The sequence below is a fragment of the Paenibacillus sp. GXUN7292 genome (assembly GCF_050864975.1).
In the GTDB taxonomy this organism is placed as follows: Bacteria; Bacillota; Bacilli; order Paenibacillales; family Paenibacillaceae; genus Pristimantibacillus.
Genome location: NZ_JBOZWO010000006.1, coordinates 115,344 through 171,470, shown reverse-complemented (window position 1 = coordinate 171,470; position 56,127 = coordinate 115,344). Strand labels below are relative to the sequence as shown.

The following is a 56,127-nucleotide window of genomic DNA, read 5'->3' as shown; positions in this document are numbered from 1 at the left end:
CGACACGTTCGATACAAATTCCCTGCGCATTTGTTCAAGCTGTTGCAGATCGTGCATCATCTCCTCAAAGCTTCGAGCTAATGTACCCAATTCTCCCTTTTGCTTAATGTTCAGTTTGACGTTGAAATCGCCACTCGCTATATGCCTAGTCGCTTTTGTCAGCTTTTTGATCGGTCTGACGAGGAACATAGCGGCAACCAGAATCAATAAACTTCCTGTTACCAACGCAAAAATTAAAAAGTTCCATATCCATTTTATAATAAAAGGTGCTGACGGAGGGCCGATCGGTTCTATAAACATTGCTTTCGTGCCCGTTTCAGTTGTAAACGGCAAACCTAATAGAGTAGTAGAGATACCACTCGGATTAACTTGAACAACTTCTCCGGCTAGTACTTTTTTCACTTGTTCCATAGTCACAGTGGCTGGTTTATGATCGCCCAGTGTTCCATAAGACTGGAACTGGCCTGATTCTTCGTAAATTCGAAGATGATAGGATTTGAGCTGATCCATTCCGCTTACGAACACATCCGCTTCATTTAATGGAAGTGTATTGTAAATCCTCGCGATGTCCTGACCAAAGTAAAGTAACGGTATTTGCAAATTTTCGTTCAGTTTATCTTTAAATACCCAAGTTGCCACAAAAAAGGAAAGGACTGTCCCCCCAATTACTGAAACTAAAAATGTCAGAACGACTCGTATATATAAGGATTTGATCATTCGTAAACCTCAAGCCGGTAGCCAAGCCCGCGTACCGTCTCGATACGAAAATCGGGTGTAGCTGTAAACCGTTCGCGCAGTCGTCTAATATGGACATCTATTGTTCGGCTATCTCCAGCGTAATCAATCCCCCAAACCTGATCGATCAACTGCTCGCGTGTATAGACTTGTCCGGGTGTTCCCGCCAGCTTATACAGTAATTCAAACTCCTTGAGCGGCAGCGTGAACGATTCCGTCCCACTCATCACTTTATAGGTTTGCCGATCAAGGGTGATGGTGCCGAACTGGATGATCTGAGTGGAGCCAATCCGGTACCTTTTCAGTAATGCCTTGACACGAGCTGTCAACTCCAATGGATCAAATGGTTTCGTCAAATAATCGTCCGTCCCAAGATCGAAACCCTTCACTTTCTCCCATGTTTCGCCTCTCGCAGTCAGCATGAGTAACGGAAGATCCGGATTAGCTCTTCTGAGCTCCTTGCATAACGTCCAGCCATCCATAATCGGCATCATAATATCAAGCACGACAAGATCGACATGTGTTGAAGCGTAGATGGCCAGTGCTTCCTTGCCGTCCGCGGCTTCAATTGTTGTAAATCCGTCGTTGCGCAGAAATAAACAGACGAGTTCGCGAATGTTCGAATCGTCATCAGCAACCAGTATAGTAGGCATTTTTCCCCTCTTTCCCCTGTTTATTTATCTCATGATGAAGTGTCCATTATACAATAAAGAAACGGAATTTTCCTCGTTTGGGCACTGGTTGCTTGCTCATCGGTCGGGGTTGCATGTTTAATTCCTTGTATCTATGATAGTTGACCTATCGATTTTCACAGGTTCTATCACATCTAATAGAAATGGAGTATCATTTAAATATTCTCTTATGTACGCTTGTGCGTATTGTTGTTCATCGATTAAATCGTGGATTTCTCTTGGATCAGAAGCATGATGACAGTAATTCTCCATCATGAACATGATGAAGAAGCATTCTAAATGCCGAACATAGTCCGATTCCAACTTTCTTATACTTTCATACCCTTTGATAAACATCCATGCTGCTTAGGATATAGCTCTAATAGCGTACCTGCCATGTCGTAGAGAAAATAGCCATAACCAGACCTTCCGAAATCAATCGGATGGGGTTTCTCATCAATGAAAACCATGTTGCCGGTATGTAAATCCGCATGAATAAGTCCATAATTCTGGTTGTTCCTATGCATTACTGCGAGCTCTGATAAAATCTTATCAGCAGCAGCCTGGTAGGTCTTCCATGCCTCGCCTGATAAAAAACGTGTATAATACCGTTCTAGCTTAGCCATTTCGTTTTTAAAACTGTCTGCCCCCAATATCGGTCGAACAAAATCAGGAGGGGGAACGAAACATACAGCTGCTTCGTGAAGTTTTCCCATCATTACGCCCATATTATAGACGCAGCTGTCCGTCAACTCTCCGCTCATATGTTCACCTTCTACCCATTTCATCATCGTAACATAGGGGCGTCGATATCATCCTCTGTATTGATCTCCAATACATAAGAGCCATTCACGCTTGTTACCCCTTTTGGTACATCCAGATCTTCCAACTTGTTAAATGCTTGGACCAAAGCAAGTTCTGAACAGATTTCCTCTTTACTTAATCGATCAGAATGAATACGAAGTAAATAACGTTGCGACCAACTCAGCTCAATTTTAAAAGTTATTGTGTCTGATAGTTGAATAAATTGAATGCATTCCCATTCCAGGTCATACTGTTGTAACGCTAATAAAGCAACTTTCCTCGCTCTAACTAGCAAAGAGCGCCTTTTCTCTTCCGTATCATATTGAAAAAATTCAATCATACTCTCCCCCTTCGCTTCGTTAATGCAATTATTTAAGCAAAAGTATACAGGCGCTCAATATTAAATAATAGGTAAACAATACTTATAACCGTTTTACGCTGCAAATCAAAAGGCCCGCATCGGTTTTAATCCCAACGCGAGCCTATCGTTATTTTTCTTTTTTATACACGATCTTCCTGATGCTATCCTCAGACAGGCAATACGAGTCCGCGAGCTGATCAATGCTACGGCCCATTCGGAATAATTGCTTAATCTCTAAATTTCGCTTCTGCAGATACTCTCTCTGCCCCGAAATCTGCCCCCACTTTTTTCTGCGCCTCTTTTGGAGAAGGAATATAAAGTACACTGCCGTGTACATATTTTTGAATTTCATGGAGTAAATACTCGGGTAAAATCTCACTAGCTGATACATATTTCATTGGCTTCGCCCCTTCATCTATAGAGATGGCCAGGTTGCAAAGCCATATGACAAACCTGCTAAATTCATGGAACTTGTTCGGTTAGATTATACTGCTCCATGCTAATAACCGCTTTCGTTTGTCACGTAGACTTTGCATGGAGCGAATACTAAAACTTTCCATCGACAATATTTCCAAAAGCATTAAGTTTTGAGCTCTTATCATTACGATTTCCTCTCCTTCTATACAATTTTCCTGCTTTAGTTGTTTCTCTATGAAGCAGATAATCCCTTGTTTTTTACAATTTTGTCCTTCTTATGAAGCAGAAATTATTAACGAAACATAGGCAGCAAATATTTTACAATAAAATAGAGAATAGCCAGCGTAATGATGATGTATGCGGCATACTTGATAAACGTCGCACCTACTAAGCTGGGATCATGGTTCTCACGTCGTTCAACACGTTCTTCATGCTGTTCTCGAATACTCATGTTTTTCACCTCGACTAATGGGTTTATATATTATTTGTTTACCCCGGTGTCGAGTTTGGCAAACATTTTTTATTTTCCAAACAATAAACATTGTTAAAAGGACAACTTCTTCGGTGAAACCCCTTAAAAGAGTTATTGGCTGCTGAGCAGCTTGTTCTTCAGCTCCTCGGCAATAGCTTATTTTTAATTTCTTTTCCTGAACATATTGTCCAACCTGTTCAAAAAACACTGCTCTCTTCGAGCTGGCCAATGAGTAAATGGCTGCAAATCACTCAGAAAATACGATTGAACCTTTTGGTAGCAAATTTCATTATTTAGCGGAAGAAGATCACCAAGCACATCATCAAATTAATAAGCTCGTTCTAATAAGGCCACTTAGCTTTTTCTTCTCCGGTTCAGTTGCCTAAGTTCTATCCAGCGCACATTAAATCCTCAAACAGCAGCTGCTAATCTTCTGGCATTTGCCAGCCCGTTTCCTCATCCCAAATAGCATCGGTATCATCTAGATGTACATGCCAGTCACCATTAGAAATACTTCTTCTAATATCTGTTAAACAGTTCAACCAATAAATCAGCGCATGCATTGTATTTTCAAAATCATCTGTAATGGGCAGCTTCGTAGAACCTGCAAAGATCACAGTTGATTCATCCTGATCATAGTCATAAACACAAAATGTTTCTCCAATATCCTTCATTTCAAAACCTGCATTGTATCTGTCAATGATGGCCGTTATCTCTTGATTTTCAAGAATGGTAAGATTAAGGTCTCTCATACAAGTATAATAAACGGAAATTCCCACGCCACATTTCTCCTTTTCTTTAGTGCATTAGAACCAATGTTCCCCTATGCGATGTTTATGTTTACTAGTTTTAATCCCGTACTATTGTACGTACATTTTATGCTAAATATAGAGATGGTATAAAAGAAAATGGTGATGTACTTTTTAAAGAATTAGAACAATATGGACACTAATATTGATCATCCAGCCGCCAGCCTACCGGCGGCTGCGCAACCTTCTCAAGTCGATCCTGACCTCGTATGCCTTTCTGCCAAGCGTTTTGGGGAAGCTCTATATCCTACTCACTATCAATTAACTTATTTTGATCATCATAAACCTCAACTATGAAATTATTCGCCTTATCGTTAATATTCGCGTACCACAAATATGTATTTTCAATATCATTAACATTTGCTAGATGCTCTTTTAGATTAATCAACTCTGCCTCAATGGTTTGATTAATCATAATTTTTTGAACATTTGCATATGATGTAAGCCCGAAATAATGTTTATATGTTTCTTGTAAGGAGCTAATACTTAATTTAGATACCCTCTGCTCTTTATTAATTTCCAAACCTGTTCCAGTACTATATCTAGAAAATTTCCATCCAAAAATACCTTTATTTAAACTTACCCCGACTACTTGATCTGAGTCATTAAGTATAAAGTAAAATGCTTTCTTATTATATTCACTTCCACCAATTATCTGCTTAATGCTAAAAAAATTATTCGATTTATTCTCGCTATATAATACCTCATTTATTGTTCTGTATGATTGGTTGTAATCTGTAATTAAATATATAATTCCGAAAAAAATGACTATTAATATTAAATGTCTTACCTTCATTATTATCTCCTTAATAATCATATGGATTCGATGCAATCCTAACTGCCCGCCTTCAAGTCATGGGTAAAGTAACGCTTCCCGTTAGCTTAATATGTATTGGGTCAATTCTCCTAAATTCTCAATAATTATGTCGGCATCAACACTACAAGAAGATACTGTATTATTTCGTTTCCACGCTGTCTTCATACCAACAGCTCGACTTGCTCTTATATCGTTTTCGGGATGATCCCCTACAAAAAGTGCCTCCGCTGCTTCCACTCCGAGTTTAGATAACGCTCTAATAAAAATTGCTGGGTCAGGCTTACGCAATCCTTCCCATTCGGATATAAGAACTTCATCAAACAAATGACTAATACTCAATGATTTAAAATTGTCGTACTGGAATTGTCCATAACCATTTGAGATAAGTGCTATCTTCATACCGCTGTTCCTTAGCTCTGTAAGCATATTCATCAAATTAGGAAAACCTACACAATGTCTTTTAAATCCATTCAAATAATCAGTTAGAAGTTCTGTCCATTCTACCTCTAAGATAGAGAACTCATCTATAAGCTGCCGATAAACTTTATCTTTCCAAACGTATCCGTGATTATCGAGCTCAATGAAACGTTGCACAAAAATATCTTTATCAACAACTTGAAGGTGCGAATATCGGTCATATTGGTCACGAATGAAAAAGGCAAGTGAGGTATCACGGTCTAATAACGTACCATCCAAATCAAAGAGCACCGCTTTAATACCCAAAAGGCTCTTCAAAAACAACGCCTCCTGTTTCCATTGTTATCCAAACTTTAACACATATTATCCCCTAAGAAAAGTTTACAGAAAAACGTTCTCGCGAGCATAAGAAAAGCACCATAACGAGTAAAAAACCAAATCAAATGATGAAATACCTTGTAGAATTTAAGATGCGTCCGTTCTTACGATAAACGAGTACTCTACTGTTTGATTATCCCAATAACATACTAATGTAAATCCTCGAATGGTTTTACCTGGAGAGTAATTCTGACTATTCAGAACTAAGATAAGAAGCCGCATTCGGTGTTAATAAAAATGTTCCTATTCTATCCTCGAAATGAAAGATCACTTCTTGAGTTGATAAGTGACTATACTTTCTAGTTCCGTTTTCATTCAAAATATCATCAAATAAAGTGTATGACACAGGTGGATCGTGCTGCAATTTCAGTTGGATTTCTTCGCCAAGTTGAATGTAAGGGATTTTACTTTGATTAGTCTTGATTTTCTTGAAATCACCGGACCTACCATGAAGATTGTCGCTAGTATCTACCAGTCTCGAAATATAAGGTATAGAAGTATCATCTGAACGAATTGTGATACTAGGTATTTCTACATAGACCTCTTGATTTATTTGCGGTGATGATACTGTTGAGTTATCACAAGCCAACAGGGTGAATAACAATATTAAATGAATACAAACTGTACAAAATATCTTCAATTTAACACTCCTCCTATTATCTTAGCCCTCTTCTTATTATTCTGTGTAGCTTGCATTTTGTAAACCAATCGGTTTATAATGTACCAAACAGTATAGAGAGTGAGGAGATTTTATTGGGTACACTTATTCCCCCATTTACTCGTGATTCCGCAATTAAAAAAGTCCGGATGGCAGAAGATAGCTGGAACAGTCGCGATCCCCACCGTGTTTCACTTGTGTATACAGAGGATAGCTATTGGAGAAACCGCACCGAATTTCCAATTGGTCGAAAGGAAATTGTCTCGTTACTTACAAGTAAATGGGCTAGAGAATTGGATTATCGGCTCATAAAAGAGCTTTGGTCATTTACCGATGACCGAATTGCAGTACGCTTTGCATATGAGTGGCATGATGACAGTGGAAATTGGTTTCGATCATATGGGAACGAGAATTGGGAGTTTGCCGACAATGGCTTGATGAAGCGCAGGTTTGCGTCGATCAATGATATGCCCATCAGTCAAGACGGACGTAAATTCCATTGGCCGCTCGGTAGGCGTCCCGATGACCATCCCGGTCTAACCGAATTAGGCCTATGACTCGTAGCGTATTTGAAAAGGCTGATGTCATTCCGATGGTTGCTGAGGTTTTTCGTGAGCTCGGTTACGAGGGTGCATCTATGAGCAAAATTACTGCTCGCACACGTCTTTCCAAAGGAAGTCTTTATTATTTTTTTCCTGGGGGGAAAGAAGAAATGGCCGCCGAGATTCTCGCACACATTGATAAATGGTTTATAAGCAACATATTTGAACCGCTCGAACGAGACGAACCCCATGCCGCTATTCAAAACATGTGGCGTGAGATCGATACGTATTTTCGGTCAGGGCAACGAATATGTCTTGTCGGTGCTTTTGCCCTTGACGAGACTCGGGACCGATTCGCTTCAATGATTCGACAGTATTTTAAAAGGTGGATCGATGCTTTAAGTGCTGCAATTGTTCGAGCAGGTGCGACCATGGAAGCCGCTATCAAAATTTCAGAGGAGACGATTGTCAGCATTCAAGGCGGATTGATTCTCAGTAGAGCACTCAATGACGAGACCGTTTTTGAACGTACCTTGGCAGGTCTTACTGAGCGAGTAGCGGGATTTTTAGAGGCGAATCCTCATGGTTTAAACTAGGCTGGGGTTTGACCTTCACCTATCCCAAAAAGCTGACACGGTTCTCCGCACTGTCTGTAAGGGCAAGTTTTAGGGCCAATCTTTTGCGGATGGCCCTTTCTTGAAAATCGCACTTGCAACTATGCTTGTCGCTCTAATGGGACATCACAGCCATTATAATTACTTTATTTTAATGATTACCTTTCCTTTGGCACTTCCGCCTTCAAGGTACTGGAATGCTTGCCCGGCATCTTTTAACGGATATACTTTATCAATAATAGGTTTAATATGACCAGCTTCAATAAATTCCTTTAAAATCTTTAATTGAGCTCCACTAGGTTTCATAAAAAGGAAATGATATCTCGTTTGGTTCTTCTTCTCAAGTGCGTTGATCTTACGGCTTACCATGGACAAAATTGCCGTTTTCATCCACCCCAATTTTGCTTCCTTCCCAAATTTTGCATTTGGCACGCCAGAGATGGATACGATTTGCCCGCTTGGCTTCAGTATACGGAATGATTTTTTCAAGGCTTCTCCACCTAAAGTATCATATACAGCGTCATATCCGGTAAGCTTCTCTTAAAAATTCTCATTTTTATAATTAATAATCAGATCGGCTCCCAATGATTTCACCAAATCATAACCTTTATCGCTTGCTGTTGTGGCAACAAAAGCTCCCATTAATTTGGCCAGTTGAATGGCAAACGTCCCAACGCCTCCTGAACCTGCATGAATCAGAATTTTTTGGCCCTTTTGAAGATGCAAAATATCGGTAAAGGCTTGGTAAGTTGTAAGTCCGACAAGTGGTATGGATGCAGCTTCTTCAAAATTTAGATTCCTCGGTTTTAACGAAATATCTTCTTCGTGTACTGCAATATATTCCGCCAATGTGCCGATACGGCTTTTGCGTGGTCTTCCATAAACTTCATCACCAGGTTTTAATGCGCTCACTCGATCACCTACCTTGACTACAATCCCAGAGAAATCATTCCCCAAAATTAAAGGAAATTTGTACTTTAGAAGGAATTTCATTTTCCCTTCCTTTATTTTGAAATCGATTGGATTTAGACTAGCTGCATAAACTTCTACGAGCACATCGTGTTCCCCGACGTCAGGTGTGGGCAGTTCTGACATAATCAATGGAGAGTTCTTGCCGTACTTCTTAATGATCATAGCCTTCATTATACTTCACCTTCCATATGATTATTGGTTTAAACGAATGAACTAATGGTGCGAAAAAATCTATTTATAACTGCTTCCAAATGTCTATTGTCAGTCGCTAAGAAATCTGTTGCACTCCGCGTCCACGGCGGTAATTAATGATTTAATTTGCTCAAGGGGATGTTGGAGAGTCAGTACATAGTAATTTTCAACGCCTTTTTTTTCAAAATTAACGAAGCCATTTTGTTTTAACACCTTCAAATGATGGGAGATGGCCGGTCTGGACAATTTGATATGTTCTGCTATCATATTGACATTAAGTCCTGACTTGTGCTGTCCCAGCAACATAATAATGGCTTGACGGTTTTCGTCCGTCAGCACTTCCAGTAGAGGGATACACTCTTTAAATTGTTTCTGAATATGTTCAACTTGATTCATACACTTCACTCTTTCCGTTCATTGGTTTAATCACTTAAACAAATATAAACTATTTCATTTATAAGATCAAGTTCCAGGTTTCTTAAAGGTTGTTCAGTTAAGTGTTAGGTGAAGTTGCCACTTCTTCGAATTGCCTCTATCCACAATTTAAGGTAATAAGGCTCATTTGAACTGGCTAGTTGTTTCTCCCACGAAAGATATATTTCAATTAGTTGAAAAAATATAAGCATTTGTAATTTGTATGATGGATTTCTTTTTCTAACTTTATTTTCACTATATTGATGTAGGTGATAAAATGGATTAATCCATACCTTCACATATTCCTTTCCATACATACGTAAATTACTAACGTTTTGTATTTTCACGACTCTCGAAGAAGTCGAGTGTGTCCAGTTGAAACTACTTCCCTTCCAAATCCATCCGTTTCGGACCATGGGAATTGCCTGATCAATGAATATAGTGTATTCGAAGTGATTGACACCTAAGATATGCCTTCAAATATCTTATCAATTATTTCCCTATCATAATCAAGGATCCAATCATTATAGTCTTTATATAAATAAAATATGGCACTTCTCCACCTATCAATAATTTTTCGAACATTTCGCATAACGTTATGTATTCACGACGATGTCCATTCCCCTTAGTTAGCCCTTACCTTAGGGGAATGAATGTGTCGGCAGAGTATACTTCTTAAACTCACTTCTGCGGACCGAGAGCCAGCCGATAATCAATTATTATTTGTTTCTATCTACTCTGATTTCAAAATCAGGTTTTGTTATGTATTCCATATAAGTTATATGGCCTTTAGAGTCTAAATATTTCTGATATCTTGTACGAATTGCAAGCTGAGAGATATAATCTAATACTCGTTCTTTTACTACCCATTCCACTTCTGAAGTTTCTTCAGAAGTGGTCAGTTCTCCTCCAATCGGTTTACAAGTAAAATCCAACATGAGTTTAGTTGGTATGTCAGTTACTCCATCATGCCATTTATATTGAGCTGTATTTGAATAAGCTCCTACAATATTAGATACGGTGACATCTATTCCGCTTTCTTCTTTTATCTCTCTTACCAAGGCATCTATTAAATTTTCACCTACTTCCACTTGTCCACCGGGGAAGACCCAACCCCCATGCTGTGTTTTGACCAGCAAGATTTTCCCTTGTTCGTTTTCAACGAACCCACCAACTGCTAAAATATGTGTCGGCATTGTCATTAATAATACCTCCAAAGATTTTTTTGGTTTGTACTGTGGAATGTCGCCTAACGATCATAAATTCACAACGTCCCACCACCTTAAGCGACCAACGGGAGCGGCCGCGTTGCAGTTAAGTGGTGCGGAAGAGTGTCCGGCTGAATAATCTTCCCTGCTGCTGAAATGCCTCTTCGAATCACTTCGTACTCCGGCTGGACCGAGGAGCGATTGCATCAAAGCGTGAATATAATATTATCCGATGCCTCCGACTTCTTCGGGTTCCTTACTCAATTCGAACTTATCTACACTTTAATCAAGTGAATTAAAACTACAACTTTAAAACAAAATTATTAAATTAAAGTCTTTAGGACAAAGTTTTTATTACTTTTTGCTTTTCTTTGATGCCATCCAAAACACCATTATTACGACTGGTATGAATATAAACCACGGAATATTAATTGTACTCTTGGTGATAAAGGCAATAATTAATAATCCCATGGCTCCAAGAATTAGCCAAAGACATCCCCTTCCAAATGTCTCCATAACTTTTCCCTCCCTAAGCTAGGAATACTTATTAATTTATGTGATTAATGATTTTACATTCCTGAAGATTAAGTAAACTTTTAAGTACTTTACTACGTAGCATCGACGCTCAATACATTCGCTCGGAAGTTTCGGATAACGTTTCCGTGTTCACGACGTCCCACCACCTTAAGGTCACGTAGTGACCTTAAGGTGGTGCGGATGTGTCCCGGCAAATGCTTCTTCGACTTGCCTTCCGGGACCGAGGGGGCTTGTCTCCCGATGCGTGAACACATTGTTATCTGATGTCGAGGACTTCGTTGAATACTCTATTTCAATCATCACTTAATATATAAATCTCAACTGCTTCTATCATATATTCTGAATGTTTGTAAGGGTTTATCCATAATTCAAGTCTTTTTGATTCTCTAATATTCTCTGCAGGAACTACTTTCCTTATATTATTATGATATTCATAAATCATTGTTCTCTTAGTAATTTCAACATGTTTGTACTTATCGTTATCCTCTGAGAATTGACTATTGTATTTATTAAATATCTCCTCGATTGGATTGAAGTTCTCCATCTGCAATGTATATTCTACTTTCATTTCCTTATTTATAGGTTCTTTTCTTTGATCAACGAGACTAATGAAGTCACCGGTGTACCAGTATGAAATTTCATTTTCTTGATTAGATGCTTGATTTGCGCATGCAGAACTAAACAAAATTAAAACAAATAGAATCGTTACATGCTTCATATTATTTCCCTCTATTCCCTCGATTACAGATAACGTTTATATATTCACGACGTCCATTCCCCTTAGATAGCTCTTATCTTGGGGAATGGATGTGTCCGCAGCTTATACTTCTAGAATTCACTTCTGCGGACCGAGATCCGAAAGGATCAATGCATGAATATGGTGTTATAGGATGTCACCGCCTTCTTCGAAGTACGAGCAAATATTTCATTTAATCTTTGCATAAATATAAGTATCCCTCAACGTACTTCCATCAACAGATGTATCTTCATTTCTTAATGTTCCTTCAAGCGTAAATCCTAATCTTTCAGGAATAGATCTACTCTTAGCATTCAATGTATCACAACGAATTTCTACTCTTCTTGCCTTTAACTCATTAAATGCAAAATCAGAAATTCCTTTTACAGCCTCAGTCATGTACCCATTTCCACTATGTCGAGTATCAATCCAGTATCCAATCTCAAATTTTGGTATATCCCAATTAGGATTGTGCAAACCAGATGATCCGATAAATTGATTAGTCACTTTGTTAAATATAAGAAATCTAAGATCTTCTCTCTTTAAAAATTTCAAATGTGCTTCTCTAAGATTGGTTTCAATTATTTCTTCTGTTTGCTCTTTCTGAGCAAACGGCAGCCATTCCTTCAATTCATTAATTGAAGCCATTATAGATTCGTAAACAACCTTGCCATCTCCAGGATGAGGACTTCTTATGAGTAATCTATCAGTAAAAAAATTGCTTGGAAAATCAAATAATATTGCATTCAAAAAAACAGCTCCTTAATAATTTGATTTATGATTTTTGGTTTTGCGTTGATTTCCTATAACATCTTATTCACGAACTTCATAAACAAATCCATATGTAGGATATTCGCGAAACTTTTGCGCTATACTGCCAATAGCTTAACGAGGCTGCCGATCATCTGAGGCAGCCTCGTGGTTCAATCTCTGAGTGTTCATCTAATTTAATTTCCCACTATTAGTAGAGAAATTTAATGTTTTGTTTTTATATTCTGTTTATTCTGCCTGTTAGTTTAGCGAATTTCCAACAACTTAAAGCAAGCGATGGATCGATCGGTTCCATCGCTTTGCTCTTATCTCTGTTAGTACATAGTTTGGCCGATCTAAAATCGCCTATTTCTCTTTTCATCTAAATATATATCCAGGGCTGCAATCGCTCTGATCAATAGTTTTATAATTAAATAAAGTGTAGTTAATCCAAGTAAGATGAATAGTCCGTAAACAATGAAAATGATAACGGGCCAAAACACTAAAAAATCAGACATGTTTCACCTCCAACTGGATGACATATTATACATGATTTCCTTCATAAGGATGATTGCTCAATTATATCCATAATAAAGTTGTAACGGAACAAAAACAAGGGATTAATTAAATGTATTTTTTGTACTTAGATTCGAACTAACCTATCCGATACCTATCAGCATAACGAAAGAAGGCATCCATTCAACTTAAATAGATACCTTACTGACGTTATAATTTATAGCTGCATATGTGTGCTTTATGAGTTAAGCTTTAATGTGTGATAATTATTCTTTATATAGTTAACGCCAGAATAGATGGTTAAGATCAATGCAGCATTCATAAGTATTTGGTCGACTGGAAATTCAATTACGAAGCTAATTGGGCCGTTATTTAACAAAACAGCTGTAATCGCAATAACTTGAAATACCATTTTAACCTTTCCATATTGATCTGCTTGTAAAGCAATTTTCTGTGATGACGCCACTATTCTAATTCCAGTTATAATAATTTCTCTTCCAATTATGGCGACTGCCGCTTTACATTTGAACTATTGTGCATATATATACATACAAACCCAAAACAAGCCTCCAAAGAGTAAAGATGTGAAAACAATAAGCGTGGTAGTGTTCTTGCTTTCTCTATTTACTATTGCTCGAAAAGAACTAAGAAATGCCAACATGAAAAAAAATGCTATTAGTGCAAATAGTATATCCATTAAACTCACCCTTTCACATGATCACTGTGTTACTGTACATTAACTAAACGAGGTCACACGGAAATTTTCGTTGTATCCTTATGCCTTTGCATTCAACTCTTTTACCCGTTAGAACCTACCCATTTGCTCAAGTATACTTGGGTAATATTCGTCTATTACTAGCATTGGTTCCTTTATAGACTGTAAGATGATTTCTAAGTCTGCTGACTTATTATCCGTTTGTGCACGAATTGTTTTATAAATTGTAATTACTGCTAACATCTTCTCATTTTCTTCTCTACTTATAGCATAAGAATTATGTTCAAGAAACTTATTAGTCATACCATATATAAAGCTATCAACACGAAATAAGCTGTATTGCAGTAGGCTCCAATCAGATGCTTCGTCTCCTGTATGCAGGGTTGATATAACAGATAAATAGAAAAAAATGCTTTTATTTTCTCCGTTAACAATCCTCCAATTGTCGTACAACTCTCTTTTCACTTCGCTAATTCCTTCTTTTTCAATAGGCAATTGAACGAATTTCTCAAGCCTATTTGCCAAATTATCGCCTATAACAGATATAGACGATAAGTATTGATAATTTCTATCTAGACTCTGACTAATATAATGTCTATACTCTATGTGAATATAAATACTGTAAATAATGAAAACCCCAACAAATAAAATAAGAAATCTGATTATATTCTTTTTCAAATTCGCTTTATTCATATAATTCCCTCAAACAAATATTTTTTTTCGAAAGCTTATGTAATTTTATTTTACCTATGACAGTATATTCACGTTTCATCACTTTAAGAAGGTTCCTGCTTAAAGTCTAATATTGTGTAATCATCTCCGTACATGACACCTTCCTCGATTACTTTTTCATTATGTAAAATAAAGTAAGCGTTTCGTTGTTGCCCCTCTCTAAGCGGGTAAGTTATATATTTATCGCCCCCGCCCATGACTTTGATTGTAGACGGCAAGCCTAATTCGTCCATAATATCGGCGTAAGTCTTGCCGTAAGCAGGACCTCGGACAAACTTTGTTGCAAATAGTCCGGCGAGATTATCATTTGTTTTGGCAGTCGGATTATCAAAATAATAGATGGCTGTATATCCGGAATCATTATCTTTCAGATCAATGGATGGAAATTTACGAGAAAGCACGCTATGCTCCGTATATATCAATACGGTGGAGCCATCAGGCTGCTGCCATATTTCATCTGGTTCACCGTAACGGTCAGAAACATTCTCAAAAGAATAACCCAAAAACATTCTGAAAGGGTATCCGAAAAATAGTTCGGGTAATTGGATGTTTGTCGCCAGAGAATTGTACAAATCCGAAAAACCTGAATCCAAAGGTTTAAAATCTCCAAAACGCAAGGACAAATCATCAATTGTATATGAATCAGTCTTGTAAAGGGTTTGATTAGCATAATGTAAAAAGTTTACTTTTTCTAAGCCTTCTACAGAGGCAAACAAAAGTAAGGCATTGTTTTCCCAAACCGTTTCAGGAAAAGGGTCTGATGCGTTCATGCCGCCGTCAAACTCGTATGCAAAGTTGATTTCTTTCTTCTGACCATCTTCTAAAGAAAATGATTTGTATTCAGCTTCATCCTGCAGCGGTAATGATTTAATAATTTGGTTTATATGTTCATTGTCCTGTGAAAATGTTGTTCTATTATCAATAATATTTGTGAGAAGACTTTTTGTGTATCCTAACTTTGTCAAAAGCTTATTTTCGCTACTATCCTTGTTGCAGGCGATGAATCCCCCTAAAATGCTGACGGCCAGCATAACTTTAAGCAGGGCAATCGCGCTGTTTCTCTTTTTCTTTGCAGAAATGATATTTGCAAATTTGTTTTTCATAGTTTTCCCCCCATATAATTCTGATGCGGCGAATAATTCAGCCTGGGTATAAAACAATTAGACCCACATCTATAGTTGTGGATCTAGTTTATCTGGTTCTTTAGAGTGATGAGGAAATTCATAAACTTACTCGTTTACTGTAATCACATCAAACTTTTCCTTCATTCAGTAATCGCGCGCTGCGTCAAACCAGCGTTGAGCCATCTCTTCCGGTATAGGCTGGCCGATCAGATGATCAGACTGGCCTAGCTGCCATACCGCCTCGCCTAGATCTTCACGTTCAGTAGTCTCGATGCCTTTGATCGTATTGAAGCGCACAGTAAAGGCAGTAATGGCTGCTTCTGCATCGGCAAGGCTGCGAGCCTGTGCCAAGGCTGTCTGTGCAGTATCATAGGCTTCGTTAGCCAGCTTGGCTAGACGTTTGGGCCAGGATGAAAACGGGCGGCCGAACTCATTCGTCCACCACTCAGGCTTGCGCAGTTGGCTCACTGAAGTATAATTGGTCCACGGGCGGGTGTTGGCCCGTGCTTTTATTTGCTGCCGCAAGCGCTTGCCAGTGATTTCCTCCACGTTGAAGGCGATGAATCGGTCAAGCAGCGGCCATGCAGCCAAGGAAGGTAAGTCACCCAGATCAGGCATGAAGCGCAGCTCCAGATTTGTTAGCTGGGTCTGGTTAGCCAACAGGTCCAAGTCACAGAAGTTGCCCCACAAACTCAGTGATGTCAGGTTTGGGAAACGACTTAGGCACTCCAGCGAGATAGGCTGTGCCTGCGGTTCGTTCTGAAGTGTCAAATTTGAAACTTGATGCAGCTCACCTAAGTCAGGCAGCAGAAAGGGAACACCGTTATTGCGTCGGCTGGTGCTTGGGGCAAGTGTGAGAGAATACGGCATATCGCCAGCGGCCGAGAAGCGTGACAGATCACCTGACACACTCAGGCGAGAATAATTAGGGAGCTGCCGCTTCGGAAGCTTTAGGTGGAACCGTTTGTCGGACTGGTCCAGCTTGATATGCAAGTTATACAATTTGGACTGGCTGGCGTCCGCTACGGTATCCTCAGACAGGACCGGAACCCACGTCATTTCTTCAATGGGGCGATTCCGAGCCCAGTCGAGGAAGCTGGTGTCACCGCCTGTGTAGTACAGAAATCGTGGCCAGGGTGAGCCGGCCGGCGTGGCAAAGGCCTCAAATACAGTCCAATCGATATTTATATGAGGTTCAACGTGCAGGTCTGCCTTCTTGCCCAATTGTAACGGTCCAATGGAAAGGCTCCCTACGCCGGGCTTAATGACAAGCGTATGGCTGTGAAGGCCTGTCAGGTCGATGGAATATCGGCCACTTTCACTAATCGAACCAACAGGTGGATGAGATTGGTTACTATTTGGCATTTCTTTCATCCTTTCTTATTAAAACAGGGAGTAAAATGGATACCTATGGCTGTTCTTTTTATATTCATGTACCAATTACCAATTGTTGATACTTGATGTAAAAGAGGATTTCGTCCTATTTTTTACATTTCGCCCGTTAGTTTGCCCCTCTTAAATCAAGATCATCGACAGGATATATGGATGAAATAACTGCTAAAATCAAATTTGAAAAAGTGTAAAATTGAATTCTATTGTTCGGTCAATATAATCGGTCCATCCGCAGTAATAGCGATTGTATGCTCGTACTGTGCGGAAAGCGAGCCATCAGCGGTTCTGGCGGTCCATCCGTCGGCATCAATAGTCATTAACGCTTTTCCAGCATTTAGCATCGGCTCGATCGTAAAAACCATCCCTTCCTTCAAACGGAATCCTTTTCCGGGTTTACCAACATGGGGATAATTAGGTTCCTCGTGCATCTTCCTTCCTACTCCATGACCAAGCAGATCTCGCACTACCGAGAATCCGTTTCGCTCAGCATGGGTTTGGACCGCATGCATCACATCGCCGATCCGGTTTCCAACGACAGCTTTTTCGATACCAAGATACAAGCATTCCTTCGTTACCCGCATCAGATTACGTGCTTCTTCCGATACCTCGCCGACTTCATAACACCATGCTGAATCACCGATCCAGCCATCCGCTTCCGCGACGATGTCGATTTTGACGATGTCGCCTTCCTTGAGCGGCTTTCGGCTTGGGAAACCGTGTGCAATGACGTCGTTGACAGACGCACATGTTGCATATGGATACCCGTTGTAGCCTATCGTATAAGCCTTTGCGCCATTTTCCTTCAGGAACCGCACCGCGAATGTCTCGATATCGAGCGTTGTAACACCCGGTCGGATCATACCAGCGATTGATTGATGAAAAGCAGCGACAATCTGGCCGGCTTTTTTCATTTCTTCAATTTCTGATTTCGTTTTCAGAATGACCATTCTATTTATCTCTCCTTTGATTGTATGCCTGTAAAAATCATATTGACGATCCCTTCCACATCCATTTCAATTCGCATATTGTGGTGAATGTTCAATGCTGTGTAGCCGACAAGCGAGCCAAATATCAAATTTGCTGTTTTCTCTGGCGATTTGGAATCGATTTCTTCACGAATCATTTCCACAAATGGCAAATAGATCCGTTTCTGAAAATCGCCAAACAACTTGTTGAACCGATTTCCCGGGAAGTGAAGAAAATTATCCGCAATCGTTTTAATCAAAATAAATACGGAAGGATCCTGGATGCACTTGGACAGGAGCAGCCTGGAGAACGACTCGGCTTTTAGCAAACTGCCACTGTCCCCTGTCAAAGCGGGCAGTACTGCCGATTCCATTTGATTCAGAGCATCCCAAAGCATATCTTCCAAAAGCATATGCTTATTTTTATAGTAATGATACACGGTTCCGTAGCCGAGCTCTGCCTTAGCCGCAACATCGCGTATTTCCAATTGAATCCCCTTCTCCAAATATACTTCCGCAGCTGCTTGCATAATTTGGTTCATTCGCATTTCTCGGATCGCGTCGTTTTGTTCTTTAGTACGTGGTGACATAGCTCCTCCTTTTTAGACCTGCTGTAATGTCAATCAAAAATAATATATACCATTTGGTAGTATGGATCAAGTGTTTCGATTCAATTGTTCGTTGACAAAATAACAAAGCTAATGGCATCCCAGCCATTAGCCCCTTCCTTTTATTTCCCCAGTTTTTTCAGAATGTCGCGGTTGAATGCCTCACGCCAGTTTTCCGTGTATGTGTTGGCGCTGCGTAAAAGCTCATCGCAGAACGCGGCCACATCCTCGCCAGTAATCTCCAAAACATGCTTGCCGTCCGCCGCGCCAGTCTCAAACAGATCGATCAAGCCGTAGTGGATTTGCATCATGTCATATCCGGATCCCGCCGCGAACTTCCACATATGCCCTTGAATTTTCTTGAATACGTATTGATAGTCTTTCGGCAGGGCTTCCACTCTCGCCATCTGTTGGTTATATTCACGCTTGCTCTCCAGCATTTTTTTGATATTCAAATAATTATCGAAGAACTCAGACATTGGATTCATCCTCTCTTAAATGATTCATTTTCGATGCAACGAATTCCCACTTTTTCCAGAACCGCCGCAATTCTTCGTGCCCCGCGTCGTTAAGCGTGAAAAAGTTTCGTGCTGGCCCCTTATCGGATGGCTTTTTGGCGACATGTACCAGCTTGTTTTTTTCAAGCCTTAGCAGTATGGTATATACCGTTCCTTCTACCACATCGGTAAAGCCGAGGGCGTTCAGCTGCCGCGTAATATCATAGCCGTAGGTTTCTTTGCGGCTTATTATTTCAAGTACGCAACCTTCAAGCACGCCTTTGAGCATTTCTGTCAGGTTTTCCAGAACAATCGCTCCTTATCTATTTTGTATGACTGATATGCAGTATTACTTACTACCACTATATAGTAACACTGAATAGGTGATTTATCAAACACGAATTTTACATTTTCATCTAATCTGCCCGCAAGCGTAAAGTCATCGGTGGTTATGGTTGCCAGACTTCCCAAATGTTACCGTCAGGATCTGCGAAAGTTATGTTAGGTCCGCTTGTCATCCTTTCTCCTAAAATATTCACTCCGTTTTTCTTAAAACGTTCAAATAGCTCCTCGATTCGCGGAGAAATGAAACATGCTATTGCGTGGGGTTTTCCGTTGTCTAATGACCATGAAAATCGCAGGCGACCGCCTTCTTCATCCGATTTGTGAAGGAACAAAGCGGGTACGACTTGCCTTAAACCAGGTGAAGGCAGATTTCCATTCCGATCGGGAAAATTCAAAACAGCCGTCTCCATCCCGTGTTTAACACGGTCGTTGTTTGCAGGTTGATATCCCAAATTTTTTTGATACCACTTAATAGACTTATAAACATCATTTACTGGTACATAAATACAAGTTAATCCCGTAAGGTCTTCTAGTCTTTCTTCTGCTTTGATTTCCTCATTTGCCTGCATATCCTTTTCCTCCCTCACAATAACTTAGTTATTCCTAATTTTACCACAAATACAGACAGATAATTTATCATTTTTATAGTGCTAATGGAACCGCTGAAAGCCGCTCCGTTTAAACTACCATAATAATTATCTGACGCTTGCAAGAAAGGATTGCTGCTACAATTGTCGAATAATAAAGGTAGCAATCGCTCCGATATAACCCCTAACACTAACGTACTGAAGGAGGAGCATATTCCTTGCAAAAACTCTCTGAAATACTTGATGCTGAACGAAACCGCTTATTTATAGGTAGAAAATCGGAGCTTGACCTGGTACAAGATTGGCTGAAGCGTGTGCAGGCCCCCACTGAAGTACTGTTCCTTTCCGGTATAGGGGGAGTGGGGAAATCTGCGTTAATGCTTCAATTTATTAGTCTAGCGCATCAGGAAGCCGTACATACAATTTGGCTCGATGGCCGAACTTGTACGGATTCCCCTGCTGGCTTTATACAAGCTCTGTATCATTCTTATTTATCTCATCCGCAAGACAATCATACATTCGGCAACCCCTTCAAGGAGCTTGTAACTGCTATAGCGGCAAGGAAGACAGTATTGTGCATCGATAATTACGAAGCCATACAGCGAATCGACGGCTGGCTTCGCGAAGTATTCCTGTCTAGCTTTCCTGCAGCGAACCTGCTCGTGGTGGTTGCAGGTAGACAGGACTTATCGGTTGAATGGATAAACGATCTGGCGTGGAGCAGCCGCTGCAGAAGTGTTCGTCTTGAACCCTTTTCTCATATAGAAGCACTGCAATACTTGAGACAAAGAGGCTGGAATAATACGAATGAAATGAATCAGCTGGTTAGCCAGTCTCGTGGACTGCCTTTGGCGATGGTTCTCTTTGTCGAGCGCTTGTGGAGTCCAGAAAGACAAACAGGTTCGTCCGCCTGGCCGGTACCGATGCAGATCAGTGCAGGCATGTTGCGTGAATCCGCTTCAGATGAGTTTAAAGATCTTATCGATATATTGTGCATTGTCCCCCATGCGACACCTGAGTGGCTGGGAAAATTTCTTGGCGCTCCGTTGACTTCGGCGGGGCTTCAGCGGATCTGTCAACTTTCCTTTATCAGGCCAGCAGCGGCTGGTGGAATTGCTCTGCATGATGTTGCGCGAACCTTTCTGGTTCAGGACTTTCGGCTTCGCGAGCCTGATCGTTATAAGGCGTTGTGGCACCGTATTATAAAAAAGCTCGCGATAGAACTAAAGCAAGCAACCAATCATGAGCAGAGACGAATCGCTTCCGTTATGCTATCGACCTGTCAGGATATGTATCATATCCATTCCATTTCGGTATTGATGAGCCATAATCAGAATTCGATGTATATGGAATCTTTTCAGCCCTTTGATCTGCCCCATTTGCATCAAATGATGAAGGAAGAGTCGCAATACTCCTTTTCAGTCGAAATCGATCATGCTATTATGGATCTCTTATCTTCACATTTTCCGAATGGTATTCGCGTGTACCGCAATTCAGAAGGGAAACCGCTGGCTTTTACTGCTGGGCTGCTGTTGTATAAACAGACCGTAGCGTTATTGGAACGACTTTTTCCCGGTTTGCTGGATACTATTTTTCCTAAGGAGATCAAACGGCTGCGACAAATGTCCATTGAGGAAGCTGACACTTATTATCATTTGCGTGCAAGCGCGTCGCCGAGCGACCCCATCCATACCTATCACGAATTGGTCGGTATCGTCACGAAAGAGCTGATTTTTCATAAATCCATTGGAATGCGCTATATCATAGTAACAGCATACGAGGAGACAAACGAGTTTTTGCAGAATGCCGGATTTCGGACTCGGGCGTTGCAGGATCAAATCAGAAACAACCTCTTTCAGGGCGCTAAGGTAGCTATTCATGAACAGGATTGGCGCGGCACAAGCTTTGTTGATCAAATTCTTGATCTGATTCATTTTGCTCCTGACTATGAAAGTAAAATTGAAAATTTCGAGCTGACGGAAAAAGAGGTTAAAACGGCGATTTCTTTAATCAACGATCCTGAGTCGTTGTCTCAGACAGAGTTAGCAGGAAAGCTATCTTGTACAGGGTTAAAATTACAACAAAAATTGCAAAGGATATTTTTACACCCGCTTCCTTTTCCGCTTAATGAGAACAATCTTGCCTTGCTTAAACAATATGCCGAGGCACCGCAGCTTACTGTGGATGCGGCTGCTGCTCAGTTGCATATGAGCCGAGCCACTTACTACCGTATCCGAAAGGAAACGCTGCTTAATTTGAGGGATGTACTTACCAGAAATGCAAATTGACGCTGATAACTTTCACACTTCGACATATAGGTACATAAAAAAGGTGAGGAACATCATCTTCATGTCCTCACCTCTTATTTAAAAAGGTACTTATAATATGCCGGGAATTCTCGTATTATTGAGTAAATATCTCTAAACTCAAAGATTTCCGCATGAGCGGAATAAACCTCTTCAATATCCATTTTTCTAAACGCTAATTTTGTCCTAGATATATGGAAATATTGCGTAATAATCATAACGGAGTCAAATTTTAATTCATCCATAATCTTGCTGGTATTTTGGGCGGTCATATAGGAATTGTACCCATTATTATCCTCTATAATTTTATTTTCAGGTATCCCTTTATCTATTAAATAAGATCTCATAACCTTTGCTTCATCGAAGCCTTCCTTGCCAATACCACCACTTACAATGATAAAAGTATAATAACCCCCATCATAAAGTTCAACGGACTTATCTAATCTTGCTTTTAACCGCTCAGAAGGCTGTCCATTATCTTCTACTTTATTACCTAACACTACAGCTATGTCGACAGGTTTCAATTCATCATTCAACCCATCTATTACAATGAAAGCCGTGTGAATGATAAACCAGATAAACAGACTTGCGACTACTATTAATAATCGTTTAATAAAAATTAAGTTCAATCTCTCACCTGCCTCATTTATGGCTTATTGCGTAAATTTCAATGATAGAATAATGTTAAATTAACCCCATTGTTTTCAATTCTCGATAAACTTCCTCTGTATTACAGTCTTAAACCTTCCGGATCTGGTAATTTTTCTAACACATTCATAATCTTATATACCGCCCTTTTTTCATACACCCTTTTAACTCATCTTATAGCTGGACATCAGTATGTTTAGAAACTTATGAATTACCACTGTTATTTCTCCCAAAGCTCGATCAGTCGGCCTTCTGAATCTTCAATCCATATAAACTTCTATGTACTTGGAAATTTAACATCACCAGTTGATCTGTTGGAAAATAACTGTCATTTTCGGTTTGTATTTAACTCCTGTCTATCATCAAATTCTTTAACCACAGCCGGCTGTCCCCTTAGCTTATGCTCTACGTTGAAAATGTACTAAGTAAAGACGGCCAAACGGAAATATTTTCACTGCAGGATGGACATAATGTATCCCCCGCTAAATAATGCAGTTGTTCAGCCAATGTTCGATCACCGATCGATGCAGCCCGCTCCGCTAATGCTTGTACTTCTTCATCAGCAAATGATGCTGCCGGGTTAATCTTTTGAGGTTCCTGATCCGAATTGAAGACGGGATCGTCTTCGTAGGCTTGAAGAATTCCTTCCTGGTCTTCCTTAGGCCATATGTAAACATCTTCCTCGCAAGCGGGACACACGGCCACATACTCATCGCCATTACTAAACGTCATCAGCATGTTGGCCGGGATATATGAGCCCCGATAAGCAGCATCGGCAATAAGCATATAACGCTTTTCTATCTCGTCAATGGATTGTTGGGCTGCATATGCAAATACTTCTTTTGTAAGCGCCCTGAGCTTACCAATTGCATCCACATATTCACGATACAAATCTGTACAAAGTGCGCTGCCTGCATCATCAGCTAGTGTAGCCCAAGAAGCGGGGAATGGTGCTTCATCCCGCTCATCGCGACTAGCCTCAATGATGCCGCAATTGATATATAGCTCTTTGCGCACTTCCTCATCAGTAGTAGAGCATGCTAACTGCGCCAAAAACGGCATAGCTGCGAAAGTAGCCGTATATATCGTATTTTGATGAAATAAATATTCCTGAAAGAGCTCGTCAAATACCTCCTGACTATATTCCTTCGCTAGTTGCTGCAGTAACACAGGTACATTGTCTGCAGGACCATATGGTCCTGTCAGCTTTCCCCATACGTCGTTATTCCAATTTAGCAAGTTTTCACTCCATTCCTATTGTTAACTTTTTTCAGTATAGCCCTTTTTTCAGTATAGCATGGAAAAGCAAGGCTGTAATATCCTGAATGCAGCAGCCTTTTGTTTCTCATTATGATCAGAATAATAAAAAATGGCCTTGGATGACAAGACCATTTTTTTAATGAGTTACTGTTTGTTTGAAATAACACTATCAAGAAACCTATCAGCGTCACTATTAAATTTCCAGGAAACCCCGAACTTATCAACCAGCATTCCAAAGCACGAAGACCAAGGAGTATTAGATAACGGCATCATAATCTTGCCACCAACAGATAAATGATTAAAGTATTTTTCCAGTGATTGTTTATCATCAATAACTAGACTAATAAGTACGTTATTTCCTTTTACCAGTTCACCTGTAACCACCTTCATGGAAGGTAAAATATCCGACATCATCATTTTCCCGCCTGGAAAATCTATTGAAGACTCCATAATCATATTTAATTCATTTTCTGGCAATGGATAATTTAGATCCTGCGGAAAATCACTGAATTTCACTTTTTTACTTTGTTCGCATTGAGCGCCTCCGAATAAAATTCAATTGCTTGTTCATTAGAACGAGATGAAGCCAGTTATCAGCCGCAGCTAGTCGCTATTAAAGCGCTGATTTCGCCAAGTGTAAAAGATCAAATCATTGAAAGAAATTATAGAGCCTAAATCATATGTTGATGAATTTCGAAATTATTTACTTAAAATGGTGGGGAAATACTATTAGAAGGCTGTTCTAAAAGACAAAACAACCCAATTTGTGTTTAGGTTGTTTTGTTTTCGTTATATTGTAGAAAGAACATTCTTTAACTCATTACGAGCTACCTCATCTAGACTTTGTAGCGGTAATGGAAGATTCGGTTTATCGGTTAAACCTTGCATTTCTGCTATTGTAGCAACTACACGAAGACTGCCATACTTTTGAAACATTTTCCAAAGGGGTTCAAGGCGTGCGGATTGACTAACGGCAGATTCGGATAACCCATTAAGAGCAGCGCGTGCAATTCCTATACATATGTCAGGAAACAAACCACCAAGTACGGAGTACCATGCATCGCATCCAGCATTTAAGCCTGCTGCAGCATATGGATCTCCGCTAACCCCTATAGTTACATCATTGGGAATATGCTCACGCAACTGTTTCACTCTCTCTTTGGCCATTTCTAATTCCTTGGGTACTCCGGGAATCTTAATTGAACGGACTTGTTGTAACTGTGCGATTTTCCCATGCAATTCATCACTGAATCGAAAGTGAGTTGTACTTGGATTATCATAAACGCACAGCGGTACAGAAAGTGATTGCGTCACCGTTTCATATAGCGTATAGACCTCGACATCTGTTAATTGCTGATAGGAAACCGGCGCAAGAAGAACACCGCTCGCCCCTGCTCTTTGAGCATCTTCTGCCAATCGGAGTACATCACGAGTTCGCAAAGCACTAATTCCAATCATGACAGGGATTCCCTTTGCATGTTCAACTGCAAGTTGAGTAACACGTAAACGTTCTTCTTGACTGAGATAAACATAACAACCGGTCGAGCCTAATACTCCGATCGAATCTACTTTTGCTGAGGTCAAACGTTTTAACAACCTTATAAAAGCTGCTGTATCTACTCCGGTCTCGTTCATAGGCGTTAAAGGAAATGCAGATAGCCCTTTAAACATTAGAACCACACCTCCTTCCAGTTACTTAATGCTTATTATAGTAGATCCCCACTCCAAAAGTTATATAATTGTTTTGATCATTATTAAATCTATTTGTTTTTTCCCCCATACAAAAAGTATGGGCATCGGTTTGAACAAACCCTAACTTTTTATAAAAGGCAATAACGCAGTTTGCATAGCTTTATTAAATAGAAATTTACCAAGCCCATGTTTTTGAAATTTGTTCTTTATATAAATTCTCTCGATTTCAAGGTATTTACAACCCCTTGCTTCAGACTGAGCAGCATTGATGTTTACCTTTCGCGACCAGGATTGCTTCTGAATCGCCATTTCCTTCTTTTTTCAAATCATGTTTGCTTTGGTTTTCCTATAAGTTTTGCAATATCTGCTGTATACTTAGTTAGTCTCATCGACATTTCTGTACGCAACGTTTCCCGGACAATCCCAAACTTTTCTTCATATCCGCGGCAAATATAGCGGTAATACAGAATACCATCATTGGTTTCTTCTTCAGATACCCTGATGTTACGGTTTTTAAGCTCTCGTTTTAAAGCGTAATAATCATCTGAAATCCTGAACATGATAACTTCTAGGCATCGAATGACAACTCCCTTCAATGTTATTTTAGCAAATCCTATATCCTCTATTGATTTCTGGGTCATCGTTATTAAGTGAGGAAACAGAATAATATCTCTTATCATCTCTAATTCCTCTGGAGTTGGTCTGCCCGCAGGATTAACATCATTCCGCTGATCATATTGCTCCTGATGCTCGGTCAAAAGCATTTTTCCGCCCCAACGATTGTTCCCATCCAGTTTGCTCATTTATAGTGGCCTCCAATCTGCCCGGCCCTTTCCCTTGCGACGCCAGCCTCAAGTAAGGACGATGCCCGCATGATCGCCACATCGCCAAAACGGTCTTTTATAGCGTCCGTAGCTCTCTCTAGATCGAATATTTTTGCGCGATTTTCAAATAAGTCCTGCTGCTGCACCTTATCGCTCGAGAGTTGTGTCAGGGCTATTGCAATGTGGCTCACTGGGAGCCCCTGCCAGTATTTATTAAATAAATGTAATACAGCAGCAGATAATTCATGTGTAAGTGATGTTGGGTTGAGAAGCGTCATTTGCCTGTTAAAAACGTTCGCTCGCCTCCTATCTGTTTCGCCTATCCCCAATGAGACGACGCGCCCCACTACCCCCATTCTACGAGCTCGCCGACATACCTCTACACAAAGCTCTAGCAGCACGACCTCGATATCAGCTTTATTGGTATAAAGAGATGCTCTAAGTGTTTTACCGTGACTCACTGACTTGAGCGCTCCCCTGATAGATGGCACGACTGGACTTGGATCTATACCGCGAGCGGTCTGCCAATAATATTCTGCTTGAATATCACTCTGCTTTCCCATTATCCGACGCATTAACTGCTTAAATGCAGTAAGCTCCATTCGGGCAATGTCACCAATAGTATTAATACCGCGCATGGCGAATCGCTGAGTCATCCTGCTTGCAACCATAAACATTTTGTTTACGGGTAAAGGCCACAAATCGCATTCGATGTTTCGCTGATCCAATCGAAAAATGCCTTCAGGCATTTTTTTGGCGAAATTGTCTGTCGCGGTTTTAGCAAGGATTTTTGTCGGTCCGATCCCCACCCTTGACCAAACGCCGGTTGATAACCTAATTCTATGCTGAATCTGACGTGCTATCTCTTCAGCCGAACCATATAAGCCAACTGATCCAGTTACATCAAGAAATTGCTCATCGATAGAATACGGTTCAACCAGATCGGTAAACGATTCGAATATTTTTGTAATAAACAAAGAAATGGTGACATATCTCTGCATTCGAGGCTTGATAACAATTAGCTCTGGGCATAATGCCAAAGCTTCCCCTACCCTGCTTGCCGTTGTCACTCCCCGATCCTTAGCAAGCGGACACGCAGCCAATATTATGCCACTGCGGCGCGTCGGATCACCAACCGCAACCGGTTTGTCACGATATTCTGGATGCGCTGCTTTTTCGATACTTGCGTAAAACGATTGTCCATCGACCAAAAGAATTGAGCGCTCAGGAGACATTACTAATCACCGGCTTTACGGATAATATTCCATCTAAACTAATTCGAATTGTCCGTTGACTGACTTGTTGCCGCCTATTCCGATAAATTATTTTGATACAACGCCCAATATATTTATCAATTGACATTCTCCATCCAACCCTTCGAACGTTTGTTCTTACTATCATAATACGAACAATTGTTCCCTTCAAGAAGAATTTTATTCCTTCTGTCAGTTAAAATTGAAGATGGTTTTCATGTGGAAGCTGGAATGAACATTAATGAATTTCAATAGTCGGAATTTGGTCAGAAACTGCAAGCTCAATCTGTTCAGATAACTTTTATTGATTAAAAAACAGCCCTCAAGTTAAATTGAGGGCTGTTTCAGCATTGTTCAAATCCAACTGAAGCTGTTCGTTCAGCTCCAACTGCTGCTTTAGTGTTTCTCCAATCTCCGGAGTTACTGCCTCTGTTACAGCAACTGCATAGTTGCGGACGCCGTTCTTTGCGTACCCATAATAGATAGTCTCTCGTCTTTATGATTCCACTCTTGGTTTATCCGCTTGACAATTTGGTGATGAAACGAGTCCGAGCTGTGCTAATTTCGTTAAGTAATAACATTCCTCCCTCATCATATGATCTGGCATTAATGGGGTGATTCTATCTAACACCTCGGCTGTAAATTCCATTTCCTCTAATTCATTTAAGAAAGCAACGAATAATTTCATTTCTATATCTACTTCCTTATGAAGTCTTTGGAATGCTGGAAAATCTTTCAGATTTGTTCTCATATAGCCTGCCATTTCAATGCTCTTCATATATAGCTGCTCAAAATGCTTTTTGAACTTTGTGCTGCGTTTGATTAAAGAGCTCTCTACGCTGTCGAGATCACTTGCTATTGCTGCTGCGTGGCCCACAGCATCAGGCAGCCAAAGAAAATCGTGATGTATTGCATCAAAAGTAGGTACAGGTTTTCCTGCAACTAACTCGTTTAAAATACGTAAATATTCCTCAAGCTCATTAACCATATGATTAATAAAGGTAGGTGTTAATCCTATTTTAACTTTTCCGAGTATTGCTCTGCTTAATAAATCAAGTTTAAACGCTCTAAAATTCATTGTCAGATTATAAGCTTGTGCAGAGAGTGGTTCTGTCTCTAATTCAGAAGTAATACTTCTAGCGCTTTCAAGCAATTGGTCGTATGCCTCAATGTATGAGCTTGCGATTTGAATGTCTTGTTGCTCCACTGGTGACAGGGTATTAAGAATAAACCTTGCATGATCCCCTAAAATTTGAAGCCAAAATCGATGCTCATATAATGCAGATTGAATGATACCACCCACCTCTTTTCGTGCAAATATTTCTTTTAGGTTAGGTTTTAGAATATTTTTTGTTGCTGACGATCCGATTTAATCATTTCAACCGCTTCTCTAAAACGTTGTGAATGAACGACCTCGCGTTCACGTAAAAATTTCAAGCTATCCTGCAGGTCAACATCATCTGTCATATCGATTAGCCACTGATAAGTCGCCCTCGCCTTCTCCTCTGCTGCTATATCCTCGTACAAATCTGCTATTGGATCGCCCTTTGCTTGAATGTAAGTTGCTGTCCAAGGTACGCCTGAAGCGTTTTGATAAAATAAAGCATGATCATGAGCTGCATAATGATCGCCCAGTCCAGCTGCTTTCAGTTGATCCGGGGTTGCATCCTTCGTTAGTTTGTAAATCATAGTTGCTATCATTTCCAAGTGGGCGAATTCTTCCGTTCCTATATGTTATCTGTAAAAAGAACCCTTAAGGGTTCTTTTTTTATCATATTCATTTACTTATAACTTAAACCTCACTCCAGCAATCGGCTTAATATCAACGATCTCTTTTCTAGGCAACTGAAACATTTCAGAGCCGTTAATGATCTTTACATAGCCGTAAACTTGAGACTCTTCAAGTACCCCCTCATGAGTAGCGCCTGTATCAAGTTCTACGACAACAACCAAACCTATATAGTCATCGATAATCAAGAAATCATCTCCTTTTCAGGAATGATTCGACAGTATCCGTTAATCTCCTTCCAATGTTGCTCCTTGAATATCATTGATCTTAAACCACTCACCATCAACCAAAAACTGTCCAGCAAGCTGATCAATGCGATCCACTATTCCAACTATTTGCAAATCTTCGTACTGGTGGTACATTCGAATAACTGCAAAATTTCGTGTCTTTAGTGATAATGCCATCACTCTAGATATTTCTTCCCATTCCTGCTCATCAAGTTCAATTCGTTGTCGTCGCTTTAAAGCTTCATTATTACTAATAATCGTCGCCTTATGCTCCGGCAGCATCATCCGGCTGCTTTCCCAAAGACCATTACACTGAAGCTTCTTACTCATTTATAATGCCCTCCTATCATTGTCGATCGCCGTCGCGTCTGACCAGCGTCGGTTATCGATACTGCTCTCATAATACTCGAGTCCCCATATCTTTGTTTTATAGCATCTGTTGCCCTTTCCAGAGCCATGTTTTTTTCTCTATCGTCAAATAAAGACACCTGGTACTCATCATCATGCGAAAACTGTGAAATACTCACACCGATCTTACGCACGGGTAAACCATCCCAATGCCTAAGTAATAACTCTACTGCAGCATGATACACTTGATTGGTCACATTAGTTGGATTATCCATTTTCATCTGCCGACTAAAGCCACTAGGACGATCAAAATCAGCTCCCATACATGCGACTGAAACAACATGCCCCATATAACCTTTACTCCTGCTGCGTCTGCAAACCAACTCCGTAATCTCTAGTAGTACTACTTTTATTTCATCAAGATTTGCGTAATCCTTGGGTAATGTCATTTGGTTACCAATCGATTTTGGCGGTGCTTCATGAGTCTCCGGGTTTACAGGACTGTCATCGATGCCATTGGCTATACGCCAGTATAGCTCCGCATTAATATCGGAATCTCGCCCGAATTTGCGGCGCATCATTTGCTTAAGTTTTTCTAAAGGTGTGTTTGCTACCTTGCCTATCGTATCTAGGCCCATGTAAGTCAGATGCCTTGTCATCCTTGAACCAACCATAAACATCTTATTGACTGGTAATGTCCAAAGCGTGTCTGGCAAATCTTTTTGCAAAAGCACATAAATTCCTGATTCATTCTTTTTTGCATAATTGTCACAAGCAGTTTTCGCTAGAATTTTATTATTTGATATGCCATATCTTGTGTAAATGCCTGTCTCCTGAAGTATCTGGTGTTGAATAAGTTTAGCCAAGTGTTCCGGCGACCCGAATAAATGAAGCGAGCCAGTTACATCGAGAAATTGTTCATCTATTGAGTAAGGTTCCACAAGATCAGTAAATGACTTGTATATATTTGTAATCATCATGGAAACATCAATGTAGAGCTGCATACGTGGCTTTATGATAATCAAGTCTGGGCATTTAGCGATTGATTCACCTAGCCTCTCTGCAGTTGTAACTCCAAATTTTTTTGCGATTGGACAAGCAGCTAGTATAATTCCCGATCGACGCTCCGGATCCCCTGCAACAACAAGAGGTTTATCCCGGTATTCAGGCCGCTCGGCCTTCTCAACCGACGCATAAAAAGACTGACAATCTGCAAGCATAATGACTCTATCCCGCATTTTTCACCAGCTCCACATCCACAATATTTTTCAAATCAAATATGCGGAAACCTTTAGCTGTAAAACAATATGCCTTAAGCAGATCGCCTTTGACAGACATAATTCTCACATCTCTGATGCTGACTTGACGTTTTCGATCAATATAAATTAACTGCACTACTTTCCCGATGTATCTTTCCATACAACCACCTCGAACGAGAACATTTGTTCTTATAATATCCGAACGTATGCTCCTTATGCAATAGTAAAAAGCCCCATATGTGACCATTAACTACCAACTCAATAGAGCCAACACGTAAGATATAATCTTATTGAGGTGGTTTTATGTTTGTTCAACCAATGTTGCTCGGCAAACGGGAATATCCGTTTGATGACGATCGCTTTATATATCAGCCAAAGATTGATGGCCACCGCTTAATATTATCTCGTACAGCCGAACAGGTACGATTATATACGCGTCACAATACCGAAGTAACACGCCAATATCCTGAGTTGCATATAGTACCGATCGTCGATAATGTTGATGTAGTCTTGGATGGCGAAGTCGCTCGTATGGACGAAACTGGTTGGGTTGACTTTGAATTAATCATGGAACGATTTAGTTTAAAAAATGAGCAACGGATTCGCCGGGCAATGATAACAAGACCAGTTACCTATTACGTTTTTGATGTGCTTTATTATAAAGGCGAGGACGTTCGAGGTTGGCCGCTAACGGAGCGCCTTGCATTGTTGGCAAGTATTCTAAAACCTAACAATTATTTTTCGTCGGTGCTGTCGGTCGAAGGCAATGGGAGTACCCTATTTGACGTCATCATATCGCATAAACTCGAAGGTATCGTTGCAAAGCGTAAGGTTAGCAGATATGAAGGTCGTCGATCCGATAATTGGTTGAAGATAATTAATTACGAGTATGCCAATGTCTATATTGCCGGCTATCGAAAAAGTGAGTTTGGATGGCTTGCGCACATTAACGGACGAGCTGCTGGAGTTATCGAATTAGCAGTTCCTGCTGAGCGAAAACAGGAATTCTATAGAGCTGCAAAATTACTCATAACTGGCGAGGATCAAAATTATGTCTATTTAGAACCGAGGATTAAAGCAAGCGTGCGTTTCCGTAACTATTACAAAAGTGGAATGCTGCGGGATCCGGAGTTTGTCAGCTTTGTACTGTAGTTCAGTTCTACAAAAAAAAAGCCCGCCGACCTTAGAGGGGAAGCGGGCTTAAGTTTTAAAATGGATTGCCACCGTTTACACTAATTGGAGTCAGTGTTAGCATTCTATATCCAACAGTACTCCTTAAATCTACCCCTCTAATTTCCCCATTGGCCATAACTAACCCTGTATCTGAATGGATTACTATTTTCCCATATGCAGGGATATCATTACAAGCTAATATAGCATTCTTTCCAAATCCAGTGTAGTAGTGGCCAGTTGACTTTCCATTTAGCGAAAATGGAGTTCCCGGGATAAAAGACGACGGCCTGTATTCCCCATATGAACCTCCAGTACTGCCTGCATAAGTTATTTCATCCCCAACATCATTATAAAAATGTACTGTCATTTCAACAGGCACACTACTTATATTGTTAAGGTTAAAATAAAAAATTGAGTGATGATCCGTTGCCGAACATACGTTATTATTTTGGACTGTAAAATATTGAACTCTGCTTACCTCAGGTACAGTACTTGTAGCAGATATAGAAGAAGTAAATACAAGCACCACCGTTAGCATAATGAACAAGCCAATTTTCATCAATTTACCTTTCTTCACTCTATCATCTCCCAATCTATTTTGCCTAATCATAACTTACAATTATCGACAAAAACAGACTGTTAATATGGAAATTTTTCCAGTAAGCTTGAGGGTTAATCATAAAGACTTCTTACAGTTTGATCTAAAAAGAAACCCACTAACAGCATACGCCAGTGGGTTTTGTCCTTCTCATTAAATCGTTTGTGCATGCCTACATCTTGGGAAGTTTGAGCATCCTAAAAATTCTCCACGAGAACCTTTTCTCCTAACTAATAGGTAGCCGCAACGCGGACATTCCTGATCATCTTCTTTAGACACAGCGACTTCTTCATTTACATGAGTTGCCTCCGACGTTCCTAACGATTGTTGATTAGTAACTTGTCTCGACTCTGGATTAAGAGCCAAGATCATTTCAATCAGCTTTTCCCTGTTAACCAATCGAACACCGTTTGATTTTGCCAAAGAATATGCAGCTTCTGTATAATCACTGTTTGAAACAACCCACGCTTCATGTGCTCCATAGTGTGCAATTGCAGCTTGGGCTTCTTGTACAGCTTTTATACCTACATTCTTACTATATCTCTTTGCTTGTACAATAATCTTTTTGCCATTCTTTGATATGACTAAATCTGCTCCGAAATCCCCAGCTGCTTGAGTGACTTGTACATTGTAACCATGAGCTTTGAATAAATGACTTAAGTAAATTTCAAACCTTCGGCCATCCATCTTATCTATTTCTGCAATGCCTGATTTCTTTAATCGTTCCGTTCTTGATTGATTAACCACAATTACAATTCCTATGTAAAGACCAATAATCACTCCTGCTGAAATCGCAGCTACTGCAACTGACTTTGTTAAGTAATAAGTGTATACCCCACAACCAAGCGTCAGCATACCTACAAATCCTTGTACTGGATCGTCTTTTTGTTTTCTTCTTCGTGCCACTTAACCTACCCCCAAATTGATTATTCCGAACATAATTAATATTTCGGCTGTAAAGTCAGGAAATTTGACCCAAATTACATTCACATTCTTTTTCTGCCACATATCGCCAAATCACGAGAATTGCAGGGTTTATATCATATGGAAGGATAATAACATTGAATAAAATTTATCGCTGTTAATGTTCATTGGAAACTATAGCCAAATTGTGACTTTTGACTTATACTATTTTTAATATATGAGGTTGTAAATTCGATCACTTCATTTAATAAAAGGAGATTGATTCTTTTGATTGAAACAAAAGCAGTGAAAAACATTGAACAACAAACTATGGAAGTGAATGTAGACGAGATGTTGACTATTCTTTCAAAAAAAAATAGTTTTAATGTCCTTGAAAAAAATTTAGATATATTCTTTTTTGAAAAAGACCCCTATAATTTACAAATTAGGTTAGTAGAACACTTTGGAAACAAAATAGGGACTAGTATATTTGTTTATTTGTTTGATGATATAAAGATTGACAACATTACCAATAAGTCACTAAGAGAATATTTAGCAAAATTAAATTTACTGAAATCTCTCTACGGATCACTTATAAAGGATTCAATGAAAAAAATATCAAACCCATTTTTTTTATCAAATATTATGTACAGCAATAATGAATATAAGAACTTAGCGTTGCTCACTCTAACTAGAAATGACAACCAAAATTTATCTATCGAACTTGATACTAATACTTTATTAGTTATGGCCACACAAACAATAGATGTTTTAAAAAATATGTATTCAAATTTAGATGCCACGTTTGATTTTGAGCGATTCAAGAGTTTACTTGAGACAGTAAACGAGTTCGTTAAACTAATTACTGATAAAGCTGAAGAAAACAGCTCGGAATCTGATTAACGATTGCAATTATGAAAAATCTACTTCTAGACATTATTAAGTTACTTGTTGGCGGAGGTATCTCAGTAATAACCACGTATGTGGTTTTATTAGCGGAAAACAAAAAAAATATTCAGACAAGAAAGCATGAGCTTGCATTAAAAGAACTCGGTGAAAAATTATTCGCACCTTTACTATTGGAACTCACTACATACGAGTCAAAAAATAATCTGCAATTAAAGCACACGTTTAACTTACAAGCTATACTTGAACCTATATCAAAATATCAATTTGAAATTCTACTACTTTCTGAAGAAACTTATATCCAGATTCAAAAGATATATGATTTTGCAGTATCCACTTCCAATACAGGGGGAGACAATGTAAAAACCCAAGATACAATTTTATTTGAACATCTCAATGAATTACGAAATAAATTGAGACACGAATACTTTAAGTATCGGATGTGAACACTGTTGACAACTAAAGATGACAATGCTGAATTGGCTCAAATGGCTCAAGAGATAATAGACGCACTTGCTCGCGTCGATAGAGAAGTTATTACTAAAATGATTAGCCACTCTCATCAAATACATGAGGATGCTCAAAGAAAAGCAACGATGTCTGGGAAAAGCGACAAGATCTCCTGGGATGCCGAAATAATAAAAAACGATTTTGCTAAATTGGAGCAACTTTTTAAAGAAGAAGCGTATAATACCTTAGATAGCAAAGCGATCTTTATAAATACATACACAAAAATAATCAAGATGGATAAAAGTAATCAAGATTAATTGGGGGGGCAAAAATGTCAACAATAATGGTTGAAATTATCCCTGACGTTCATTATAATGTTGAATTCGACTCAATTTCACAAATACTGAATTCGAAGCTGGTATCTCATCCATATGGATATATTGTAGAATCTCAGGATTTCACAATATTTCTTGGCGAGAATGGTGGGTTAAAGATCGGGGTAATTTACTCGGCAGAAGAAGAGTTACACCAAAAATTAAATTCAATTTTAGATGTAATTCAACCAGTAGTAGATTATTTTAATGCACATTATAATAAAAATTACTTAACTAACTTCTTTGCAACACGATCTGATCGTGTTAACCAATCCGAAAAAATATGGGATCTCCCTTCCGCGATTTACAAAGAACTAAAACTTGACAGTAAATATAATCTAAATTCGAGTCAATTTATATTATCATAAATTCCAGCCCGCTGGCCACAAAGGCCAGCGGGCTTCATTTTTACTCTCTATTCACTGTTTGTTTAATGAGCTGATGACCTAGCACCGTAGCGCCAGTAACAAGCACGCCCTGCAAAATGCCCTGCAGCGGATCACCAACTAGCGCGATTCCACCAGCCACACCAACTACAAGCAGCACCCAGGGAATAATCCAATCTACTAATTTCGGAGTTTTCTTCAAAAAAGCACCCAAAATAAAAAGCACTGGTATAAGCACCAGCGCCTTTTCGATAATAAAGTCCATAAAGTTTTCCATTTTAAATATCCCCTCTCTCTGATTCACTCATTCGATCAATTACATCAAGCAAACCCATTCTATCCAAAACAACAGCAAGCTGCGCCCTTGTAAGCGGTTTGTCAGGCTTCCACTCATCCTTTGACATACCGACCATTACGCCGCTTTGTATAGCCTTTACAATACTTCCCTGCGCCCAATGTCCTGCAATGTCCTTCATACCTTCAACGACCTCAGCAGGCTTGTTGTCCTCTTTTGGTATAGCTGATAGTGCCGTAATTTCCTTTTTCACTTTTTCTACAAAGGCATTCCAAGTACCAGCACTTCTGAACGAAGCAGGGCAATTTTTGCCGCTCCATTTATTATGCTGCACCAATCGATCAATAGTTAAGTTGTGTTCAATCAATAACTTGGCGGCAAGTTTTGCAGCATTAGCTTCGGCTACAGCTCTATTGATCCCCTCATTCTCACATATTTCAATTCCAATCGACTTTCGATTACCAGGTCCGTTTGTCCCATCCCCTGCATGCCAGCCATTTTCGTATGTCGGCAGATGCTGATATATTGATTTATCATCGACAGTAAAATGCCATGATACTGGTGTATTTGCTGCGGTATCACCCTTTAAATAATTAGCATGATTAGAAGCGTTTGCTGTTTTTGCTTTATTGCCAGTATCGTGTATCGTTACGTATTCAGCTTTCAGATCATAACCGCTTCTATTTTTTCTGCCTTTAGGTATAATATCTTCAGTAATCTTTAAATCTACCATTGGTTTGACCTCTCCCTTATTTATTGTCAGGGCTACGCCCATCTTACGCCCCCAGCCATTATCAGCAGGCCAAAGGTATGCACTGCCGCCGCCGTCTCCGTTAAGCGCATCAATGCAGCCCAGTTCCAACATAATCACCGCCAAAGTATCCAAAGAGACAGTGTGCTTTGTTCTAGCCACAACAAGCTTGCGGGTTCCTGTAAGCCCAACTGCGAGCCTATATGCGTTACGTTGCCAAATGTCAGTACCTGTCTGGTCACGTATAATGCCGTCTGCTACAACATTAACCCCATTACTCAATAAAGGCGGGCTACCCTGTAATGCCCAAACAGCACCAGCAGGAGCCTTGCCAATGTGTAGCGAACCATCAGGCAGCATATAAAGCTCATCACGCGCTACAGTCTTGGGCTCGTCTGAAATAACTGTCTTGCTGCCCACAATTACCCTGCCAGTTGGCTTGCCAATATCATTGTTTGCATAATTAAAATTAGCAGCCACCGTAGCAGCTGCCGCTTGACCTAAATCTTTTACTGTTGCTCCGATTTTAAAGCTTACACCGATATCATCAATCAACGGATCAGCAATGATATAGTTAACTCCTACACCATTAATACGCTTGGATTGGATCATAACTTAAGACCACCTCCAATAATAAAGCCTGTAACAGCTAGTAATACCGCACCAGCCAAAGTGCGCCATAGCCATTTCTGATTGTCCTCAATCTTATCTAAACGATGGTGCGCTGATTTTGCAGATGCCAACGCTTCTACTGCTGTCTCATTAGCTTGAATGGCTCGATCCAGCTTGCTGTCCATCCCGTCAACTTTTGTCTCAACTCGTGTGAGCCTTTGTAAAACCTCTGATTGCGTATCCGGCATAACTTCACCCCTTTACACAAAAATAGCCCCAATTATTAAGGGCTTAAAGTGCATGCCAATTCAACTTCAAGTTGAAGCTCTCCGACGCGCTCGCGTGGTAGTTGTAAAATGTCAGTTTGAGCGCTACAATCGCGCCATCCGTAGGATCCGGTGTAAGGTCAACATCATAAAGCATGGTATAAGACCGCCCCCATACTCTTGGAGATAACACGTGAATCCCGTATGGTGAAGTATTCCGCTGCCCAGATACATGCCCTCTCGTGTTGTCAGCATCTGTATACGTCGCCCATATTGACCGCCCCATTCCATCGGCATTGTTCGCTGCCTTTCTTCCAACCGTGAGTTGGGCACCGTAGTTATAATTATCATAGCCGCTGCCATCATCAAGCGATAAGGACAAGTTGAGACTTCTCCGGCCCTTGCCAACAGGAACATAGTACGTTTGATATGATCGTGGTCCGCATGTTACGGCTAATGTTTGAGCTCCATATGGCGTACCACCAAAAGCAACGTCACTACCGTCCGCTCGGACTGACCTTTCGTCACGATAGCGAGTATCGAGATAAATACGCTCCTTGAAGATGGGATAGCCGTTTGCGTCAAACTCTTTAGATATCCCGAGGTCTCCGTTAGGATCCTCCCCCCCATATCCGATAAGTAAGTATCCTATTCGGAGACTTCCTTCTGGAGGATTAGGTGGATAAGTATTTATACCGGCACTGGTTCCTGTAGAGGCTAAACGGACCATCCCAGAGTTGTCTATAAATAAATATTTAAATTCCCACCCGTCAGCATCTCCGCCAGATGCGCCGAGTTGTTGCGAGTTGAATCTAGTCTCCGGAATTATCTTATATGTCCCATCCGGCATAATGACTTCTGCTGACGTAACTACAATATCAGCGAAAGGCCTTGTCCACATAAACACGGAACCTGTTGCTAAATAATCAGTACCAATTCCCGATACTCCTATAAACGAAGTAGCGGTTTTGCCTGTATAGGAAAATTCTTCGGTAAATCCCCAAAAGGCGGGATTTCGTGTATCGTTTATATACAGAGAACCACTTTCCGGGAAGCCAGCCGTCGACACTACGTTTATCGTCGTTGCCCCACTACCTACAGCTGCCGTTAACAACGTTTTATTGACGGAGTGAGTGCGATTTTCCAATCGAATTACTCCGCCGGCATGAATACCTTTACCTGCGATCGCGTCTAGCCCAGTTTGCGTAATTGATGCCCACGAGTCCTGTAATGCTTGCCTCAATGTAGCGAGTTTCTTGGTGAGATCTACAAACTTATCATTAACGTCAGCCCGCTCTACAGGTGTGATTCCAGAATCAGAAATGGCGGTGTCGATGGCTGTAATGAGCGCTGTGTATGAAGAATCATAATTGTTCTTCGCGGCTAGCAGCGCGGCTTTGAGTGTTGTATTGACCAAATACAAGCTGTTATAAATCTTAGAGTACTCTGCATCAACATCTGCCTTTTCCTTCGCGAGAGACAATTTGTGTTCAGCAATGATCTGTTGCTCCGCTTCACTTATGATTCCATCGGCAAAAGAAGTTTCCACGTAGTCCTCAAAATCCAACTGCGCTTGTTCCAGCTCAGATTGTTGCTGCTCAAGTTCCAATGTACGTCTGTCTACAAGAGACTGGTATTCTCGCTGCTTGCGTCGATACTGCAGGAGATAATCCGAGATGTAGCGATCTCGGAAATTTCCCAGAATAAAGCGCGGCGGCTGTGAACGTTGGAATGGGTACCGCTCATGCTCATAGACGCGGGCAGTCAGGTTGTAACCTAACTGTTCATTAATTACCGTTACTTCATCGCCAACCCCGACGCCTGGCAGCTGCAGCGTCTCTACGTCGTATTTTTCAGATGGCAATTCGTTGTCGGCAAGGTATTGTTGCATTGCAGCAAGCAGCCGGTCCTGATCATCAATCTCTGGCCAACTCATTTTGCCTTCGAACGGCCGGGCGGGATTGTAGTAGGTTGAGTCAATGTACTTGACCGTGTGGCCGGCGTGTCCCTCGATCGTCAGCCCGTCCTTGCCGTAACCGTATAACCTGGTTATTCGGTCTGTGTCCTGTACTGTGCGGCGGATGCTCCTCTGATTTTTGCGGTAGCGTATCTGCTGGCCAGACTCACCGCCCTTTCGCCTAGTAAAGGTTAACGTTTTGTTGTCCCAAGACAATTCCGCGCCATAAATATCCCGCAGCTCGTGTAGTAGCGCTAACCTACTCTTCTCACCCCAATCAAAGATATCCCTAATCCCAAAGATTCCGGATATTTCAAAGGTAATTCCAGTTCCAGCAAATAGTCGCGTCAACATGACTTCGGCTGTTTGACCTGCTTCAAAGTCAATGAAGTCATCGTAGTAAGTCCTACCAAGACCAAATGCAACATGATGTGCTTCAACATCCTTATAAATACGCCCGGCTGCCTGTCGCTCCTCTGTTTTCCAAATCGTAAACTGTTGCCCATTTTCAACGTTTTCGGAAAAATGGATCTCGTTACCGATCTCTAGTAATTCGTACCGCTCATCAGCATGCAGCTTCGGGTAACGGAATATGACATAATACTCACCGTTCAACACTTCGCGCACGCGAACATTGGAGGCCGACGGCAGAAAGCCCAACCGCCCCGAATCATCCCATAGCTCCAGGCTACTCATTCTCCCCCGCCGCCTTCAGATTCAGGAGGGTTCATTTCCGCAATCAGTGCTGATCTATATGGCTCCGGCACAAATTCAATAGGCAGCCTTCCTGAATAAAGAGCTGTACGGTACATTCCGAGAAAAACTTCATTCAGCATCACTACCGCCTCCTTCCAGTGAAGTTATTCGTGCATTGAGATAGTCAATCTCAGCCATTAAAAAAGTCAACAGGATAGCTACCATCTCCGTGTTGACCTGAAACGTACTCTTATGTGGTGAGACTTTAATGCCTTTTCTTTCAAGATAATCTACTGCTTCTTGTAATGTCGGATTCATGTTATGCCTCCTCCAGCGCAAGTAGTCGCGCAGTATGTTGTGCTAAAATCCAATCTTGTATACCGTCACTACGCTGTAAATCAGCGATATTTTGGGCGTTCTTAGCTATCACTGAACCGGGCGATGATTGATAGGTTAAGGTTGCTTGTCGGATGCCAGCGGTGTACTTGTAGCGATCGAGTACCTGGTAGGTTACGGTATACACAGCAGTTGGATCATAATCAGATGACCGAATCTCTGCTCCTACGCCATCCGTCCAGTAGTCCGTGGCGGCTAGTTTATAGATTTTCCATTGTGGATCTAGTTTCCCATTCTGATAAACACCTAGTATGCGGAAACCTCTGTGCTTCAATTTATTGTTAACATCCCCAATAGTCCGATTAATTTCATACATAGTACCGCTTAATCGAGGTACTATGGGCTCATTAAAAATCACGCCGTCGACTAGCTCTAACTGGCTGCTGCCGCTAGACACTAAAAGCCCGCCTAGATCGCCGCTGATATCCTCGACTACAGGCGTCGCGAGTGCGTAATCAAGTGTAGCGTAGCAATCCCAACCCGGCGCTTTATTTGCAGACACATAGGCTATTGTATTAGTTGGAGCTGTAGAACCATCAAGAATCGATACCCACGAAGTATATGTGGATCCGTTGTTTGCATTTGCTTTCCAGCCATTCATTAGGGCTTTAATTGTAATTGTATTTGGAGGAAGAGAAGCATTCCACCCAGTATCTGTTCTTCGCAAGCGCAAGTAAATCCTAGTGCCATTTGTAGCTAAGAGATGTGAAGGTGCTAATTGGTTAAGGCCAATAACTGTAGGTAATATTTCTCCTGTATATGTTTCTACAATCCCCGTCCAATTAATACCTGTAAGTGTAAGATTAGACGCAAGTTCTACTGTATCAGCATTAGTATTGGTGTAATGTTCCCAAGGTAATGATGCGTCAAGCTTCATACTCGTTAACCAACGTCTAAACAACTTACCCGTTGCGCTGTCGTAGCTGTCCGCGACACTACCATCGACGTTAGCTGCTAGTTTAATAGGTGCGTTGATGTATTGCGGATTGTACGGTTCGAATGATGGCGGCAGTTGGTCAGCGCCACCTAGTACGAGCATCCAATTTCTATAATCAAATTTTCCTGCGACTGTGCTATTAAACCTTATCTCTAAGTTGGCTGTTGTTGCGGTATACGTAACTACAGGTGTTGCAGCAGATATTCCGGCTTTATACACTGCATTCTCATATATGCCTATACGTGCATTTGAACCTACTAATTCTGCTGATAACGTATATTGTTGACCTGGGATAACCGAAATTATTGACGAAGACCTATCGGCAGACGTAGAGTTATGCGTTAAATCGTATGGCGCATTTAATACAGCGTTGGCATGTAAAGTATCGGGGATGCCCGCCAACAGATTCCTACCCGTAGTCCTTAGTGACAAGCCCTGCGCATGCTGCAAGCCGTCAACGTAAGGGAAATACTTGTCGATATCCTCGCCTACAATCGTTGTGCCAATAGCTGCAAAATCTGCGTCAGAGACTTCGTAGAGACGAAGTTCGTCTATATACGCAATACCAGTTGTGTCTGTCGTCGTACCTGCGTATATACGAACTCCTTTACCTATAATAGTATTCGATTTCGGTATTTTAACGTAAACAAATTGCCACGATCCAACGATCGATGTATTAGCTGACGCGCTGTATCTTGTCGAAGGAGGGGAATCGTAGTCAGCAATCCTAACACCAAAACCACCCGGGCTTGTAAAAGATTCTACATATACCCATGCGCCTACGAAATAGTTTTTACTTTTATCTAACTCATAGTCCAATATCAAAGTAGCTACAGCGTGCTTATTTTCAGCTGCGGACCTTAAAGAAGTTGTGCCGCTTCTTTTTATGTTCGTAGCCAAGGTTATATTTCCCGCGATCGTCCACTTATCTAAACTTTCGAACCCGCCTAGTTTACCTGGTATATTAACCGACGACCGCCCCTTAAACTCAATCGTAGCTGGCGTTGCTTGTGATGTCTCTATGATGTTGGCGCCGTATTTCAGTGTTTGAGTCTGGTTCTTCTCTTCGAGCTGACGATATTCCATGCGATCAAGCCGGTCTTTAAGTACTGGATGGGCAATACCGTCAGCTCCGATACGAGCGTCGACAATTTCTGAGTTGTCGCTGCCAGAACTGGCTACTATGTTATCAATGCGTTGATTCTGCCGATCTAGTGCATCCTTAACATTTTTAGCTCCTGCCACTGCTCCGCTGTAGGTGATATGCTGTGCTGGATGCGCGGATGTCGAACCAGCATGCGCATTGTCAGCTGCAATCCTTGCTTGCTGCTCAGTACTGATTTGCTGCTGCAGAGACGAGAGATCCGCATCTGCCCGCGATAGATTGCGATTATGTTTAGCTAGATTCAAGGGATCTAGCTCCTTACCAATCGTTTCAAATCGCATGCATCATGCACTCCTTTCTAATAGAGGTAAGTATGTCGAAATACAAAAGAAACCGTGAGCTTTGCTCCGGTTGCAGTTATCGTTATAATGTTCACTCCTTCGACGAGTCGCGGAAACGTGCCAAGCACACCGTTGAATGAACTTATACCATTCTTCCTAACCATCTGCTCCAGGGGCCTACAATCTATCTCCAACACATCACTTGCAGACATGACTTGGTTGATTGACAACGACTCGCCAGTTGTCGTGTTGGTGATAATGATATTGGTGCCGCTACCCACCAACCGGATTAGCGGGTAGGCTTCGTGAGTACCTGCATGGTTAACTGTTAGGTCAGTCGGCGAGGAAGTAACGTTGAATGTGGCCAACCCAGCATACTGCAATCCCATACCGTAAGAGTAACCCTGACCGTACTCAAGCTGCGTCACTGAATCAGTAACACTCTCGGAAAATGGGAAAAAAGTTTTAAACGGAAGCGTGAATTCCCCAATTGAGCCTACCTTTTCGATCGGAATGCGGCCGTTGTACTTGCAAAGCCACTGCTTGCCTGTCATTCGATCGAGGACGAGAGGCTTAATCCCTGCACGGGCATTGAATATCTTGGCGATCCGCTGTAATGCGATCTGGTATTCAGTCTCATCTTCGGTTATCAGCGACACTTCCAGCTCAATCAAACGCGGTCCATACTTAGTCTCCACATCTACTAATCCATCAAGCCCATCAAGCTCTTCCTCTGTCTGCACTGTTTCGGGCAATAGTGGAATATGCGCTTTAGTTAATAGCAGCCCAAGTGACGCAAAAGAGACACCTCCGAAAGTGGCGCCGCCATTATCCATCAGCTCTCTCCCCTCTCGCAATCATTTGCCGTACAAGATGATCCTGCTCCCGGTAATAGCTTTCTACATCTGTGTCATCCTCCAAGTGAACGTCACCGCTATTCTCGATCAATGGGCCATAATAATTATGATTGATGGTTCGCCCTGCAGATTGGCCAGCTTCGACTAAGCCACTTACCTGCTCTGGTGTAAGCACTGTTTCGCTACGTCGCAAGATACTGACGATCTCATCCGGCATCAGCAATTCAGGGCTACGGAAATTCATCTCACCGACAATCCCGCCTGAATGGTAAAGTGGAACACCATCTTTGTACCAACGTCCTTCTCCGTTGTTATAAGTGGCGCCCAAGCTCGTACCGATTGCTTTATTTTCAGCGGATAAACGCTGTCGTGCCGCAGAATCTGCTGTATGCCAGGCTGCACTGTTAGCCTGCATTTGGGCGACCTTGGACGTATTGACGCCTGTTGATCCGGACACAGAACTTCCAACGGAAGGCACGGACACTGAAGAATGATATGCTGACAATGCCTGCTGCAAAGCTGCCATCTCTTGTTTTATTCTGTTATTGGTTGCTACAAAAGACTTCAAACGCTCATCATCAGCAAGCTTGTACAATTTTGTCAGGTCTCCCGTTAAATCTTCAGTTGCTAAACGTAAATCATCGTAAAAAGTCTCAATGTCCTTCTTTTGTCGGTCTAGCGCTACAAGTTCTTGATCACGTTGCTTTTCCAGATTACGTTTTTGCTGCTCAATATCCATTTGCCGGAGTTTCTCTTGCAGTTCCAAGAACTTCTTTTGACCGCGTTCAGATGTTGCGAAGCGGTACTTATCCATTTCAGCAACGAGCTCGTTACGCTCTTTTAGTCGCTCTGAATCATTGATGGCTTCGGCTTGACCATCATAAAATGCTTGGATAGCCTTTCTACGTTCATCCAGCGCACTAAGCTCTGTCCGTTTGGCCTTATCAATTGCATTGAGAGAATTCTTCAAAGCATCTTTTACAAGCGTCTCCTGCTCTCGTGCAGCTTCCTGCTCTGCCTTCTCCGTTTTTCGAATTAATTCAACACGAAGATTATAAAGCTGAGTGTCAGCCTGCTTGTAGTAATCAGTGTCTTTAGTGTACCGGCTACGTACTCGCGTCCAGGCCTCCATCTTCATCTTGGTGATGGCTTCTTCCGATTCTCCGGCCAGAGTCATCCGCCGTTCTTCCTGAGTGATCCATTCACTACTATGTTGAAAGTCCTTCTGGGCCATTTGCTCTTTAAGTCTATATATCTGTACTTCTAATTGAGTACGGAGTTCATAGCTATCCTTATACTTAGCCAGCATTTTCTCCAAGCGGGCAAGTTCGGCTTTTTCAGTCAGTTGGCCCATTTCCCTTTTATATTGCATAAGCTTCATCTCGTCGTCATATTCACGCTTGTACATCTGTTCTTTCAGTTGATAGATGCGCACTTCCACATCCATGCGGATCTCGGCATATTGCTTATACTTTTTTTCGAGATTTTCAAGTGCCGCCAGCTCCTGCTTTTCTGATAATTGATTCAGATTTTTTTTATACTCAAGCAGGTTTAAAGCCGCTTGATATTCCTCGCGGGCAAGCTCCTCTTTTGTCTTAACCTTCTTATCCTTGCCGTTCTTCTTCTTATCAGAAGTTGTTTCATTTTCAACTGGACGACGGAAAGCATCTACACCTGTTGTCAAATCATCTAAAAGCTTCTTCGCCTCATTTATTTCATAGTTACCCCTATTGATAGTTTCCGTTAACTTTTGCCTAACCGCATCGATAGTAGTTTCCATTTGCTTCCCTAAAAAACTCGCGATTGTCGGGCTGATAAATGGAGCTGTGGAACTTCCTCTTCCTTCAATTCTCTCTAGCTCTGCCATGTTTTCTCTAGCGATTCTAGTACGCTCCTCAGCTTCAATCTTCGCTGCTTCTATCACTTTTTTAGACGTCGATACTGCAGAATTCAAACGATTTTCTTCGCCAGAAATGTAATCTTCCAATGCTTTTTTGTTTTTGATATGCCAGCGATTTTCCTCGTCCAACAAAACATGAAGCTCCGGATATTCTTGCTTAAGTTTCCGTACTGCATCGGCAAGGCGTACTTTCTGTTGTTCCGTTAGGTTAGTTTTATCTTTTAATTTATCATATTCCTCAGACAATGCTTTGAGCTCAGATACGTTATCTGCCAGCACAATATTCTCACGCATATTCTCTCGCGTTAAAGATACCAAAGCTCCCAAGGCTTCATCAGATGCCTGCTTCATTCCTCTTAAAGCAAATTCCGCTTCTTCAACGCTACTGTAATCGAGCATCTTCAACTCCTTGTCTACTGCCTTGATCGCGTCGGCCAGTTCAAATATCTTGTGTGTATTCTCTATGGATCCGTTGCCGCGTTCTGCAATTGTGACAAGGTTGTTGTACTCTTTTTCTAGCTTATTACGACGTTCCAAGACCTCATTAAGTGTCTCGAGGTTGGACTGGAGCATTTTATATTGGTTTACATTCATACTATTTGACGAGTCACTTAGTACTTTGTTTAGCTGCTCTTGATTGGCCGTAAATTCTTTAACTGATTCAGAAGCTTGATTGGTTGCTAACGAATACGCAGTAACCCCTGCAATGAGAGATCCGATACCTAGAATTGTCCAGCCGATAGGCCCTAGCAAGGAATTAACAAGGGTTAGCATTGCTGCTAATGAACTAAGAACAGCAATAAATCCTGTTACAGCTATCGCTGCAGCTGTTAGCCCTGCAACAGTTTCTTTATTCTCACTTGTCCAAAGAGAAAAGCTCTTAATGATCGGTGTGATTAATTCAAGCGCTCTCTCCAAATAAGGAATAAACGCTTCGCCCAATTCTGTACGAACTTCCTGCAGTGTTGATTGATAGGTTGCCTGAGTACCTGTCAGTCCAGTCATTGCTTCATCAGCATTACCAGCATAAATCGCTCCTTCTTGAAGCATGCCGTTATAGGCTGCCTGCACCTTCTGAGCTTCCGTGAGTTTACCAGCTGTAGTACCAATAGATTTTGCGTAACGCTCCTGCATAACGGAGAGGTTGGTCGTGATCCCAGCAGAATCCGTTAAGTTAGAATTTCCTGCTTTAATCCCTTCTGCAACCTTCTTAATCGCCTCATCCCAATCTAAATGTGACTGTCTGCCATAAGCAGCAGCGTCTGCAGTCGCTGTAATAATTTTTTCTGTTTCCTCAAGAGAAAAGTTAAGCGTTGTGTACGTTTTGACCGTATCAGCCATAACCGCCTTGTTGAGTCCCCAGCGATCGGCGAGTTTATCTGCAAGATCAGCAGCTTGTCCTGCATCAAGGTTAAATGATTTAGCGGCATTACCTAATCCTTTGTATGAGTTTGATAAATCATTAGTTTCCTCAGAAAGTGTTTTCACTCCATTGACAAGCTTTGAGAATATTGCGCCGGCCCCAAGAGCGGCAAGGCCTGACGAAAGCCCGTTAATACCTTTTGTCGTCTTCTGAGCTTCGACTTCTGTTTCACGAAGCTCTTGTTTAATTTTCTCGATGCTTTGACTATCGACACCAAGCCGCTTAAGGGTTGCGCTCAATTCTTCGAGTTGCCTCTCAGCTCTGCCAGGATCGAGATTATCCAAGTTCTGTTTGACGACCTTGATTTGCTCCGCATTGAACCCAATATCTTTGAGCGCTTGATCGAAAGTCTCAATTCCACTGGCCACCTGTTGGCTTTCCTGTCCGGCTGCTTGTAGACTGTCCTCTAGAGCCCAAATTTTTTGCGCTGTATTATCGGATGATTGCGATAGCTTAATTAGTGTCGACTCCGTACGAAGAATCTGTTCCTGAAGTTTGGTTTTAGCAGCCTCATTGAATGTGTTAGCATATGATTCCTTCAATTCGGCCAGCTTTTTTCGCTGTAAGTCGATACGAGCATTTACGTTGTCAAGAGTTGCTGTTAATTTGGAAATTTGATCTTTAGTTGATCCTACCTTCGCAATTTCAGTCTCTACGTTCTTTAGTCCAGTCGCTGTTTTCTTTCCTTGCTCGCCCAAATCCACAAACTCTTTTTTCACGGCATGAATCTCTTGTTTCATCTGCGACGCCTCGGCCACAAGCCGGGCACGTAACTCGCCGATCTCTACCGTCATATTATCAACCTCCTTTCAATCGAAGTTTCAATGCTTCGTATTGCTCATGTGCTGATTTCGGCGGCTCAGGCGGCGGTTTTGGCAACTGGCCACGCCACTGATTAAGGATTGCCTCACGTGCTTCCATATCAGTTATATGAGGGTAAGCAGATACCTCGATGTGATTAATCATGTCCCTCGCTCGCCTTTCACCGCTCAATTCCAGCAGCTGAGGTAAATCAATCCAAAAATAATTGTTCTCGATTTCATGCTGTGTCTTCCCCAAAGTCAAACAGCAGTGAAGAACAAATTCATCCCACGTTATCCGCCGGCCTGTTCCATCCTGGCCATTATACTCTGCACGAACTGCTGAGCCATCGGCGGAATCAGGCCGCTTACGTTTCCCAAGGCTTTATTAATATCATTGAGCTCCCAGGTCAAGCGAAGGAACTCGGTGCATTGCGCAATGCTGGCTTGCTCGTCCAGGTACTCGATCGGCAAATCACTCAACAGAGACGTAATCTCATATATTTCATCTATAAAAACATCAGCGGCCGCCACGATAAAGACCGCCCGGTCATTTTCAGGGGTCAGGAATAACTTAACGAGAAACTCACCGATCGTGCCGATGTGCTCAGTCAGTTTCTTAAGACGCGAACGCGTAAGTTTCGGGATCTCTACTTGCTTCTTACCAAGTTGTACACGGTCTTTCTTAATAAATGGAAACACTGTCATTCCCCCTTGTATTTAAAGGATTTATCCCTATCTGCTAGAATGTATTATTTGATCAGTAACTTTCAGGAAGGGGCAAATCTTATGAAATTAAACCATGATTGCGTCCGAGATATACTGTTAACAATAGAATCCGAATTAGATGTTGATGGCTTCATGCTTTCTACAAAATTGCAGGAGCATGATAATCTAGCTAAATACAGCTACAAAGAAATACTTTACTGTTCAATTCGCTTACGAGAAGCCGGTTTCATTGAGACAATAGGTACTGATATTACTAGCTCGGTTGGTAGAATACTTAAAATTCGTGGTTTAACTTATGATGGCCACTTATTTCTCGACAATGTACGCGACAATTCACGTTGGTCAAAAGTAAAGGAAACAGCAAAATCATCTGGAGTGGTAGCTATAAATTTACTTGCCGCATTAGCAGAAACCTATGCAAAAAAAGCACTCGGTTTAGATTAGTCCTAAGTCTTCACGAGCATATTGATCTGCTAGCAGAACTGCTTTTTCTAACGAAGTAGCCTTTGATTTTACTTTCATCCATCGTTTGTTATTGTGAGTATTGTCAATAAAAGCATGTGCCTTAGCCGTAGGCATAAATGTTTCAGCATCTAAGAGCCCTGCTGCTATTAGTTCGTCATGGTCAGCAAAAAATAGGCTGTACTCTTCGAGGGCTTGTAAATATTTACGAGCATTTTCAATACGTTTTGTAGACATATGACTTTCTCCTTTCACAAAGAAGACGCCCTGGATGGCGCCTTCTTTGCTTTAGATTATGCAGTTGCCGTAATGTCACCCCAAGTGTATAACAGGCCTTTCGGTGTAGCTGCGAGAGATGGATAGGCAATCGCATTGATAGTAAATCTACGGTTATTATCCAATACGTAGCCTGCGTTCATATCAAATTTAATACCCACACTTTCCAGGTAAATGAATTGATCTGGATCATCGATGCCAAGAGGTTTAATAACCGCCCGTTTGCGCGGCAACCTCTTACCTGCTAGTCCAGTAACTTGGTACTTAACCGGAGCTCCTTCCGCAGCACCACCGACTTTAATTGCATTAGGGTTAAACTTAATAACCTTCTCAAAGTCCATATCTGGAGTTTCGAAAGCTACGCTTCCAGTTGTGCCTGTAGAAATAGAATCGATTGGCGCCGTACCCGTTTGGTCTGTTGTCGGATCGTAATAAGTTGTCGTTGTTGTAAATGTGATGCCGCCTTGAGTAAGATCTATGACAAAACCGTCAATCTCTAGCTGTCCTTCTTCATCGACTCCCCATTCAAAAATACCAGGACCTGAATAAATTATTGGATCGTTCATGAATCATGCTCCTCTCGTCTGAAATATAAAGTTGGTAGAATACACTGGTCTATCTTGTCCATCCAAGCCCAACGGAATTGGATTAGACTGGAGCGCCTTGCTCGACCAGACATAAGCATCCCCGGCTAAGTAATTACTTTTACGATGCAGCAAATCAATTAAACGTTTTGCCTCCGCCTCAGCTGCCCTCTTATTGGCCGGATTAGCCTTATACGACTTTCCTTTGATAATTACTTGGTAGGTCGGATTGTCTCGCGGGATGTAATCATGTGAAGCGTATCCCCCGGTACCAAATACAAAAAGAGCCGGCAGTTTGCTGTCCGGCAAGTCAGAAGGTATGAATCCCTCGTCTGGGAATACGTTAAAGCCCGATAAGGCCAAATAGCTAATCAAGTCCTCCGACAGCAAGGTTCATCCCTCCAGTATTTTAGATAGTTCTTCGATGATCAGCTTCTCATTCATTTTGATTGCGCGCTCAAGATACTTTGCCCCCGGCAGTTCACCGTTATATGCACCCTTACTACGTGTTTTCTCGCCAGGCGTAAGTTGTACGATTTTGCCAGAAGCTGTTTTTCGAAAACCTTCGTGTTGAACAACCGCATAATCATTTACTTCTGGGCTCGTACCAAAATCAATGTAAGAAACACCAATCAGTTTCTTAACCTCGCCAACTATAAGAGCAGCTTCAAGGTCTCCCGTGTCGATCGGCGCAAGTCGTTTGGCATCGTGAATAATTTTGAGAGCAAGTCTTTCTAGTGTGGCATCTATTCTTGCATCGATTTCTTCAACTGCAGCATCAAGTGCACTAATCATAGCTTCGAGCCCATCGAGGTTAAAGCTAAACCCTTTTGCCCCGGCCATAGACAATCACCTTCTTCACATCGTCGGTTCCAAGATACTTCTTCACCTCATAATGAGCGACATCGACGCGGATCTCGGCGCCGAGCTGATCGACATAAAAGAAGTAATCATCAAAACCAATTGGAATCGCCCCTTCGATGTGGACCGTATACGCGATCTGCACCTCTTCTCCGCGGGCATTCCGGATCAGCCGCTGCTCCTCGACGACCTTGGCTGCTCTGTCCGTTTGAACCGGTGGAAGCGGCCGCCCCCAATCATCAATTTCGGAATGGAAGTGAGCCACCATTGACGGATAACCGAATAGACTCATACCAAAGCACCGCCAAACTGTCGCAATGCTGCTTCTTCAGCCTCAATCTCTGCAAGCTCCTCTGCAGTAGCCCCTAGCAGTTCTCGTACATCTGGAGCAACAACAGGTCGCTCCCCATCCTTGTAGCTGACTGTTTCGCCGTTATCAGCTACAGTCTTAACGTTGTGCTTCTGATATTTTAGCGCTGGATCGATGCCCTGCAACTCCCAAACGGACTGATATGCTACTAGCTCAGTAGTTAGTTCGACCTCTGGATACCAACGTGCAAGTACACGTTCAGCCTGCTTCACAGCAACAGATTGCCGCTGCTCAGATGATCGTTGCCATGCTTCTGTATCGAGCAAATTCTCGGAGATCCAATCATTCACTGCCTGCCTGTCCATCAGGATCACTCCTTGTCAGGCTTAGCTTTGGCTTTGGCTGCTGCAACTTCAGCAGCCTTGCGTTCTGCCTCTTCTTGCTCAGCCTTGGCTTTAGCTTCTGCGGATGCCGCTAGTTGCTGCCGTTCGAACTCCTGCAGTCGGGCCAGTTCAGCACGCATAGCTTCAACATCGTCCTGCTCCGTTACCGCTGCTGTGCCATTGGCAGTGATAGCAGCACCCATGCTGATAAGACGTTTTGCCTCAGCATCGGAGAGCTTAATTATCTCACCGGACTTGCGCCACTGGCCGTCTACTTTTGTTAGTGCCTTTAGTGTTACATTCATTGCTTCTATCTCCTTTCAAAGAAAATAGGAGCACCGGAAGGCGCTCCTTAAATTACCGTTGCAGAAACAATAGAATCGGCAAACCCGAAAGCTGGGAAGTTCAGTGCCACACCAGCTGTGCGTACACGAATCGGATTCTTGGTAACATCACGGAACACATACAGCCCCATGTCACCAGTACGTTCTGCTGGAATGTCATTCACAATCATTTCTTCAGTTGTCTGAGCCCATAGATAATTACCTAATGGACCTTCAGGCATAAGAATGAATCTACTTTCCTCAAATGTTCGAGCCGTAGTATAAGTCACTCTATTGTTTGTGAGAGCACGATCCTCACTTCGCAACATTTTATCGTTGACTGCAATACGCGGCAGACCAAGATCAGTGAGAACAGAGTTAAGTTGCGCTCGGTTAAGCTGCGGCGGGTTTGCTGATCCGCTTGGATTGCCATGGTACTGCAAGCGAATAGACTTGTTTTGTAATAAAAGCGAGAGTACTTTGGTAGATGTTAATGCGCGACTAACGACAATGCCTAAGTCACGCATCTTGCCAACCCATGTCTGGATATCCATGAGCGGAGTAGAGTTATCCAAGTCACTCCATTTATCAGTTCCAGTAAGCACAGGTTTTTGATCGGCTGTATAACCATAATCAACGTCCACCATTACGTCGCCCTCTACATATTTCACAGCACCAGTTGCAACAAGCTTCATAGCTACCCATTCTCGGCGAGCACGAATAGCATCCACAACGAAACCTGCATCATCGAATTGTTTGTTTCGCAGTTGATTAATTTCTTGCGGTCGTAACCCAAAATCTCCTGAAGCTTGCAACGCAAGACGTACAAGGCGTTCATCCATATAGCGCCCTAGTTGAATCTTTGGAATTTCTACGCGAGTGCCGGAAAGACCTTCACGGGACGCGTACTCTACCTCTGTTCCAAGTTCTGCGATTTTCGCCATAACCGGAATATTGTTCGATTCACTTCTGAGTACATCTACTGTTAGTTCTGATGTCTCCTTTGGAGGGAAGAGCAACGGATGCAAATATTCGTTATCGATTGCAAGATTACGAGAATAAACAAGCAGGTCGCTTGATGTCAGCGCCTGCTCTAAAGTTAAATTCATTGGATTCCCAGCAGCAAACGTCTGGAGATTCATTTCCAACAGAAATGGTTTCTTCATTATTTCCTTCATTCCTTTCAATTTAATTAAGCAAATACAATGTGTGGCATCTTAGAGATCAGCGTATCATCAACAGTGACAGGGATTCGCTCTTTAATAAACTTGCCTACCTCATAGCCACCAACAACATGATCGCCATCCTTGACGTTTACTGTGTGCTTCAAAATGACAGTAGGGTTCTCGCTACCGTCAGTACCGTCCTCGTCATATGGCACAAACTTGCCTGTTGCTGTAACCTTAGCCATCGGCATACCAATTCGGATAATCTTATCACCGTTAGCATCTGCCGTGATCTTAGATGAATCAATAGTGATACCATTCGTCACTTCTCGGACAACCTCAAATGATGCTAGGATTTCCGGATCAGCAATTACTTCAAATCGTTTTGTGGGTTGCAGTCTCATCGTTTTACCTCCTTATTAATTGCCCCACGGGTTGTGTACCGTCTGTTGAACAGGTATCACTCCACGTGATTGGGCTTGTTTAATCAATGCTTCTTGACGTGCTTTTTCATCACCGCCGCCAGCACCGCCGCCTACATTTGCACCAAAAGAACCTCCGCCTGGCTTTTGCTTTCCCAAGTGCGGCTTTTTCTTCAGCAGATCCTCCAGCGCTTCCTTCACTCCGGTCAAATTGCCTTTGTCATCCTCTTTAACCTGGGATAGATCAGCGAGGGCGTGAGCATCCTCCCAGTCTGCGAATCCGAGTTCATTCGCCAAAACCTTAACCTCGGCAGCAAGCAGACGCTTGAAGGTCTTGGCGTTCTGCTCTTTCTCGCGTTCTTTCAATTTTTCTTCTAGTAAAGCATCGACATCGACGGGCTCTTCATCCTTTTTCTTGGACCTATCGCCTTTGTTGTCTTCCGGCTTCTTCAAGGCAGCTTGCATAGCCTCAACAGAGTCAAATCCAAGTTCCTTAGCGAGAGCTGTCTTCGCTGCTTTCTCAGCCCTTGATAGCCGCGATTGAACAGCAACATCAAGTTCGGTCTGGGTGAAAGTTTTCTCTCCACCTCCAGCGCCTTCACTGTCACCGCCATTGCCGCCCGAACCACCTCCATCACCTCCGGAGCCTCCCCCATCACCAGCGAACAGTTGTAGATTCATGCGAAATCTGTATGGTTTGAACATTTCAAATGACCTCCTATTTAAAGTCCGGGTGGACTAGCCTCGAATAGCAGTTTTATGTCATGCCACGGTTTGGACAAAAGAAAAAGCCGCCCTAAAGAGGCGACCAAATTTTTTTGTTGTTTTCAAGAAAACTTCTTGTTGTCAACCCATTTTTGTAAGTTTTCAATATTGGTTATTAATTTTAATTCAGGGTCAGTGAGTAGACTTGTCAGTATTCTTTTTATTAAACGGTAAGAATCAATAGAATCTTTGAGTGTCACATTCTTTGCCCCACCATGAGCAATTGCAGATCTAATTTGATACATGCTTTTGACTTTTTTCATGACATCCATTCGTGACTCAACATCACTCCCTAAAATGAATGAAGAAAATTCAGCTAATTGATTTGCTATTGAAGGATTTACCAATACATTTTTTGACTGAAACATAAAAAGTGCTTCTAAAGCAAATATATATTGAATGAATGAATTAGTATAATCCTTTTCCTTGAGGCCTTTTCCAATCCAAATAACGGCTGAGATTATGCGGCGATCAATATCAGTCTTACTACTCAACTTCATTTTTTCCCAAATAGAATTATTACCATTTTGCTCACTAATAAAATAATTGTTTAATTGAATATTACTAAATACTCCTTGACTAGATATATTTCTTAAGGCGTTAGCCTCTGAAAAAATATAAGTGTGGTTTTCTCTCATAGAATGTGTATCTAGAACAGAAACATTAAATATCGTTTGCCGGCCAATCATGTACCTCATGACATTCTCAAACTCATTAAACTTCACTTCTGCAATAGAGACAGCTAGATCACTGTATCTTGAAGTAACAGTAGTAGTTATCAATAGATCAGTATATTCACTATCGAGCTCATCCCAAATCGTTGACGAATCTATATATGGAGATTGAAGTGAAATTAAGTCCTTATGAATTGCTTTCTTATAAATTACGAAATCACCAAGTTCGATAGGATCAGTCTTGTCGTCAAATTCAGCACCATATAGGGGTTTTATAATTAACCACTCTATATTAGGCAGCAAAATAAATTTACCCAAAAAAAGAGAAACATCTTTTTCAGTAATTGTTTTTTCTGTGAAGATAAAATCCTCTAAAAAATTAATTAATTCGTCTGAAAATGTTTCAAGCGAGACTGATTCATAAACTTTTCGATCACTTTCCCAAATCTCCGCAC

66 protein-coding genes and 6 pseudogenes (2 of these 72 running past the window's edge) are annotated in these 56,127 nt (G+C 41.4%); 10 read left to right on the top strand and 62 right to left on the bottom strand.

Features of this window, described 5'->3' with window-relative positions:
- From ACRRU2_RS08265 to ACRRU2_RS08220, 10 genes are all read right to left on the bottom strand, one after another.
- Nucleotides 1–717, bottom strand: partial view of a sensor histidine kinase gene (locus tag ACRRU2_RS08265; RefSeq protein WP_432500726.1) — the 5' portion only. It extends 651 nt beyond the left edge of the window; the window shows 717 of its 1,368 coding nt (coding positions 1–717); its start codon is at nt 715–717; the stop codon falls past the left edge of the window.
- Nucleotides 714–1,388 carry a response regulator transcription factor gene (locus ACRRU2_RS08260; RefSeq protein WP_432500725.1) on the bottom strand — a complete coding sequence of 225 codons (675 nt, stop codon included), beginning with the start codon at nt 1,386–1,388 and terminating at the stop codon, nt 714–716. Before ACRRU2_RS08260 ends, ACRRU2_RS08265 begins: the two co-directional genes overlap by 4 nt.
- A 347-nt stretch (nt 1,389–1,735) precedes the next feature.
- Nucleotides 1,736–2,170: a phosphotransferase enzyme family protein gene (locus tag ACRRU2_RS08255; RefSeq protein ID WP_432500724.1), complete on the bottom strand. Its 435-nt coding sequence runs from the start codon at nt 2,168–2,170 to the stop codon at nt 1,736–1,738.
- Nucleotides 2,171–2,193: 23 nt separating this feature from the next.
- Entirely contained in the window at nt 2,194–2,550 is a 357-nt protein-coding gene (locus tag ACRRU2_RS08250) for a hypothetical protein (RefSeq protein WP_432500723.1), read from the bottom strand.
- A 248-nt stretch (nt 2,551–2,798) separates the two neighbouring features.
- Nucleotides 2,799–2,969 (bottom strand): hypothetical protein, encoded by a 171-nt coding sequence (locus ACRRU2_RS08245; RefSeq protein ID WP_432500722.1) that lies wholly within the window; start codon nt 2,967–2,969, stop codon nt 2,799–2,801.
- 311 nt (nt 2,970–3,280) lie between these two features.
- A complete protein-coding gene (locus ACRRU2_RS08240) occupies nt 3,281–3,439 on the bottom strand; it encodes a hypothetical protein (RefSeq protein WP_331702260.1) in 159 nt (52 codons plus the stop codon).
- A 446-nt stretch (nt 3,440–3,885) separates the two neighbouring features.
- Nucleotides 3,886–4,239 carry a hypothetical protein gene (locus ACRRU2_RS08235; RefSeq protein ID WP_432500720.1) on the bottom strand — a complete coding sequence of 118 codons (354 nt, stop codon included), beginning with the start codon at nt 4,237–4,239 and terminating at the stop codon, nt 3,886–3,888.
- A gap of 277 nt (nt 4,240–4,516) precedes the next feature.
- Complete coding sequence (locus ACRRU2_RS08230) at nt 4,517–5,065, bottom strand: hypothetical protein (protein WP_331702258.1); 549 nt, start codon at nt 5,063–5,065, stop codon at nt 4,517–4,519.
- A gap of 81 nt (nt 5,066–5,146) precedes the next feature.
- Nucleotides 5,147–5,821, bottom strand: a complete 675-nt coding sequence (locus ACRRU2_RS08225) for an HAD family hydrolase (protein WP_432500719.1) — start codon at nt 5,819–5,821, stop codon at nt 5,147–5,149.
- A gap of 253 nt (nt 5,822–6,074) precedes the next feature.
- The gene (locus tag ACRRU2_RS08220) at nt 6,075–6,521 is read right to left on the bottom strand and encodes a hypothetical protein (RefSeq protein WP_432500717.1); all 447 of its coding nucleotides are present in this window, start codon (nt 6,519–6,521) and stop codon (nt 6,075–6,077) included.
- A gap of 113 nt (nt 6,522–6,634) precedes the next feature.
- Between ACRRU2_RS08220 and ACRRU2_RS08215 the strand changes: the two genes are divergently transcribed.
- Both ACRRU2_RS08215 and ACRRU2_RS08210 read left to right on the top strand, forming a co-directional pair.
- The gene (locus tag ACRRU2_RS08215; protein WP_432500716.1) at nt 6,635–7,096 is read left to right on the top strand and encodes a DUF1348 family protein; all 462 of its coding nucleotides are present in this window, start codon (nt 6,635–6,637) and stop codon (nt 7,094–7,096) included.
- Nucleotides 7,093–7,677, top strand: a complete 585-nt coding sequence (locus tag ACRRU2_RS08210) for a TetR/AcrR family transcriptional regulator (protein WP_331702254.1) — start codon at nt 7,093–7,095, stop codon at nt 7,675–7,677. The genes ACRRU2_RS08215 and ACRRU2_RS08210 overlap by 4 nt, the downstream gene beginning before the upstream one ends.
- A gap of 159 nt (nt 7,678–7,836) precedes the next feature.
- Here the strand turns inward: ACRRU2_RS08210 and ACRRU2_RS08205 are convergent.
- From ACRRU2_RS08205 to ACRRU2_RS08140, 14 genes and pseudogenes are all read right to left on the bottom strand, one after another.
- Nucleotides 7,837–8,838, bottom strand: a pseudogene (locus ACRRU2_RS08205) (NADP-dependent oxidoreductase).
- Nucleotides 8,839–8,928: 90 nt separating this feature from the next.
- A complete protein-coding gene (locus tag ACRRU2_RS08200) occupies nt 8,929–9,255 on the bottom strand; it encodes an ArsR/SmtB family transcription factor (RefSeq protein WP_432500715.1) in 327 nt (108 codons plus the stop codon).
- A 737-nt stretch (nt 9,256–9,992) separates the two neighbouring features.
- Nucleotides 9,993–10,475, bottom strand: coding sequence for an NUDIX hydrolase (locus ACRRU2_RS08195; protein ID WP_432500714.1), 483 nt, complete (start codon nt 10,473–10,475; stop codon nt 9,993–9,995).
- Nucleotides 10,476–11,310: 835 nt separating this feature from the next.
- Nucleotides 11,311–11,736, bottom strand: coding sequence for a hypothetical protein (locus ACRRU2_RS08190; RefSeq protein ID WP_432500713.1), 426 nt, complete (start codon nt 11,734–11,736; stop codon nt 11,311–11,313).
- Between the two features lie 207 nt (nt 11,737–11,943).
- Entirely contained in the window at nt 11,944–12,504 is a 561-nt protein-coding gene (locus ACRRU2_RS08185) for a GNAT family N-acetyltransferase (protein WP_432500712.1), read from the bottom strand.
- 754 nt (nt 12,505–13,258) lie between these two features.
- On the bottom strand, nt 13,259–13,522 hold the full coding sequence (locus tag ACRRU2_RS08180; RefSeq protein WP_432500767.1) for a CDP-alcohol phosphatidyltransferase family protein: 264 nt from the start codon (nt 13,520–13,522) through the stop codon (nt 13,259–13,261).
- A 303-nt stretch (nt 13,523–13,825) separates the two neighbouring features.
- Nucleotides 13,826–14,428 carry a hypothetical protein gene (locus ACRRU2_RS08175; RefSeq protein ID WP_432500711.1) on the bottom strand — a complete coding sequence of 201 codons (603 nt, stop codon included), beginning with the start codon at nt 14,426–14,428 and terminating at the stop codon, nt 13,826–13,828.
- 83 nt (nt 14,429–14,511) lie between these two features.
- Nucleotides 14,512–15,570, bottom strand: a complete 1,059-nt coding sequence (locus ACRRU2_RS08170) for a hypothetical protein (RefSeq protein WP_432500710.1) — start codon at nt 15,568–15,570, stop codon at nt 14,512–14,514.
- A 165-nt stretch (nt 15,571–15,735) separates the two neighbouring features.
- Nucleotides 15,736–16,956, bottom strand: coding sequence for a hypothetical protein (locus ACRRU2_RS08165; protein WP_432500709.1), 1,221 nt, complete (start codon nt 16,954–16,956; stop codon nt 15,736–15,738).
- A 227-nt stretch (nt 16,957–17,183) separates the two neighbouring features.
- On the bottom strand, nt 17,184–17,930 hold the full coding sequence (map, locus tag ACRRU2_RS08160) for a type I methionyl aminopeptidase (RefSeq protein ID WP_432500707.1): 747 nt from the start codon (nt 17,928–17,930) through the stop codon (nt 17,184–17,186).
- A 5-nt stretch (nt 17,931–17,935) separates the two neighbouring features.
- Nucleotides 17,936–18,538, bottom strand: a complete 603-nt coding sequence (locus ACRRU2_RS08155) for a TetR/AcrR family transcriptional regulator (protein ID WP_331699341.1) — start codon at nt 18,536–18,538, stop codon at nt 17,936–17,938.
- Between the two features lie 140 nt (nt 18,539–18,678).
- A complete protein-coding gene (locus ACRRU2_RS08150) occupies nt 18,679–19,035 on the bottom strand; it encodes a DUF1048 domain-containing protein (RefSeq protein ID WP_432500706.1) in 357 nt (118 codons plus the stop codon).
- On the bottom strand, nt 19,028–19,360 hold the full coding sequence (locus tag ACRRU2_RS08145; protein WP_432500766.1) for a PadR family transcriptional regulator: 333 nt from the start codon (nt 19,358–19,360) through the stop codon (nt 19,028–19,030). The genes ACRRU2_RS08150 and ACRRU2_RS08145 overlap by 8 nt, the downstream gene beginning before the upstream one ends.
- A gap of 142 nt (nt 19,361–19,502) precedes the next feature.
- Entirely contained in the window at nt 19,503–19,967 is a 465-nt protein-coding gene (locus tag ACRRU2_RS08140; protein ID WP_432500705.1) for a VOC family protein, read from the bottom strand.
- 236 nt (nt 19,968–20,203) lie between these two features.
- Here ACRRU2_RS08140 and ACRRU2_RS08135 point away from each other — a divergent pair, with 236 nt between their 5' ends.
- Entirely contained in the window at nt 20,204–22,273 is a 2,070-nt protein-coding gene (locus ACRRU2_RS08135; RefSeq protein WP_432500704.1) for a hypothetical protein, read from the top strand.
- Nucleotides 22,274–22,347: 74 nt separating this feature from the next.
- On the opposite strand, the gene ACRRU2_RS08130 is transcribed toward ACRRU2_RS08135, so the two are convergent.
- From ACRRU2_RS08130 to ACRRU2_RS08115, 4 genes and pseudogenes are all read right to left on the bottom strand, one after another.
- Nucleotides 22,348–22,920, bottom strand: coding sequence for a YdcF family protein (locus ACRRU2_RS08130; protein ID WP_432500703.1), 573 nt, complete (start codon nt 22,918–22,920; stop codon nt 22,348–22,350).
- A 239-nt stretch (nt 22,921–23,159) separates the two neighbouring features.
- Nucleotides 23,160–23,275, bottom strand: a pseudogene (locus ACRRU2_RS08125) (VOC family protein); the annotation flags it as partial.
- A 69-nt stretch (nt 23,276–23,344) separates the two neighbouring features.
- Nucleotides 23,345–24,178: a hypothetical protein gene (locus tag ACRRU2_RS08120; protein ID WP_432500702.1), complete on the bottom strand. Its 834-nt coding sequence runs from the start codon at nt 24,176–24,178 to the stop codon at nt 23,345–23,347.
- Between the two features lie 165 nt (nt 24,179–24,343).
- Nucleotides 24,344–24,789: pseudogene (locus ACRRU2_RS08115) on the bottom strand (VOC family protein).
- On the opposite strand from ACRRU2_RS08115, the pseudogene ACRRU2_RS08110 reads away from it, so the two are divergent.
- Nucleotides 24,773–24,932: pseudogene (locus ACRRU2_RS08110) on the top strand (transcriptional regulator); the annotation flags it as partial. The pseudogenes ACRRU2_RS08115 and ACRRU2_RS08110 overlap by 17 nt on opposite strands.
- Nucleotides 24,933–24,988: 56 nt before the next feature.
- Here the strand turns inward: ACRRU2_RS08110 and ACRRU2_RS08105 are convergent.
- The 11 genes and pseudogenes from ACRRU2_RS08105 to ACRRU2_RS08055 form a co-directional block, all read right to left on the bottom strand.
- On the bottom strand, nt 24,989–25,870 hold the full coding sequence (locus ACRRU2_RS08105; RefSeq protein WP_432500701.1) for a dihydrodipicolinate synthase family protein: 882 nt from the start codon (nt 25,868–25,870) through the stop codon (nt 24,989–24,991).
- A 60-nt stretch (nt 25,871–25,930) separates the two neighbouring features.
- Nucleotides 25,931–26,170 (bottom strand): annotated as a pseudogene (locus ACRRU2_RS08100) (GNAT family N-acetyltransferase); the annotation flags it as partial.
- A gap of 47 nt (nt 26,171–26,217) precedes the next feature.
- Nucleotides 26,218–26,694 (bottom strand): hypothetical protein, encoded by a 477-nt coding sequence (locus ACRRU2_RS08095; protein WP_432500699.1) that lies wholly within the window; start codon nt 26,692–26,694, stop codon nt 26,218–26,220.
- Nucleotides 26,691–27,950, bottom strand: a complete 1,260-nt coding sequence (locus ACRRU2_RS08090) for a DNA polymerase IV (protein ID WP_331699351.1) — start codon at nt 27,948–27,950, stop codon at nt 26,691–26,693. The genes ACRRU2_RS08095 and ACRRU2_RS08090 overlap by 4 nt, the downstream gene beginning before the upstream one ends.
- A gap of 340 nt (nt 27,951–28,290) precedes the next feature.
- The gene (locus tag ACRRU2_RS08085; protein WP_432500765.1) at nt 28,291–28,452 is read right to left on the bottom strand and encodes a spore coat protein; all 162 of its coding nucleotides are present in this window, start codon (nt 28,450–28,452) and stop codon (nt 28,291–28,293) included.
- Between the two features lie 12 nt (nt 28,453–28,464).
- Nucleotides 28,465–29,262, bottom strand: a complete 798-nt coding sequence (locus ACRRU2_RS08080; RefSeq protein WP_432500764.1) for a DUF2935 domain-containing protein — start codon at nt 29,260–29,262, stop codon at nt 28,465–28,467.
- A 44-nt stretch (nt 29,263–29,306) separates the two neighbouring features.
- Nucleotides 29,307–29,699, bottom strand: a pseudogene (locus ACRRU2_RS08075) (manganese catalase family protein); the annotation flags it as partial.
- A gap of 54 nt (nt 29,700–29,753) precedes the next feature.
- Complete coding sequence (locus ACRRU2_RS08070; protein ID WP_432500698.1) at nt 29,754–29,945, bottom strand: hypothetical protein; 192 nt, start codon at nt 29,943–29,945, stop codon at nt 29,754–29,756.
- Nucleotides 29,946–29,984: 39 nt separating this feature from the next.
- Nucleotides 29,985–30,314 (bottom strand): YolD-like family protein, encoded by a 330-nt coding sequence (locus tag ACRRU2_RS08065; protein WP_432500697.1) that lies wholly within the window; start codon nt 30,312–30,314, stop codon nt 29,985–29,987.
- Nucleotides 30,311–31,570, bottom strand: a complete 1,260-nt coding sequence (locus tag ACRRU2_RS08060; RefSeq protein ID WP_432500696.1) for a DNA polymerase IV — start codon at nt 31,568–31,570, stop codon at nt 30,311–30,313. The genes ACRRU2_RS08065 and ACRRU2_RS08060 overlap by 4 nt, the downstream gene beginning before the upstream one ends.
- On the bottom strand, nt 31,560–31,751 hold the full coding sequence (locus ACRRU2_RS08055) for a WYL domain-containing protein (RefSeq protein ID WP_432500695.1): 192 nt from the start codon (nt 31,749–31,751) through the stop codon (nt 31,560–31,562). The genes ACRRU2_RS08060 and ACRRU2_RS08055 overlap by 11 nt, the downstream gene beginning before the upstream one ends.
- 143 nt (nt 31,752–31,894) lie before the next feature.
- On the opposite strand from ACRRU2_RS08055, the gene ACRRU2_RS08050 reads away from it, so the two are divergent.
- Nucleotides 31,895–32,743, top strand: coding sequence for an ATP-dependent DNA ligase (locus ACRRU2_RS08050; protein ID WP_432500694.1), 849 nt, complete (start codon nt 31,895–31,897; stop codon nt 32,741–32,743).
- A gap of 55 nt (nt 32,744–32,798) precedes the next feature.
- On the opposite strand, the gene ACRRU2_RS08045 is transcribed toward ACRRU2_RS08050, so the two are convergent.
- Nucleotides 32,799–33,341 (bottom strand): hypothetical protein, encoded by a 543-nt coding sequence (locus ACRRU2_RS08045; RefSeq protein ID WP_432500693.1) that lies wholly within the window; start codon nt 33,339–33,341, stop codon nt 32,799–32,801.
- Nucleotides 33,342–33,515: 174 nt separating this feature from the next.
- Nucleotides 33,516–34,268: a restriction endonuclease gene (locus ACRRU2_RS08040; protein WP_432500692.1), complete on the bottom strand. Its 753-nt coding sequence runs from the start codon at nt 34,266–34,268 to the stop codon at nt 33,516–33,518.
- 285 nt (nt 34,269–34,553) lie between these two features.
- On the opposite strand from ACRRU2_RS08040, the gene ACRRU2_RS08035 reads away from it, so the two are divergent.
- Genes ACRRU2_RS08035 through ACRRU2_RS08020 form a run of 4 tightly spaced genes read left to right on the top strand, consistent with a single transcriptional unit; the run spans nt 34,554 to nt 36,363 of the window.
- Complete coding sequence (locus tag ACRRU2_RS08035; RefSeq protein WP_432500691.1) at nt 34,554–35,168, top strand: hypothetical protein; 615 nt, start codon at nt 34,554–34,556, stop codon at nt 35,166–35,168.
- A gap of 11 nt (nt 35,169–35,179) precedes the next feature.
- Nucleotides 35,180–35,617, top strand: a complete 438-nt coding sequence (locus ACRRU2_RS08030) for a hypothetical protein (RefSeq protein WP_432500690.1) — start codon at nt 35,180–35,182, stop codon at nt 35,615–35,617.
- 6 nt (nt 35,618–35,623) lie between these two features.
- Nucleotides 35,624–35,938, top strand: a complete 315-nt coding sequence (locus tag ACRRU2_RS08025) for a hypothetical protein (RefSeq protein ID WP_432500689.1) — start codon at nt 35,624–35,626, stop codon at nt 35,936–35,938.
- 14 nt (nt 35,939–35,952) lie between these two features.
- Nucleotides 35,953–36,363 (top strand): hypothetical protein, encoded by a 411-nt coding sequence (locus ACRRU2_RS08020; RefSeq protein ID WP_432500688.1) that lies wholly within the window; start codon nt 35,953–35,955, stop codon nt 36,361–36,363.
- 40 nt (nt 36,364–36,403) lie between these two features.
- On the opposite strand, the gene ACRRU2_RS08015 is transcribed toward ACRRU2_RS08020, so the two are convergent.
- The 10 genes from ACRRU2_RS08015 to ACRRU2_RS07970 all read right to left on the bottom strand — a co-directional run bounded on the left by ACRRU2_RS08015 (nt 36,404) and on the right by ACRRU2_RS07970 (nt 49,425).
- Nucleotides 36,404–36,658, bottom strand: a complete 255-nt coding sequence (locus ACRRU2_RS08015; RefSeq protein WP_432500687.1) for a phage holin family protein — start codon at nt 36,656–36,658, stop codon at nt 36,404–36,406.
- Nucleotide 36,659: 1 nt separating this feature from the next.
- Complete coding sequence (locus tag ACRRU2_RS08010; protein WP_432500685.1) at nt 36,660–38,039, bottom strand: N-acetylmuramoyl-L-alanine amidase; 1,380 nt, start codon at nt 38,037–38,039, stop codon at nt 36,660–36,662.
- Nucleotides 38,036–38,287 (bottom strand): hemolysin XhlA family protein, encoded by a 252-nt coding sequence (locus ACRRU2_RS08005; protein WP_432500684.1) that lies wholly within the window; start codon nt 38,285–38,287, stop codon nt 38,036–38,038. The genes ACRRU2_RS08010 and ACRRU2_RS08005 overlap by 4 nt, the downstream gene beginning before the upstream one ends.
- Before the next feature lie 43 nt (nt 38,288–38,330).
- A complete protein-coding gene (locus tag ACRRU2_RS08000; RefSeq protein WP_432500683.1) occupies nt 38,331–40,958 on the bottom strand; it encodes a phage tail spike protein in 2,628 nt (875 codons plus the stop codon).
- Entirely contained in the window at nt 40,955–41,098 is a 144-nt protein-coding gene (locus tag ACRRU2_RS07995; protein ID WP_432500682.1) for a hypothetical protein, read from the bottom strand. Before ACRRU2_RS07995 ends, ACRRU2_RS08000 begins: the two co-directional genes overlap by 4 nt.
- Nucleotides 41,088–41,276 carry a hypothetical protein gene (locus ACRRU2_RS07990; protein WP_432500681.1) on the bottom strand — a complete coding sequence of 63 codons (189 nt, stop codon included), beginning with the start codon at nt 41,274–41,276 and terminating at the stop codon, nt 41,088–41,090. The genes ACRRU2_RS07995 and ACRRU2_RS07990 overlap by 11 nt, the downstream gene beginning before the upstream one ends.
- A 1-nt stretch (nt 41,277) precedes the next feature.
- The gene (locus tag ACRRU2_RS07985; protein WP_432500680.1) at nt 41,278–43,737 is read right to left on the bottom strand and encodes a hypothetical protein; all 2,460 of its coding nucleotides are present in this window, start codon (nt 43,735–43,737) and stop codon (nt 41,278–41,280) included.
- A 17-nt stretch (nt 43,738–43,754) separates the two neighbouring features.
- A complete protein-coding gene (locus ACRRU2_RS07980; RefSeq protein WP_432500679.1) occupies nt 43,755–44,573 on the bottom strand; it encodes a phage tail domain-containing protein in 819 nt (272 codons plus the stop codon).
- Entirely contained in the window at nt 44,566–48,711 is a 4,146-nt protein-coding gene (locus tag ACRRU2_RS07975; RefSeq protein WP_432500677.1) for a hypothetical protein, read from the bottom strand. The genes ACRRU2_RS07980 and ACRRU2_RS07975 overlap by 8 nt, the downstream gene beginning before the upstream one ends.
- 300 nt (nt 48,712–49,011) lie before the next feature.
- The gene (locus ACRRU2_RS07970) at nt 49,012–49,425 is read right to left on the bottom strand and encodes a hypothetical protein (protein ID WP_432500676.1); all 414 of its coding nucleotides are present in this window, start codon (nt 49,423–49,425) and stop codon (nt 49,012–49,014) included.
- Nucleotides 49,426–49,506: 81 nt separating this feature from the next.
- Here ACRRU2_RS07970 and ACRRU2_RS07965 point away from each other — a divergent pair, with 81 nt between their 5' ends.
- On the top strand, nt 49,507–49,890 hold the full coding sequence (locus ACRRU2_RS07965; protein WP_432500675.1) for a DUF2513 domain-containing protein: 384 nt from the start codon (nt 49,507–49,509) through the stop codon (nt 49,888–49,890).
- Here ACRRU2_RS07965 and ACRRU2_RS07960 read toward each other — a convergent pair.
- The 11 genes from ACRRU2_RS07960 to ACRRU2_RS07910 all read right to left on the bottom strand — a co-directional run.
- Nucleotides 49,882–50,145: a hypothetical protein gene (locus ACRRU2_RS07960; RefSeq protein ID WP_432500674.1), complete on the bottom strand. Its 264-nt coding sequence runs from the start codon at nt 50,143–50,145 to the stop codon at nt 49,882–49,884. The two genes, ACRRU2_RS07965 and ACRRU2_RS07960, sit on opposite strands and share 9 nt — an antisense overlap.
- A gap of 56 nt (nt 50,146–50,201) precedes the next feature.
- Nucleotides 50,202–50,750 (bottom strand): hypothetical protein, encoded by a 549-nt coding sequence (locus ACRRU2_RS07955; protein WP_432500673.1) that lies wholly within the window; start codon nt 50,748–50,750, stop codon nt 50,202–50,204.
- Between the two features lie 3 nt (nt 50,751–50,753).
- Nucleotides 50,754–51,158, bottom strand: a complete 405-nt coding sequence (locus tag ACRRU2_RS07950; RefSeq protein WP_432500672.1) for a minor capsid protein — start codon at nt 51,156–51,158, stop codon at nt 50,754–50,756.
- Between the two features lie 3 nt (nt 51,159–51,161).
- Nucleotides 51,162–51,611, bottom strand: a complete 450-nt coding sequence (locus ACRRU2_RS07945; RefSeq protein ID WP_432500670.1) for an HK97 gp10 family phage protein — start codon at nt 51,609–51,611, stop codon at nt 51,162–51,164.
- On the bottom strand, nt 51,589–51,921 hold the full coding sequence (locus ACRRU2_RS07940; protein WP_432500669.1) for a hypothetical protein: 333 nt from the start codon (nt 51,919–51,921) through the stop codon (nt 51,589–51,591). The genes ACRRU2_RS07945 and ACRRU2_RS07940 overlap by 23 nt, the downstream gene beginning before the upstream one ends.
- Nucleotides 51,918–52,304: a hypothetical protein gene (locus ACRRU2_RS07935; protein ID WP_432500668.1), complete on the bottom strand. Its 387-nt coding sequence runs from the start codon at nt 52,302–52,304 to the stop codon at nt 51,918–51,920. The genes ACRRU2_RS07940 and ACRRU2_RS07935 overlap by 4 nt, the downstream gene beginning before the upstream one ends.
- Nucleotides 52,305–52,309: 5 nt before the next feature.
- A complete protein-coding gene (locus ACRRU2_RS07930) occupies nt 52,310–52,627 on the bottom strand; it encodes a hypothetical protein (protein WP_432500667.1) in 318 nt (105 codons plus the stop codon).
- Between the two features lie 47 nt (nt 52,628–52,674).
- Nucleotides 52,675–53,811 (bottom strand): major capsid protein, encoded by a 1,137-nt coding sequence (locus tag ACRRU2_RS07925; protein ID WP_432500666.1) that lies wholly within the window; start codon nt 53,809–53,811, stop codon nt 52,675–52,677.
- Between the two features lie 26 nt (nt 53,812–53,837).
- Complete coding sequence (locus ACRRU2_RS07920) at nt 53,838–54,215, bottom strand: head decoration protein (RefSeq protein ID WP_432500665.1); 378 nt, start codon at nt 54,213–54,215, stop codon at nt 53,838–53,840.
- Between the two features lie 15 nt (nt 54,216–54,230).
- Nucleotides 54,231–54,938, bottom strand: a complete 708-nt coding sequence (locus ACRRU2_RS07915; RefSeq protein ID WP_432500664.1) for a scaffolding protein — start codon at nt 54,936–54,938, stop codon at nt 54,231–54,233.
- A 122-nt stretch (nt 54,939–55,060) separates the two neighbouring features.
- Nucleotides 55,061–56,127, bottom strand: the 3' portion of a protein-coding gene (locus ACRRU2_RS07910) for a hypothetical protein (RefSeq protein WP_432500663.1). Its footprint extends 148 nt past the window's final position; only the last 1,067 of its 1,215 coding nucleotides appear in the window; its start codon lies off the right edge, out of view; it ends in the stop codon at nt 55,061–55,063.

Bases quoted from the DNA above. Each gene is read 5' to 3' on its own strand.
- ACRRU2_RS08090 (WP_331699351.1), bottom strand. From the start codon at position 27,950: ATGTCTCCTGAGCGCTCAATTCTTTTGGTCGATGGACAATCGTTTTAC.
- ACRRU2_RS08000 (WP_432500683.1), bottom strand. From the start codon at position 40,958: ATGAGTAGCCTGGAGCTATGGGATGATTCGGGGCGGTTGGGCTTTCTG.
- ACRRU2_RS07915 (WP_432500664.1), bottom strand. From the start codon at position 54,938: ATGTTCAAACCATACAGATTTCGCATGAATCTACAACTGTTCGCTGGT.
- map (WP_432500707.1), bottom strand. From the start codon at position 17,930: ATGGTCATTCTGAAAACGAAATCAGAAATTGAAGAAATGAAAAAAGCC.
- ACRRU2_RS08195 (WP_432500714.1), bottom strand. From the start codon at position 10,475: ATGACAATGCCGACACATATTTTAGCAGTTGGTGGGTTCGTTGAAAAC.
- ACRRU2_RS08015 (WP_432500687.1), bottom strand. From the start codon at position 36,658: ATGGAAAACTTTATGGACTTTATTATCGAAAAGGCGCTGGTGCTTATA.
- ACRRU2_RS08050 (WP_432500694.1), top strand. From the start codon at position 31,895: ATGTTTGTTCAACCAATGTTGCTCGGCAAACGGGAATATCCGTTTGAT.
- ACRRU2_RS07930 (WP_432500667.1), bottom strand. From the start codon at position 52,627: ATGAATGTAACACTAAAGGCACTAACAAAAGTAGACGGCCAGTGGCGC.
- ACRRU2_RS07985 (WP_432500680.1), bottom strand. From the start codon at position 43,737: ATGCGATTTGAAACGATTGGTAAGGAGCTAGATCCCTTGAATCTAGCT.
- ACRRU2_RS08200 (WP_432500715.1), bottom strand. From the start codon at position 9,255: ATGAATCAAGTTGAACATATTCAGAAACAATTTAAAGAGTGTATCCCT.
- ACRRU2_RS08250 (WP_432500723.1), bottom strand. From the start codon at position 2,550: ATGATTGAATTTTTTCAATATGATACGGAAGAGAAAAGGCGCTCTTTG.
- ACRRU2_RS08190 (WP_432500713.1), bottom strand. From the start codon at position 11,736: ATGAAGCATGTAACGATTCTATTTGTTTTAATTTTGTTTAGTTCTGCA.
- ACRRU2_RS07970 (WP_432500676.1), bottom strand. From the start codon at position 49,425: ATGACAGTGTTTCCATTTATTAAGAAAGACCGTGTACAACTTGGTAAG.
- ACRRU2_RS08060 (WP_432500696.1), bottom strand. From the start codon at position 31,570: ATGCGGGATAGAGTCATTATGCTTGCAGATTGTCAGTCTTTTTATGCG.
- ACRRU2_RS08210 (WP_331702254.1), top strand. From the start codon at position 7,093: ATGACTCGTAGCGTATTTGAAAAGGCTGATGTCATTCCGATGGTTGCT.
- ACRRU2_RS08065 (WP_432500697.1), bottom strand. From the start codon at position 30,314: ATGAGTAAGAAGCTTCAGTGTAATGGTCTTTGGGAAAGCAGCCGGATG.
- ACRRU2_RS07925 (WP_432500666.1), bottom strand. From the start codon at position 53,811: ATGAAGAAACCATTTCTGTTGGAAATGAATCTCCAGACGTTTGCTGCT.
- ACRRU2_RS08165 (WP_432500709.1), bottom strand. From the start codon at position 16,956: ATGCCAAATAGTAACCAATCTCATCCACCTGTTGGTTCGATTAGTGAA.
- ACRRU2_RS08245 (WP_432500722.1), bottom strand. From the start codon at position 2,969: ATGAAATATGTATCAGCTAGTGAGATTTTACCCGAGTATTTACTCCAT.
- ACRRU2_RS07945 (WP_432500670.1), bottom strand. From the start codon at position 51,611: ATGGCCGGGGCAAAAGGGTTTAGCTTTAACCTCGATGGGCTCGAAGCT.
- ACRRU2_RS07990 (WP_432500681.1), bottom strand. From the start codon at position 41,276: ATGAATCCGACATTACAAGAAGCAGTAGATTATCTTGAAAGAAAAGGC.
- ACRRU2_RS08155 (WP_331699341.1), bottom strand. From the start codon at position 18,538: ATGTCACCACGTACTAAAGAACAAAACGACGCGATCCGAGAAATGCGA.
- ACRRU2_RS08230 (WP_331702258.1), bottom strand. From the start codon at position 5,065: ATGAAGGTAAGACATTTAATATTAATAGTCATTTTTTTCGGAATTATA.
- ACRRU2_RS08020 (WP_432500688.1), top strand. From the start codon at position 35,953: ATGTCAACAATAATGGTTGAAATTATCCCTGACGTTCATTATAATGTT.
- ACRRU2_RS07940 (WP_432500669.1), bottom strand. From the start codon at position 51,921: ATGAGTCTATTCGGTTATCCGTCAATGGTGGCTCACTTCCATTCCGAA.
- ACRRU2_RS08255 (WP_432500724.1), bottom strand. From the start codon at position 2,170: ATGAGCGGAGAGTTGACGGACAGCTGCGTCTATAATATGGGCGTAATG.
- ACRRU2_RS08105 (WP_432500701.1), bottom strand. From the start codon at position 25,870: ATGTTTAAAGGGCTATCTGCATTTCCTTTAACGCCTATGAACGAGACC.
- ACRRU2_RS08150 (WP_432500706.1), bottom strand. From the start codon at position 19,035: ATGTCTGAGTTCTTCGATAATTATTTGAATATCAAAAAAATGCTGGAG.
- ACRRU2_RS08170 (WP_432500710.1), bottom strand. From the start codon at position 15,570: ATGAAAAACAAATTTGCAAATATCATTTCTGCAAAGAAAAAGAGAAAC.
- ACRRU2_RS08095 (WP_432500699.1), bottom strand. From the start codon at position 26,694: ATGAGCAAACTGGATGGGAACAATCGTTGGGGCGGAAAAATGCTTTTG.
- ACRRU2_RS07995 (WP_432500682.1), bottom strand. From the start codon at position 41,098: ATGCTGAATGAAGTTTTTCTCGGAATGTACCGTACAGCTCTTTATTCA.
- ACRRU2_RS07935 (WP_432500668.1), bottom strand. From the start codon at position 52,304: ATGGACAGGCAGGCAGTGAATGATTGGATCTCCGAGAATTTGCTCGAT.
- ACRRU2_RS08030 (WP_432500690.1), top strand. From the start codon at position 35,180: ATGAAAAATCTACTTCTAGACATTATTAAGTTACTTGTTGGCGGAGGT.
- ACRRU2_RS07965 (WP_432500675.1), top strand. From the start codon at position 49,507: ATGAAATTAAACCATGATTGCGTCCGAGATATACTGTTAACAATAGAA.
- ACRRU2_RS08260 (WP_432500725.1), bottom strand. From the start codon at position 1,388: ATGCCTACTATACTGGTTGCTGATGACGATTCGAACATTCGCGAACTC.
- ACRRU2_RS07920 (WP_432500665.1), bottom strand. From the start codon at position 54,215: ATGAGACTGCAACCCACAAAACGATTTGAAGTAATTGCTGATCCGGAA.
- ACRRU2_RS08010 (WP_432500685.1), bottom strand. From the start codon at position 38,039: ATGATCCAATCCAAGCGTATTAATGGTGTAGGAGTTAACTATATCATT.
- ACRRU2_RS07960 (WP_432500674.1), bottom strand. From the start codon at position 50,145: ATGTCTACAAAACGTATTGAAAATGCTCGTAAATATTTACAAGCCCTC.
- ACRRU2_RS08175 (WP_432500711.1), bottom strand. From the start codon at position 14,428: ATGAATAAAGCGAATTTGAAAAAGAATATAATCAGATTTCTTATTTTA.
- ACRRU2_RS07955 (WP_432500673.1), bottom strand. From the start codon at position 50,750: ATGAACGATCCAATAATTTATTCAGGTCCTGGTATTTTTGAATGGGGA.
- ACRRU2_RS07975 (WP_432500677.1), bottom strand. From the start codon at position 48,711: ATGACGGTAGAGATCGGCGAGTTACGTGCCCGGCTTGTGGCCGAGGCG.
- ACRRU2_RS08240 (WP_331702260.1), bottom strand. From the start codon at position 3,439: ATGAGTATTCGAGAACAGCATGAAGAACGTGTTGAACGACGTGAGAAC.
- ACRRU2_RS07980 (WP_432500679.1), bottom strand. From the start codon at position 44,573: ATGGATAATGGCGGCGCCACTTTCGGAGGTGTCTCTTTTGCGTCACTT.
- ACRRU2_RS08055 (WP_432500695.1), bottom strand. From the start codon at position 31,751: ATGGAAAGATACATCGGGAAAGTAGTGCAGTTAATTTATATTGATCGA.
- ACRRU2_RS08005 (WP_432500684.1), bottom strand. From the start codon at position 38,287: ATGCCGGATACGCAATCAGAGGTTTTACAAAGGCTCACACGAGTTGAG.
- ACRRU2_RS08140 (WP_432500705.1), bottom strand. From the start codon at position 19,967: ATGCAGGCAAATGAGGAAATCAAAGCAGAAGAAAGACTAGAAGACCTT.